This is a genomic window from Pseudomonas sp. MD330_10 (assembly GCF_042610415.1).
Taxonomy (GTDB): Bacteria; Pseudomonadota; Gammaproteobacteria; order Pseudomonadales; family Pseudomonadaceae; genus Aquipseudomonas; species Aquipseudomonas rhodesiae.
This window is the reverse complement of sequence record NZ_JBHGZU010000020.1, coordinates 1-56,182: the sequence shown is the minus strand read 5'-3', so window position 1 is coordinate 56,182 and position 56,182 is coordinate 1. Positions and strand designations below refer to the sequence as shown.

The following is a 56,182-nucleotide window of genomic DNA, read 5'->3' as shown; positions in this document are numbered from 1 at the left end:
ATCGGCGTGGGCAACGTGGCCAACCTGATTCCGGCGGTGCGTTTTTCCATCGCGCGGTTGCTGGAGTGTTGCCCCGCCGATGTGCGGGTTCGCTTGTATGCCCAGCACTATTTCAGCCATTACGTCCCGCGCGCAGGGTTGCCGCCACGGGCTAATTACCGTCTGTTGTATGAGGTCCGCGACCAGCCGAATGTGGCGCGGTTGCCTGCCGAAGCGATTTTCTCGGCGGTCCGCTCCGAGTTCCGGCGTCGCGGTGGCGTGGACGGGCAGTTCCTCACCGCGTGTTCAGCGGCCACGGTAATCGAGGGGCTGTTTTCCAGTACGCCGGTGCTGGTGCATGCCCCTGGCCCGCTGGGGTTGCCGGGCGGTTACCCGGTGTGGTTGCACGAGGGTCGTATCGAGGTGCAGTTCTCCAACGCCTGCCCTCAGGACGACGCGGTGCGCATCAACACGATCTGTCAGAGCCAGGACGGCATCGACGAGATCCATTGCGACGGTTCGGTCACCTTCAACCCGCAGTGCATGGCCGTGATGCAGGCGATGCTGGGTTACTCGAAGAAAAACATGTCCATCGAACAATCCGCCGAGTTCGCCCGCGAGTTGGCGAGCAAGTACGCGGCGTTCAAAGTACTCAACCTGGCAGGTGCGTGATGAACCAGATGCCCAAGCAGCCGAATGGCCCCATCGCCCGTTATTCCACGCAGTACTCGGTGGACTTTGTCGAGCGCTGGGACGAGTTGATCGATTGGGAAAAACGCAAGGCGGGGGAGAGCGGGTTCTTTGAAAACCTGTTGCGCAACCACGGCGTGCAGACGGTCATCGACGTCTCGACCGGCAGCGGCTTCCACGCGGTACAGCTTAAGCAGGCCGGGTTCGACGTAGTCGCCACCGACGGCAGCCCCACCATGCTGACCAAGGCGCGCGCGAACTTCCGCCGGTACGGCTTGGCGATACCCTCCCATCATCGCGACTGGCGTGCCCTCGACCCGCAGGAACTGGGGCAGTTCGACGCCGTGGTGTGCCTGGGCAGTTCGTTGTGCCATGTGTTCGAAGCCAGCGAACGCCTGGACGTCCTGCAAACCTTCCGGGCGTTGCTCAAGCCGGGCGGCCTGCTGGTGGTGGATCAACGCAATTTCTTCGCCATTCGCGCCGGTCATTTCAAATCCAGCGGCCACTACTATTACTGCGGCACCCACGTGTCAGTGAGCCTGGGCGAGGTCAACGCGCACCTGTGCGAGTTCATCTACCGCTTTGACAACGCCGAGCAATACCGGCTGCAGGTCTACCCGCTGCTGCCCGGCGAGTTGACCCAGGAGGTGCTGGCCTGTGGGTTTTCGGAGCATGCCAGCTACGGCGATTTCCAGGCCGATTACGACATGATGCAGTGTGACTTTGTCATCCACACCGCGCTCGCCGCGTGAGGGGCGCTATGAATACGCTTGTGCAAGGCAACGCCCGGGCCCTCGATAGCGGGGTGCTGGCGATAGTGCTCACGGGATTCGTGGCCAGCACTTATGGGTTCGGCGTTTACCTGTTCGCCAACCTGGTGGTGGACATGCGTCGCGACCTCGGCTTCGACTACACCACAGTGGGCTTGATCACCGGTGGCGCGCAGATCGGCTTTCTGCTGTTTTCATCGGTCACCAGCGTAATCAGCCGCTATGTCGCAGGCTGGAAGATCAGCCTGGCGTCCACCGTGATGACGTCCTTGGCGCTGCTGGGGCTGAGTGTCAGCGACACGATCTGGCTCTCCGGCGCGCTATTGATTCTGCTCGGCGGCTGTTCGGCGTCGATGTACATCCCGCTGGCGGAGATCGTCACCAAAGGCTTCAGCGCCGGCCTGCGTTCACGAGTCATGGGCTTGATTTCCAGCGGCACCAGCTACGGCGTATTTATCAACGGGTTATTGGTGTCGTTTCTGACGATGCACGGCGGCTGGCGCGGGATTTGGCTGACTGCCGGGCTGATCTCGCTGACGCTTTGCGTGGTGGCCTGGTACCTGTTGCGCAACCTGGCGACGAGCGAGGAGGGCGACGCATCCGGGGAGCCCGGGCAGACGTCTGACCGCCACGCGCCCTGGCTGAGCCGTTCGTTGTACCTGACGTGGGGCATCGCTTTTCTTAATGGCATGGCGTTGCTGCCGTTCCAGACCTACCTGGCGCCCTACCTGCGCGACGAATTGGGGGTGTCGGTGCAAGACACAGGGTTTATCTGGACCACCCTCGGCGCCGTGGGCATGGCTTCGGGCTTTCTGCTGGGGTGGCTGGCCGACAAAGCGGGTGTGCGCACCTCCCTGGCGCTGTGTTTCGTCAGTGCCGGGGTGGCTGCAACGCTGGTGTTTACGTTCAACAACCTGCCGTCGTTCTACCTGGCGGCGTTTTTATTTGCGCTGGCGTTTTATCCGATCTTCGGGCTGGTGCCCAGTTACATCGGGCAAATCGTGCCGGTCAGCCGGCTGACCCAGGCGTTCGGCATCGCCAATGTGCTGATCGGCTTGGGTGGGGTGTGCGGCAATTTCCTGGGAGGCTGGTCGAGGGACCTCAGCGGCTCGTTTTCCCACGTCTACTGGGTGGTGGCGCTGCTGCTGTTCGGGCAATACGCAATGGTGTTGCTGTTGGGTAAGCGGGAGTAGCGGTGCCTGCGAACTGGAAAAACGCGGTACTCTGCGTGCTTGCAGCGAGGCCGTATTTTCCCAGGAGCAGGCATGTCGCATTTTACTGGCTCTGCGAACTCGATCCGCCTGATTGGTGGCGCCCTGGTATTGGACTTTATCAATACCACCAACGGACGACGCCCTGGCACGACGCTCAAGGTGATGGAGGAACGGCTCACCAGCTTTCCATTCTTCTTTGAATGGGCGCTGCACGCGTCGTTGGTCTCGACCCATGAGTTTGAACATTACAAGCCCATGGTGTTTGAGTGGCCTATTGCCTATCAGCCGAACCTGGAGGCGGTGATTGCCTTCAGAGAATGCCTATACGCGGTGTTTTACCCGCTGGCGCTGCACCAGCCCATTCCCGATGCGGCGTTGGCGCAGATCAATCTGACTTTCCAGCAAGGTGTGGCCTGGCGCGAGCTACGCACGGTCGACGGTCAACCTGCCTGGGTCTGGAAGCCCTGTACGTCGGCCCAGGAACTGACCACGATGCTGCTCGGGCGCCTGGCGATCGACGCCACGCAATGGTTGGTACCCGGGGCGCTGCAGGGTTTGAAGTGCTGCGGCGCCCATGACTGCGATTGGATATTTCTGGATATTTCCAAGAACAAGCAGCGCAGATGGTGCCAGATGAGCGTGTGCGGCAGCCGGGAAAAATCCAGTCGACTCAAGCACGGCAGGCCGCCTTAGTCGTCGCGCGGTCAATCACGACGGGTAGCAATTGCTCCACTTAATAGGAAGCATTACTATTCACGCCCCGCCTACCCAGTGCCTTCGCGATGATCCCTCAGCCGCCCCGCAGAACAGGCTTTTTCGAGCACTATGAAGAGCTGATCGGGACCTGGACGCGTCGCTTGAGAAACCGTCAGCAGGCCGAAGATCTGGCCCACGACACCTTCGTACGGGTGCTGGAGTCCAGTTCCGCCGATGTGCAGCAACCGCGCGCCTATCTGCATCAAACTGCGCGCAACATTGCGGTGGACGCCTATCGTCGCGACGACCGCCGCGACGCCGCATCAGTCGATGCCTTCGTTCAATGCTCACCCCACGCCGGCGATCCGGAGCATGTCATGCACGCGATCCAGTTGGCGGACTCCATCGAGCGGGCACTGGCCGAATTGCCGCTCAACTGTCGGCGGATCTTCATTTGGCAGAAAATCGAGGGGCTCACCCAGCAGGAAATCGCCGAACGCCTGGGGTTGTCTAAAAACATGGTGGAAAAGTATATGATCCGCACGCTGCGGCATCTGCGCGACCGCCTGGACGCGCCGACACCATGACTCGTATCGAAACAGGATCTTCCGCGATGGACAACCGTGCCCGTGATGAGGCCGCGCAGTGGTTCGCGCGCGTGCAGGACGGCGAACTGAGCCCCGAGCAAGCCCGGCGGTTCGAGGCGTGGTGCGCAGAACATCCAACCCATCAATACGAATTCGACGTGCTGCAAGGCCTGTGGCGGGCCGCCGACCTGCTGCCCGAGGCGCGCTGGCAGGCGTTGTGCGAAGCGCCGGCCGAACGGCCTCGCAAGCCTGCGCTGTGGCGTTATGCAGTGGCGGCCAGTGTCGTCGCGGTCGCCGTGGGCCTGGGCTTGTTCAGCGGGCTCGATCATTCCAAGGTCTACCGCGCCGAATTCAGCACCCGTCTTGGGGAGCATCGCCAAGTGGCCTTGCCGGACGGTTCGCTGATCGACCTCAACAGCCGTAGCGTGGTTGCGGTGACATACGAAAACGCCCGGCGCGGCGTTGAACTCAAACAGGGCGAGGCGATGTTCAGCGTCGAACACGACAGCAGCCGCCCCTTTGTGGTGGCCGCCGGGGCGGGGCGGGTCACGGTCACCGGCACCCGCTTCGATGTGCGCCGCGATGACGACCAGACTCGCGTTGCGGTCGAGGCGGGTACGGTGCAGGTCCAGGGGCGTCTGGCGCAGCAGCGGGTCACCCTGACCGCCGGCCGTGGCACCCATGTGGACCGTCAGGGCGAGGTGGCGACGGCCTACGCGGTGAACGCCGAGGAACTGACGGCCTGGCGTACCGGCAAATTGGTGTTCAACAACGCCACACTGAGCGACGTGGCCCGGGAAGTGTCGCGCTACCGCGAGCAACCGTTGCGGGTCAGCGCGCCCGCCGTGGCCAACCTGCGCCTGACCAGCGTATTCAAGGCCAACGACACCGACGCCTTGCTCAAGGCCTTGCCGCGCATCCTGCCGGTGGCCCTGCGTACGTTGCCGGACGGTAGCCAGGAAATTATTTCGCGCTGACATTCAGGTTTTTTCCCCGTTCGTCGTCTTCTCCTGCAACTGCAACTGGTTTGCATTAACGGCCGCATACTTTTGCGATCACAGGACAAGGTTCGACGTGAAAAAAATCGCCCTCCACAACAATAAAATCCGCCGCTGGGTGCCCTTGGCCCTGGCGCTCGCTGTCAGCGCCTCGGCCAATGCCGACGACGCAATTCACATCCAGGCCCAACCCTTGGGCGCGGCGCTGAGCCAACTCGGCCAGCAGACGTCCCTGCAAGTATTCTTCAGCCCCGAGCTGGTTGCCGGTAAACGCGCGCCTGCGGTGGACGGCAACCTCAGCGCCGAGCAAGCCTTGCGCCAATTGCTGCAAGGCAGCGGTCTGGACTACCAGATCGACGCCGGTTCGGTGACCCTGCGCCCGCAAACCAGCGGCAGCGGTGAAGCCGGCTCGCCGATTGAGTTGGGCGCCACCGATATCCGGGTCGTCGGCGACTGGCTCGGCGACGCCAATGCCGAAGTGGTGCAGAACCATCCTGGCGCTCGCACGGTTGTCCGCCGCGAAGCCATGGTGGAGCAGGGCGCGATGAATGTCGGCGATGTGCTGCGACGGGTGCCCGGCGTGCAGGTGCAGGAGGCCAACGGCACCGGTGGCAGCGATATTTCCCTCAACGTCGGCGTGCGTGGGCTGACGTCCCGTTTGTCGCCACGCTCCACCGTCCTGATCGACGGTGTGCCAGCCGCGTTCGCGCCTTATGGCCAGCCGCAGTTGTCGATGGCGCCGATTTCCGCCGGCAACCTGGACAGCATCGATGTGGTGCGTGGCGCCGGTTCCGTGCGCTACGGTCCGCAGAACGTCGGTGGCGTGATCAACTTTGTAACCCGGGCGATCCCCGACACGTTCTCCGGCGAAGTCGGCACCACCCTGCAAACCTCCGCCCATGGCGGCTGGAAGCATATCGAGAACGCCTTTATCGGCGGCACGGCCGACAACGGTATCGGCGCTGCCCTGTTGTATTCCGGGGTCAACGGCAACGGTTATCGCAACAGCAACAATGGCAATGATATCGATGACGTGATCCTCAAAACCCATTGGGCGCCGACCGATCAAGACGACTTCTCGTTGAACTTCCACTATTACGATGCCAGCGCCGACATGCCCGGCGGCCTGACCCAACAGCAGTTCGACGCCAACCCGTACCAGTCGGTGCGCGATTGGGACAACTTCAGTGGCCGCCGCAAGGATATGTCCTTCAAGTACATCCGTCAGATCGACGACCGCACTCAGGCCGAAGTGCTGACCTATTACGCCGACAGTTTCCGAGGCAGCAACATCGCCAACCGCGACCTGAAAACCATCAGTTCCTACCCGCGTACCTACTACACCTTCGGTATCGAGCCGCGTGTGTCCCATGTGTTCGACCTAGGGCCCAGCACCCAGGAAGTCAGCGTGGGTTATCGCTACCTCAAAGAAGGCATGCACGAGCAAGCCACCAGCCTCAACCTGGTCAACAACGTGCCGACACCTGGCGGGCAGAGCGACGGTCATGTTTACCAGGACCGCACTGGTGGCACCGAGGCCAATGCGTTCTATATCGATAACAAAGTCGATATCGGCAAGTGGACGATTACCCCGGGCATTCGCTTCGAAAATATTCGCACCGAATGGCATGACCGCCCGGTGATCGCCCTGAACGGCACGCGCACCCCGGAAAAACGCCGCGAAGTGCATAACAATGAACCCCTACCGGCCCTAAGCGTGATGTACCACGTCTCTGATGCCTGGAAACTGTTCGCCAACTACGAAACGTCGTTCGGCAGCCTGCAGTACTTCCAACTGGGGCAGGGTGGCACCGGCAATCAGACGGCCAACGGCCTGAACCCGGAAAAAGCCAAGACCTATGAAATCGGCACGCGCTACAACGACAGCGTGTGGGGTGGCGAAGTGACGCTGTTCTACATCGACTTCGCCGATGAGCTGCAATACGTCAGCAACGATGTGGGCTGGACCAATCTCGGCGCCACCAAGCACGCCGGTGTCGAAGCGTCAGCGCATTACGACCTGGCCAATCTGGACCCGCGCCTGGAAGGCCTGACCGCCAATGCCGGGTTCACCTACACGAAGGCCACCTCCGAGGGCGATGTGCCCTTCAAGGGGCGCGATCTGCCGTTGTACTCCCGCGAAGTGGCGACCCTGGGGCTGCGCTACGACATCAATCGCTGGACCCATAACCTGGACGTCTATGCCCAGTCTGGCCAACGTGCCCCCGGCACCACCAGCACTTACGTGACTCAAGGCACGGCTGATGGCCAGTTCGGCGATATTCCGGGCTACGTTTCGGTCAACCTGCGCAGCGGCTATGACTTCGGCCCATCCTTGTCGAACCTGAAGTTGGGCGCGGGGGTGAAAAACGTGTTTGACCAGCAGCACTACACGCGCTCCAGCGACAACAACGCCGGACTGTACCTGGGCGAACCGCGTACGTTCTTTGTACAGGCCAGCGTCGGGTTCTGATCCTCGAACGCTTGGGAAATATCGCAGCTCAACAAGGGGCTGCGATTTTTTTTGCCCGTTTCCTACAGGTGCAGCGTGCATCTGGTTGTCCGATCAGGAACCGAATCCGACATCCCCGCCACAGATGGGCTAGCTGCCGCGCTTCGACGCGCCGTCGCAGTGGCAGGCTGAATATCACGCCCCCTTGTGTTGGAGAACATTATGTCGGTATCGACGCTTGATAAATCCTTGTCTGCTTCGCCTTCCCATGACCGTTTACAGGACAGTCCCAAAACCGACGTCAAGGCTCGTCGCCCGGCGCCTGAGGCCCTGTCCTTTTCGGACCGCAACATGGCCAACGTCAGTTTCTCTTCGCGAGAAAACAAGGCCGGTCCCGTTTTTGGTGATCCGCAGACGCCGACGGAGCGCCATTATCCTGCGTCTCCCGCTATGCACCACAGCGTGACGGCCATGCGTCCAGGCTTTATGGACCCGTTCCGACACTGGATGCACACTTGCTTCGGTTGGCCTCGGCCGCCACACCGTCCGTGCTCGGGTAATCCTCCGCCACGGCCGCAGCCTGGTTGCGGTAACCCGCCGCCACGCCCAGACCCCACCATCGGTAAACCCTACCCCACGTGGCCGGGCCGGCCTGATTCGGAGTACTCGCTCAAGAGCAATGAACAATTGGCAACGCAGCTGCGCCGTAATTTCAAAGCTTTCATGGACCCTAAAAATCCCGGTTTCGTCAGCATCGACAGCATTCAGACGATGGCCAAAAAAGGTTGGTCCCCGTTTTCCAGCGTCAACGATAACATTCGCCTGGCCAAGGAAATGCTGCGCCGTCCAGAACTGCTGAGCGCCCTCGACCGGCACAGCTCCACCGGCGCACTGGACGGTCTAATCGATCGGCAAAACGTGGACCTGGTCATCGGTGGCAAAAATTACTTCAAATATAAATCCGATAAAGAGTTGGTCGGGGAGCTCCTCAAGCACTTCAACGAATTGAAAGACGGGCCATGGTCTAGGGACATCAATATCCAGGATTTGAGAAACCTGGCGCGAGAGCCTTTGACTGGCGATTCTTCTAGAGACCATCTGGTGCAGTTGGCGCAGGAACTGCTCAAGCGTAACGATCTGGTCACAAGGCTGGATGACCTAGCGAGCCGAGAGTCTGACGAGCGAATCAATCTGCTCGCGCTTTTTATGCTGCGCTCTTGACTGAGCGGCACCGCAACCCGGTTGCGGTGCCTGCCACCGTTTTGTAAGGAACTGATTACGTTGATATGCCACATAGGAAGTACCTGCCGGCGTTGATCAAACCGGCTGATTTTCGGGCTCCGAGCCAGGGCAAACACAATGACTTCGACCTCGTTTCAATCACCTCATCACGGTTTTCACGAACCGTTTCGCAGCCTCCACGATGGCGATCCTGTTCGGTCAGCAGGTGCCTTGGCATCGCCGGACTTGCAGATGTCACCTGCCCTGTATGCCGCCCAAGCACGTCGCATGAAAGCCTTTGCCGGCCAGCGAAAGTTTCAGGCGCCGGTTGCCGATGATTTCTCCCGGGGCATGCTCGCGGCCGGGCAGGCTTCGAATGATGGCATCAAGTCACTCAAGCTCCCAGGGCTGTTCGAGGGCCTGGCCGCTTGGTGGCGCCGCAGGCTCGATTGAATCCGCCGGATGGCGATGTACTTCTGGCCCAGTGGTTACAAACGCTCAAATTTTACCGAGCGCGACTCGCCTGTCCTGCTGGAACCAGGGTTTTCCGAGCACCACTCACTCTTGGCCTGTTGAGTCAGGTGCGCAGCGATCGACCCGATAAGGTTTGGTCCGCGGAATCTAACTATGCTGGAGAAAAAAAATGGCTGACTGGCTGAATAATTTGAGGCAAGTAGCGCCTGGGCCGAATCTGAGCACAGGCAGTGGTCATGCGCATTGCGCAGTCGCTGAGCGCGCGCAGGGCACGTCACTTCCCCCTCAAGAGAGTCAGTTGCTTGATAGTCGATTTCGGAGCAATGGACAGGAGCATTTTGACGCTCGAGACTCATATTCAGGCGGTTCGCAGGTAGGCAACCCGTATGCCCGCTCGGACGACCAAGTGTTGGCGACCCAACTGAACAACGTTTTTCCCATGCTCGGCGATTTCAAGAAGAATGGTCGCCTGACTCTGGGCTCCTTGGAGGCGATTGCGAAAGAGGATCCCAAGGAAAGCAAGGCGCTTGAGCGCACGATCATGCTTGCGCGGGAGATACTCAGCCGCCCGCGGCTGGCCGACGCGATTGTTGCCAAGGGGGGCGAGATAACCTCGGCCAGTCTCGAAAAGGTCGCCAGTTATGCCACCGGCAACACCCATCCCAACACCCAGAGTGCCGACCCGTTTCATTCGAAGACCGACGCTCAGGTGGTTCAGGCGTTCAGAGGGATGTTCGATGACTTGCGGGACCCATCGCAAGACTCCAATTTCTTTTTTGAAAAGCACCGCTACGTCAAGAAAGACAAGCTTATCGAGATGAGCAAGGACCCCGACGAAATCGACAAACAGGGGCAGGTAGTACGCGACGCGGCCACCGGCTTTCCCAAGAAAAAATACAGCGAGCTGCAGGTCTACATGGCCAAAAACCTGGTGGAGCGGCCAGGTTTGCTGGCATCGCTGGACAGCACCAAGGCCAATGGCACCAACCTGTTCGGTAGCCACAACAATGGCTCGTTGAAGAACTACAGCATTGACCGTTGGTTGAAAAACGACAAGGAAGAAAAGGGACGATAAGGCCCCTGGCTACCTATGAGCTTCTCGATCCAACGCGCAAGCTCATGTCGTTCACACCCGTAGTATTTTTCCGCTGATTGCCACTGCCACCAGCAATATTCCAATCACCAGAAAGGCCGTGGCCAGGCTGCTGCCATGGGCGATGAAGCCGATGGCAGCAGGCCCGGTCAGAATGCCGGCATACCCCAACGTGGTTATGGCCGGCACGGCAATGTGTTCGGGCATGACCTTCTGTTGCCCAACGGCGGTGTAGAGCACCGGCACAATATTCGAGCATCCCGCCCCCACCAATGCGTAGCCGAGCAATGCGACCTCCCAGGCGGAAGACAAGGTGGCGAGGAAGATACCGCTGGCGGCCAGCACGCCACCCACAATAATCACCTTCTTCGCGCCCAAGCGCCGCACGATGGCATCGCCGGTCAGGCGCCCAGCCGTCATGGTCAGGGCGAAGGCTGCATAGCCCAGGCCGGCGTAGGCCTCGTCCAGGCCGCGTTCGGCGCTCAGGAACACCGCGCTCCAATCCAACACCGCACCTTCGGCCAGAAACACGATAAAGCACAGACAGCCGATAAACAGCACTACGCCATGGGGCACCGCAAACGCCGGTCCTGAACTTTCGCTGCCATAAGGCAATAAATGCGGCCCAGCCTTGAGCAGCGCCGCGAGCGTGATCACGATCACCACCAGCGTCGCCTGCAGCGGTGTCAGCCCCATTCCCAGCAAACCGGCAACGCCTGCCGCGCCGACAATCCCGCCCAGGCTGAACAAACCGTGAAACCCGGACATCATGGTTTTGCCGCTGGCCCGTTCGACGATCACCGCCTGCAGGTTCACTGTAGAATCCACGGTGCCCAGCCCGGCGCCAAACAGAAACAACCCGACGATCAATAACGGGATCGAGCTGACCGTGGCTAGCAGCGGCAAGGCCAGGCAGATCATGATCGTGCCGGCCGTGAGTACACGTCGACAGCCAAACCGCGATGCCAGCGCACCCGCCGCCGGCATCGCGATGATCGAACCCACCCCCAGGCACAACAGCAGCAGGCCCAGGGTGCCCTCACTCAGTTCCGCGCGGGCCTTGGCGTACGGCACCAGCGGCGCCCAGGCGGCAATGCCGAAACCGGCGATAAAAAAGGCGATGCGGGTCGACATTTGCTCCAGTCGCCCGGGAACCACGGGCGCTGAGGTGGGGATGGCTGTCATGAAAAGTCCTTGGTTTTGCGTTCAACGAACGATGTCCGGCGCGACATCCTTGCATATCAGGCCCTCGCGAGCGAGCTGGGTTCCCCGATCAGCATTGAGCGTGAATTTTCTTTTTACAAACCTGGAACGCAATCGGTGATGAACGCCACACAGGTGTTGTCGCTTCTGTAGGAGGCGTTCTGGAAGGTGTGTAATCCCCGCACAAGGTGATGAACCCCGGGCTTTGCGCGGTGGATTACCACCCTCCAGGCCGCTTCGCACAAATGCGCCGTTCTGTAATACGCTGCTGTTCCCCTAAGTCGGAAACCGGACAACAGCATGACTCAGTTCTACGATGCCCGAGGCAATGTGTATGGCGTGGTCGGCCCGGCAGCGCTCCGGCATCAGGGCGTTCAGCTACCCGACGACCCCGTCCAGGCCGCGCGTACGCGCAAAACCTGGGCCGCCTTGGCCATCGCGTCCGAATGCGGTTGGGGTTCACTGCCGCGTCCAACGGATGCCAAAGTCCATCGGTGCGATGGCTTGCTGGTCGGCCCGTTTCAGAACGAGCCGCCATTTGACCTGTTGATCGTTAACACCGACGGTTCCCTGGCTGAGCGCAGTGGCAATGGTTTGACGATTTTTGCCCAGGCACTCACGGATCAGGGCTTGATGACCGACACATGTGAGTTGCGCGTGCACCATGACCAGCCCGACGGGTACTCGCCTGTGGCCACGCACATCGCCCCCGCCGTGCATGACCACACCGCAGGGTTCTGGTTGACCCTGGGCGTGCCCGAGTTCGGGCCATCGGCGGTTGGCGCGCAAGGGGTAGAGCCGGTGCTGCTCGGTGACGCTGAACTGAGCCAGGTGGACGCGCTCGCGGCCATCAATCCGAATTGGACCCACAGTCAGTTCGTGCGCGTGGGCAACCCCCATTGCGTGACCTTGGTCGATCGCATTGCCGACCTGCCGGACAACGGGCCAATGCAGCAACCTTCCTTGTTCGCTCCCCTACAGGCCATTGCCTTCGCCCCGCCGATGGGCGGCGGTCAGCCGTGCATGGCTGGAGTTAACTTGCAGTGGGCCGCCAGGCTCCCCGGCAATCGTATGGCGGCGCGAGTGTTTGAACGGGGTGAAGGCCCCACGGCGTCCTCTGGAACTAGCGCCAGTGCGGTGGCCTGTGCGGCATGGCGAGCGGGCTGGGTAGAGGCCGGCGACGTCGCAGTGGTCATGCCGGGTGGTACTGCGCCAGTACGCTTGCAAACCCACGACCATCGGCTGCTGAGCGTCAGTCTGTTCGGGGCTGCACAGCGCCAGGTCTGAGGGTTTCATTGAGCTGACGTCTATAAGTGGACGTCAGTTTCTTCTTAATTAATTAACTTGTTTTCGCAAGTTGGTGTAGGCCCTTTCGTGCACTTCGGAAGTAGTACTTTGTCGCGATTTATTATTTTGTAAAAGACACTTCCATTACCTCCGTACGAAACTTCTTTTTTGTTTTCCAACAGTCGATTTTTGCCTGAAATCGCTAAGCTTCAGGGCTCTGGCTCAAACTCTTTCGCCAGGTTCTCGACGTTCAGTGGCGGGGTTTCAGTCCACTGATCAATTCAGTTGGGTCATAACCAAAGCGGGTAACAACGGATGGTTAACGCGTTTGTTTCTTCAAGTTTTAAATTGATTCTCCCAGGCGTAAATACCGACTTTCAGGTGCTGGCGTTCAACGGTCAGGAGGTACTGGATCAACCGTTTTTCATTCAAGTGCAAGTGACCAGCGAAAACCCGTCGCTGGAGCTTGAGGCATTGCTGCACCAGCCCGCCTACCTGGATTTCGGCGACGCTGATCAAGGCCTGCACGGTCAGGTATACGCCGTCGGTCGCGATGACCCTGGCCGCCGATTGACCCGCTATCACCTCACCTTGGCGCCGCGTCTGGCCTGTCTGGCCCATCGCTGCGATCAACGGATTTTCCAGCAACGCAGCGTGCCCCAGATCATCGCCGCGGTGCTTGAGCATCACGGCATCCTGGCCGATGCCTACCGGTTCGAATTGGGCCCGGTGATCTATCCGCCGCGTACGTTCTGTGTGCAGTACGCGGAGACCGACCTGCATTTCATCCAGCGGCTGTGCGAGGAGGAGGGGATTCATTACCACTTCCGCCACAGCGAGCATGCCCATGTGCTGGTATTCGGTGATGACCAGACGGTATTTCGACGTCTACCCACGCAACATTATTCGGCCAGCGGCGGGCCCGAGGCGCCGACGCGGGTTATCCAGCGGTTCGATGTGCGCCTGTCCACCCGCAGTCGGCAAACAGTGCGGCGCGACTATGACTTTGAACATCCTTCTCTGCGCTTGCAGGACAGCGCAAGTATCGAGCCCGCGCACCGGCTTGAGGACTACCGTTATCCAGGAGGATTTACCGGCCATGTCCGCGGTGCGCAACTGGCGCGTCGCGGTCTGGAGCGCCATCACAGCGACCGGCATCGTGTCTTGGGCAGGAGTGATCAGCCGGTCCTGCGCAGTGGGCACTTTCTAGAGTTGCAGGATCATCCGGACCCGTCCTGCAACGATCTGTGGCTGATCACCTCGGTCCGTCATGAAGGCTATCAACCTCAAGTGCTGGAAGAAGCCGTCGTTGAGTCCGAGGGGTTTCAGGGTTACCGCAATCGTTTCACCGCGATCCCCTGGCGTTCGACGTATCGACCTCCGCTCAAGCATCCCAAGCCCACCATCAACGGCAGCCAGACCGCTACCGTGACCGGGCCGGCGGGGGAGGACGTGCATTGCGACGACTATGGCCGGGTCAAAGTGCGTTTTCACTGGGACCGTCTGGATAAGCGCGATGACAAAAGCAGTGGTTGGGTGCGGGTGGCATCGGGTTGGGCTGGGGATGGATTCGGCGCCACGATGATCCCGCGGGTGGGCATGGAGGTGGTGGTGACCTTTCTGGAGGGCGACCCGGACCAGCCCTTGATCACCGGCTGTGTGCCCAATGCGCTGCACATGCCGACCTACCCCTTGCCGCAGCACAAAACCCGCAGCGTCCTGCGTAGCCGTAGTTCCCCGGGCGGCGGCGGCTTCAATGAAGTATTCGTGGAGGACCGGCGTGGCGATGAGCTCATTTATCTGCGTGCTCAACGGGATCTGGAGCAACGGGTTGGTCATGACAGCCGCCTGGAGGTGGCGGGCGAGCGGCACGAAACCATTCGCGGCTTGAGTTCGACTCGCCTGGAACACGAAGCGCATCAGCACATCGCCGGCGACCGAAAGGTTGTGTTGCAGGCCAATGACCACCTGCGTGTGCACGGCAGCCGCCAAGTCCATATTGACCAAAACCTGGTCATTGAAGCCGGTCAAGAAATTCATCTCAAGGCAGGGGCCAGCCTGATCATCGATGCGGGGGCTCAGTTGAGCTTCAAGGCGGGGGGTGAACATCTGGTGATTCAGGCCGGCGGCATTTTCAGCAGTCGACCCGTTGTGGTGGGTGGCATCCCTGCCATCACGCGATCGGCCGCGCCGTTGGCGCCGGGTGAGGATGTCGCAGCACCGCTCGCTCGGGTTGACGGTCCGAAGATGTCCCCTACCCAGGGGATGATCATGAGCCTGGCCAAGCAGTTGGGCGCGGATTTTTGCCCGGTGTGCAAAGGCTGTGGCGAGGGCGTGTGCGATATCAACGGGAGGGCGGCGTGATGGATAACCTGGCTCACCATTGGATGGTTCGCCAACAGCAGGCGGGGCTGCGATTGTGCCTGGTGCTGGATGGCACAAATGAGGCGTGCCAGTCGTTGTTGGCGGTGCGCAGCGTGTCGCAGTATTGCCGCTTCTACGCCCAGACCTCATTGGCGGATTTGGCCGCAGAAGGGCCTGTAGTCCTGCTGCTCGATCATGTCGGCGAGCCCGCGCTGCTCAGCCTTCTACGAACCCCGCAGATGAACTGGGGTTGGCTCGGCAGTGTGGCAAGCGCGGAGCTGTCGAACCTCGCACAGCACTGGCGAGACAGGCTACTGGTAGGGCCGCAGGGGGATCAGGCGCTGTACCGCTTTTATGACAACCGCACCCTTGCGCGGGCCCTCGACCATTTGGCGCCGGAGCAGTGGCCGCCATACCTCGGTCCACTGATCAGCGTGTGCTATTGGCATGAGCAGCGCTGGCATAGCGCCGACAACGCGGCGCCCGGCGAGTACCCAGTACCCGAGCCTGCGCCGTGGCTCAGTACGCCCAACCCGCAAGCCGACGCCATTCTGCACGCTAACATCCTGCGTTACCTGCTCGCCGAACACAGCGAGGACCTGGCGGCACTGTTCGAATTTCAAGACCCGAAAGTCTGGCTTGCCCAGGTGTTGGAACAGGCGCGTGCCTGGCAATGGAACCGGCCGGAACAGCTGGAATTCCTCGTGGTACGGCGCTTGGAAGAAGCCACTCGCGCCAGCAAGGTGCACTGGCCGCCCATGGCCGGAGAATTACCTGAAGACCACTTTCAACGGGTGGTGAAGCAATGGCGCTCAATGGAAAAAGCCGATGAGTAAACGAAGATGGTGCGCACTGTTGGCGCTGAGTATGAGCGGGCTAGTGGGCTGCACGATGAAACCGCTGGACAGCTTTACGCTGGAAGTGGATTTGCCGGCGGACTTTGAACTTAAAACCGCAGCCAACTACGGGCCCGCGACGGGCGAAATCTGCACTCTACCCAGGCGTCGGGGAAAACGGCCCGAGCGGAAGGTTTTTTTTACGGACTTCAAATCTGTAGCCAGTCGAGTGAGCTATGAGCTGCCGTTGGGTGAAAGGGTAGAGGGGTGTCCGTTGGTGTTGCGCAGTGTGGAGTTGGGTTTTACTGCGAAGTGGGGAGCGAGGAGTACGGATATCGGGATGGACAGTGGCGTCATTGGTGTACGAGATTGGTTAGAGGGAAACGCCCCTGGTATGCCTGACTCGGGTATTCAGGAACTGCGAGGGGAATGCCACTGGCTATTTCGGACGGCAGGTTCGCAGCACGCAATTATAAAAATTCTTAAATGCAACGAGTTGGATGCCAATCATCAACTGCTGCAGACGCGACCTGGAGGCATGGTTCAACGAGATCATCTAGCGGGAAGAACGCTGAGACTGGGAATGACGCTTACTGATAAAGAGCGACCAGCGATTGGCGACAACTGGGTCGCTGTACCTGGCGGTTGGAAGCGGTGCAGGGGGGTTAACTTCGAAGATCGTTATGCTTTCTGCAATGGTGATTCCACTCACTTCAAACCTATCAAGATGCCGGATGGCCGCACATGTGATGTGTATCCATCTTGCAATTAACCAAGGAGCTGGTCATGAGTCTGGATGCACGGAAGCAACCATTTTTTAATAACAGCAGACCTGCCTGCCCGTTGCGAGGTGACTGGGTGAGCTTTCGTTTGGTCGATGAGCTCGGAGTAGGAAGCGGCTATGGCGGATTGCCCTACACATTGCACGACAGCGCAGGGCAAAGATACGAAGGCAGGCTCGATGTCGACGGATTCGCCAAACTGGAAGATATTTATTGCGGCCCCGTGGTACTTATTTTCGACACTCTCTATACCGGCGTTGATCAGCTGTATCGGCGGTTAACAGCGCGAAGCAGTTATCCGTTGCCTATTACCGAACTTCAGTTTCGGGCGGAACATACTCGATTCGCCACGCCTGATGGTAGCTGTACTGAAAATAACCCTGCTCGACAGCCGGCGACTAAGTTTTATCAAGTTGAGGTACGCGATTTAGTCCGCCACGTTGCTCATTTACCCCCGATAGCCCCTCGTACTAATCAACCGCAACGCCATGCTCTGAAAATGCTGGCTGAGCTGGGATTCGGCGTACCTGAGCCGACATTGGCGGGAGTCGTGCTGTTTCCCAACAATCACACGGTGCTGGAAGTGCGACCGCTGCGCGCTTTACGCCCAGCTCTCTCAAGTGAAGACAGCTTTAGTGCATTGAATCTGTATCAGCTGTCGTTGATCGCAGCTTTGAGTTATTGCGATTTTGGTCAGGAGCCTCCTGTAAAACCCACGGATCAAGTCCATTTTCCACAGAGTCCAAGTGTGGGCAATCTATTTGCCGAACAGCTTTCCTGCTGCGTGGAAGCCTGGAAAATTGATCCAGAACAGGTACAGCGTTTTTACCCGCTTTATGAAGAGGTGCCTTATTCGCGACGGTTTGAAATCCTTCCTTTCGATCCGCAGTTGTATCCACAAAATCGTCCCGAACTCGGTAAAGAACAGGAGCACCCCGCGAGTTTGCACTTTTTTGATGACGAAAAATTCGGTACCGATACTCAAGCGTTCATTACTCATCACGACGAGGTGATCTTGATTTCCGTGCGAGGGACGTTCAGTAGCGCCGATGCAGTGCGGGACGCAAACGCCCACCAAGTGCCTTTCGCGGATGGTATCGGCAAGGCACATGAAGGTTTTTATCAGGCTTACCGGGCGATGCGCGATTTTGTGCTGAGCTATCTCAGTCAGTTTCATATAGGGCAGCGAGTGGTCATTTGCGGTCACAGTCTGGGCGGCGCCATTGCATTGCTGCTGGCAGAGGGTTTACGCCGTATTCCTGATCGCGACTACAACATCCTCCTCTACACCTACGGCGCTCCCCGCGCCGCCGATTCCGAATTCGTCGCCGGTGCATCCGCTCTAGTCCATCACCGTATCGTCAACCATAACGATCCGGTCCCCAGCGTTCCGGCGCCGTGGATGAACACTACCGCCAAACTGTGGGTTCCCGGTGCAGTCACCTTGTTCAGCGCGCCCACGCCGGGCGGGCTGTTGTTCGCGGCCGGTCTGGTGCGCGTCGGTGGCAATCCTTATCAACACCATGGCGAACAACAGCATTTCATGCCGATCACACTGCCCGACGGCACCCCGTCCTCGGTGCTGTGGAAGCCCGGTTGTGAGTCCATTCAGGAGGCCGGGGTCAACCGTGCATTGAAACTGCATGGCGACACGCCCCTGCGTGAGATTTTCTTGAGGCAACTGTTCCAGGCGAGTCAGCACTTCATGACCGCCAGCTATATCCCGGCCGCCTGGGCCACATTACGGCGTTGGCAGCAGGCCTTGGACAGTCAGGGTTCGCTGGTGACACAGCGCGAGTACGAACTGGTGGATCGGGCGCTGGAAACCATGCGTCAGCAGTTGCGCGACAAGCGGCGTGAGCTGGACCGCAGGCCTGTGCCGAATGGGCGCAGCCATGTCCCCGAACACTATCATCAGGCCCTGAACGCCGAGATCGACCGCTTGCACACTAGCCGTCGACGCCTGGAGAGCCTGCGCTGGCGTCGCCTGGAGGCGCGCGATGTGTACGGCAGCCATGCGCAGTCCGTGCACCTGCAAGGCTGCCTAAACCGTTGGTTCAGCCATCGTGAAAACCGCGAGTTGCCGCCAGTGGCCAGCATCCCTGCGGCGGCGCCCAGCGAGCGGGGCAGGGCACATCCACTGGATATCGACTCGATTGTCTGAAGCGCCGGCTTACATGAACGCGACCTGGGCCGGCTGGCGTTTCATCAGTACTTTGCCGTTGCGGATCGAGTAGAGCGGCAGGCCCTGGCTGCGGATTACCTCGTAGTCGCTGTCTGCCGAGAGGATCAACAAGTTGGCGGGGCGCCCAGGTTCCAGGCCGTAGCGCTCGCCCAGGGCCATCGCCTTGGCGCTGTTGTCGGTGACCAGGTCCAGAGCACTTTGCAGGTTGCGATAGCCGAGCATGTGGCAGATATGCAGACCGGCTTCCAGCACGCGTAGGATGTTGCCGTTGCCCAGGGGGTACCAGGGATCGACGATGGAGTCCTGGCCAAAGCACACGTTCATGCCGGCCTCCAGTAACTCGTTCACTCGGGTCACACCCCGGCGCTTCGGAAAGCTATCGAAGCGCCCTTGTAGATGGATGCTCTCGGTGGGGCAGGAAACGAAGCTGATGCCGGAATGCCCCAGCAGGCGAAAGAGTTTGGCGCAGTAGGCGTTGTCGTAGGAGCCCATGGCGGTGGTGTGGCTGGCGGTGACGCGTGCGCCCATGTCGCGGCTGCGGGCTTCTTCGGCAAGCACTTCAAGAAAACGTGAGTGCGGGTCATCGGTTTCGTCGCAGTGCACGTCCACCAGGCAGCCGGTGCGTTCGGCCAGGTCCATCAGGAACTTCACCGAACTCACGCCCTGGTCGCGGGTGTATTCGAAGTGCGGAATGCCGCCGACCACATCGGCACCCAGACGGATGGCTTCCTCCATCAATTCGCGGCCGTTGGCGTAGGACTCGATGCCCTCCTGGGGAAACGCCACGATCTGCAGATCGATCAGGTGTGCGCTTTCCTCGCGCACCTGCAACATGGCCTTGAGCGCCGTGAGCTGCGGGTCGGTGACGTCGACGTGGGTGCGTACATGCTGGATGCCGTGGGCGGCCAGGGCTTGGATGGTTTGTTTGGCGCGGGTGCGGGTGTCTTCCTGGGTGATCGTGGCTTTGCGTTCGCCCCAGCATTCGATGCCTTCGAACAAGGTGCCGCTCATGTTCCAGCGTGGCTCGCCGGCGGTGAGAGTGGCATCGAGGTGGATGTGCGGTTCGACAAAGGGCGGGATCACCAGGTTGCCGGCAGCGTCCAGATCATCGGTCCCCAGGGATGGCACGTTGGTTTGTGCGGTGATGCTGGCGATCCGGCCGTTTTCCAGGTGCAGATCATGCAGGCCTTCACGGTGGCGCAGGCGGGCGTTGATGATGTGCATGGGCAAGTTCCTCTTGGCTAAAAACAATCAGGCAGACAGCCGCCAGATCATCAGGGCGATACCGATGTCCAGGCGGTCATAGGCGTTGTCCAGCGTCAACCCGCACAGGGCTTCGATGCGCTGGATTCGGTGTGTCAGGGTGTTGCGATGTACGGCCAGGCGCTGGGCGGCGGCCATCAGATTACCATTCTCGTGAAACCAAGCTTCCAAGGTCGGCATCAAGCTGGGGCCGTGCTGCAAGTCGTGACGCAGCAAAGGGCCCAGGCGCTCCTTGAGGAATTGGTCGAGCAGCGCGCGATCACGCACCCCGCTGAGCAACTTGAGCACTCCCAGTTCGTCGTACACGCACAGCCCGGCGCGCTCGCGGAAGCGTCGCGCGGCGGCCAGGGCCTGACGCGCTTCATCCTGGGCCTGGGCCAGGCGGGCCGCCGGGTGCGCGGCGGCGCTCAGGCCGATAAACAATTTGAGCGGGGCCAGGCGCAGGTTCAATGGGCTCAACCACTGCGCCAGTTGGTGGCGGTTGGCCAAGGCGGCCACAGCGTCCGGCGCCGGCAGCAGCAGGGTCCATTGCCCGGCGCGACCCAGGATCGGTACGGTCGGCGACCACTGGCGCAAACGCCGACCAATCGCGTCGTGTTGCCCCGTTAGGTGCGCCTCCACCTGCGCCGCATCGCCCTGGGCAAACAGCGCTTCACTGCCCTCCAACTGCAACTGCACGACCTGCCAGTGCCCCGTCAGCGGCATGCCCAATTGCGCGGCGCGGTGCAGCAGGATGTCCAGGGACTGATAATCACCGGCCAGCAAGCGCTCCAGCACATCGTGCCGCGAGCGTCCCAATTGCTCGGACTGGATCAGCGCCGAGCCGATGGCTTGGGTCACCAGCACCATCTTCAGCGAATAGGGCTGCTCGATCAGCGGCATACCGGCAGCAGCGGCGGCGTCCAGCACGCGCAGGGGGATGGCCTGGATATACGTCGGCCCGGTGAGCACCACCAGCCCGGCGACCTGGCGTTGACAGGCCTCCTCCGGCAGTTGCAGCAGGTTGGCCTCATCGCGGGGATGGTTGATACCGGTGACAAACACCAGCTCACCGCCCAGCACCCATTCGGCGATCCCGCTGTTTTCCGCCACATAGGGCCAGCGCACGGGGTTATCCAGGCCCGTCTGGCCGGCACGCAGGGTCAGGGATTCCAAACCCGGCAGCGCCAGCACATCGGCGACGGTCAAGCTCATGCCTGGACGTCAGCCAATGGCGCACGTACCCGCAGGAGGGCGCTCAATATGATGTAGGTCAGCGATGCCGCGACAATCCCTACCAGCGGCGCTACCCACGGCGAGTTGAAGGCCAGCACAGTGCCCACCGCGTAGGCGAGGAGCCCCGGCCAGTTGAACGCGGGCAAGCGTGTTTGCGCCAGGCGTGGGTATTGACCACGGTAGCGGTAGAAGAAGTCCGCCATGATCACCCCTCCGATCGGCGGGATCACCGTGCCTAGCAAGATCAGGTACGGCACCAGCATGTCGTACATGCCCAGCAGCGCCAGCAGGGTGCCGATCACCGCGCCGGCGAGGGTCACGGTCTTGCGGCGTTTGGTGCGCAGCAAATTGCAGCCGGCCACCGCGAAGTTATAGATGGTGTTGTCCTGGGTGCTCCAGATATTGAGCAGCAGCATCGCCATCGCAGCCATGGCAAAACCTTGCAACAGCAACACTTCCACCACATCCGGCTGTTGATAGACGATGGCGCCATAAGCACCGATCAGCACCATCAACCCATTGCCGACAAAGAAACCAATCAGGCTGGCCAGCACCGCCACCTTGGCCGAGCGGGAAAACCGCGTCCAATTGGTAGCCTGGGTCGCGCCGCTGACAAAGGTGCCGAACACCAGAGTAATGGCCGTGGACAGATCGAGTTGACCGGTTGGCACCACCGCCAGCAACCCTTGCAGTCCGCCGACTTTCACCGTAGCCACCCACATCGACAACACCAGCAGGATGCCCATGGCCGGCACTGCGATGTACGACAGGATCTCCAGCCCGCGATAGCCCACGTAGGCGGTGGCGCAGAACACCAGGCCGAACAGCACCATCAACACCAGCACGCTGCCCTGGCTCAGTTCGAAATACTTGCCGAGCACCACGGCGGCGGTGGCGGTGCCCCAGGCGTACCAGCCGATCTGGGTAAAACCGAGGATCAGGTCGCTGAGCTTGCTACCCACCTCGCCAAAGCAGAAACGCCCCATCAACACCGAGTTCAAACCGCTCTTGAAGGCGATATAGCCCAGGCCTGCGGCGTAAATACCCAATAGCAGGTTACCGAGGGCCACTACACCGAGCATCTCGGTGAAACTGAACGCCACCCCCAATTTGCCGCCGGCAAACATGGTTGCGGTAAAAAAAGTGAAGCCCAGCAGCACCATGGCGGTGGACGCCAGGCCTTTACGTGCATGCATCGGGACTTCGCTCAAGGGGTAGTCATTGCCGGATTCTTGCTGCGTCATGTGCCTTGCTCCCTGAATGAGTGACGCAGGCCCATTGCACCACGCGTGCCAAGCCGACAGCAGTGGTGGACGCACGGCGCCGGTTGTGCAGCATGCACAATTTTGCGCGCCAAACAGGAGGGCTAAGCTCAAAGCACTGTTCGCCATGCCCAGTAGGGCACGAAAGCGGTGCAGGGGTGATACAAAATGGATCAGTCGAACAAGGTCTGTGTGGTCTCGCCGCGATGAAACGCAAACGCCGCCTGCAGATCGCTTTCGATGGTGCGCCCACGGGACAATGGCGGCAGGTCGTCCAGGCTGAAAAAGCCCACCTCAGTGGTTTCGACACCAGCTACCGGCGCTGACTGATCGATGGGCTCACACAGGAAATACAACTTGTAGAAGTCCCGCACATCCGGCCGATACAAGCCTTTGGCTTTGTGCGTCACGCTGTACAGCGCCCGCGCCGTTACTGTCAGCCCGGCCTCTTCATAAATCTCTTTGATGATGTTTTCCGACGCCGACAGGCCAATATCGGCATAACCCCCCGGTAGCGCCCAGCAACCGTCGGTGGCTTCGCGCACCAGTAAAATCCGCTCCCCCTCGATGACGGCACCGCGCACGTCAATCATCGGCGTCGAATAGCGCTGGGCGAAATCCGGCACCAGACCGGTGATGCGCTCAAGGGGCACATCGCCCAGCTGCGCAAGCATGCTGTGGGCGATCCGGGCGATTTCTTCCAGGCGTTCGCGCTCGAAATCATCGGTGCAAAAATGCAACCCCGTGGACGCCAACGCTTGCAGGCGCTTGGCCTGGGCCAGCCAAGTGTTCTCCATCGCATTCTCCTTGATTGCATGCAGAGGGCTGGCTGAAAGGGTGCAACGCCAGGCACAAAAAAACCACCGCAAGGGTGGTTTTTTTACCGCGCCGGTTTATTCGCCGCGGTAGATGCAGCCGCTGGTGCAGGTTTCGTGGATACGAATCGCGCTCAGCTCAGGCAGCAACGGTTTGAGTTCATTCCAGATCCACTTGGCCAGCACTTCGCTGGTGGGGTTTTCCAGGCCGGGAATGTCGTTGAGGTAGTTGTGGTCCAGACGTTCGTAGAGCGGCTTGAAAATCGCCTTGATCTCCGAAAAGTCGCGAATCCAACCGGTATGGGGATCCAGGTCGCCACTCAGGTGGATCGCCACCTTGAACGAATGTCCATGCAGGCGCCCGCATTTATGGCCGTCCGGCACGTGCGGCAGGCGGTGGGCGGACTCGAAGGTAAATTCTTTGAAGATTTCCACAGTGTTTTAAGCTCGGTCAGTATCTGGCAGGCGGCGAGTTTAACAGCTTGCTCCCTCGCCGCGCATACCGCTGGGTCACAGCGCCTGCAAGCGTTCGCCCAGGCCGCCGTTGTCGGCCAACTGCAGAAACTCGTCCCCCAGCCGCCGGCTCTCGCTCATCGCGGTTTGCCAGTACTTGTGGCGGCTCGGGTCGTCGCCCATAAAGCGTTTGAAGTCGCTGCGGTCCGGCAGTTTGCCGTGGGGCAGGCGCGCCAGGTAGTCCCTTGAGGGCGCGAGCAGTAACACATCCTGTAAGCCCTGAGGGTTGCTGCGCCGCCACGGCAGGCCCTTGTCGAACCAGCCGGGGATGACCCGGTCGGTGAAGTGCGGGTACAGCACGATGTCGTCGCCGTGGTAGGGCAGGTCGAGGTGGTAGTCCAGCAGGCCGCCGTCGCGGTAGGTGCCTTGGCCCGCGCCGGGCAGGTCGCGTACGCCTTGCATCACCATGGGGATCGAGCCCGACGCCAGCAGCGCCTGGCGCAGGTTGCCCACTTCCAGTTCGAGGAAGCGCGATGGGAAGTCCTTGAGCGGATGCACCGGCGGCGGCTGGCGCGGGTCGTGGACGATCAGGCGTTCGAAGTGCCGCGACAGACGTGCGCGACCGCGCAGGTTGTCGGCAATCACCGACGACAGGCCCAGGCCCAGGCGTCCGCGATGGTCATCGGCGAGCAGGCCGTGGCTTTTGACCACCATGATGTTGAGTCGGTAGTCGGGGTTGTCCAGCACCCGCGCATCCCGGCCGGCCAGCAGGTCGTCGAGCATGCGCACGCAGCTCTGGCTGACTTGGGCCATGGTCACGCCTTTGGCGAAATGTTGCGCGTTGTACAGGCGACCGAGGTCCAGCAGGCCCTGCACCGGGTCGGGCAGGCACGCGCTGGCAAAGCGCCATGAGCCGATGGACGCGCCGATCAGCGCGCGCTGCCGTGGCGCACGCGGCAGCCAGTCGCCGAACAGCGCCAGGTCCAGGCCCTGGATGCCCAGGGCCTTGGGCCCGCCGGCCGCGCCGGGAAGAATGCCGACATCCGCCGGCTTTAGGCCCTGCTCACGAATGCGTGCCAAAGCGCGCGTGCCGGCCTTGAGGGTCAGCGCGGGGAATTTGATGTGGATGGCTGTCATACCGATCTCTGTTGAAGCGGGGTGTAGGAGCACGCGTGCTCGCGAAAAACGTTAACCATACCGCGTGAATCCGGAATAAACACCGTCGTTTGTCGCGTCGGCTTGGAATTGCCATGGTGGCAATTCAGTTTCAGTTAAGTTGCAGTCGTTACCGTGTCCGGCGTAGGAAAACATTGTGTAACGGAGACTTATCATGAAGCGCCTCACAGCTCTGGTCGCCGCCGGTATCATCGCTTCCACGGCGACCCAGGCCGGAGCCGTGGACCCCGACAAACCACTGACCGTGCCTGCCACTGTTACAATTGTCGCCTTCGATCAATTGGAAGCCACCGCCCTGGCCCTGCACCCTGGTTCGACCTTACTCGACACCGACCTGGACGAGGCCTATGGCAAGTACATCTATGAAGTCGAACTGCAAGACCTCGACGGCATTGAATGGGATGTTGAATTGGACGCGCTCACCGGGCAGGTTCTCAAGAATCATCAGGATACGTAATGAAGGTAAATTTACGCGCCAGCAGCCGATGGCCGCTGGTGCTCATGGTGTTCTGCTCAAGCCTGGCGGCGCGCGACCTCAATCAAGATGAAGCCCTGGCGCTGCGGCAGCAGGGCGTGATCCTGCCGCTGGAACAGCTGTTGCAACAGGCCATGGCGCGCCATCCCGGCTCGCGCCTGCTGGAAGCCGAGCTTGAAAAAAAACACGGGCAATATGCCTATGAAGTGGAACTGGTGACCACCGACGGCGTGGTGCGCGAAATCAAGCTGGACGCCACCAGCGGCGTGCTGATCAAAGACGAGGAAGACTGATGCGCCTGCTTCTGGTGGAAGACAACGTACCCCTGGCCGATGAACTGCTGGCCGGCTTGCAGCGCCAAGGCTATGCCGTCGACTGGCTGGCCGATGGGCGCGACGCCGCATACCAGGGCCGCACCGAGCCCTACGACCTGATCATCCTCGACCTCGGCCTGCCCGGTCTGCCGGGGCTTGAGGTGCTGGCGCAATGGCGCGCGGCGGCGCTGGCCACCCCGGTGCTGGTCCTTACTGCCCGCGATTCCTGGGCCGAGCGTATCGAAGGGCTCAAGGCCGGTGCCGATGACTACCTGAGTAAACCCTTTCATCCCGAAGAACTGCACCTGCGCATCCAGGCGTTGCTGCGTCGTTCCCACGGTCAAGCCAACCAACCCACCCTGCAAGCCGCCGGCCTGCACCTCGACGAGGGGCGCCAGTGCGTGCTGCGCGATGGCGAAGAGGTCCAACTGACCGCCGCCGAGTTTCGTCTGCTGCGCTATTTCATGCTGCACCCTGAGCAAATCCTGTCCAAAAGCCATCTGGCCGAGCATCTGTATGACGGCGAAACCGAGCGCGATTCCAATGTGCTGGAGGTGCACGTCAATCACCTGCGCCGCAAGTTGGGCCGCAGCGTGATCGAAACCCGGCGCGGCCAGGGTTACCGGTTTGGCGCCAACCCCGCATGAGGTCGATTCAACGGCGCCTGAGCCTGGGGCTGATCAGTGTGATGGTGATCGTCGGCGTGGTGCTGGCGCAGACCAGTCTGTGGTTGTTCGAAGCCGGTCTGCAGCGATATCTGGAGGCAGGGCTGCGCAACGACACGGAAAACCTGCTGGTAGCGCTGGTGCGCGGGCCCAACGGCGTACAGCTGGACGAGCATCGTCTGTCACCGGCTTACCAGCGGCCGTTTTCGGGCCACTACTTTCGTATCGATTTTGCCGACACCCACTGGCGCTCTCGCTCACTATGGGATCAGGAACTGCCGCGCCTGCCCGAGGCGGGTCTGAAGGGCAACCTGCAGCTGGGGCCTGAAGGCCAGCAACTGCTGGTGCTACGTTCGGACTACAAGCGCTTTGGTCAGTCGATTTCCATCAGCGTGGCCCAGGATTACACGCCAGTGCGCGAAAGCTTTCGCCTGATGCGTCAGATCGGTCTGGTGCTGGGCTTGGCGGCGTTGCTGCTGGTGCTGGTGCTACAACGGGTGACTGTGCGCCGCGCCTTGCGCCCGCTGGAAACCGCGCGCAACCAGATCGCCCAATTGCAGCAAGGCCAACGCTCGCAGCTCGACACTCAGGTGCCGTTGGAGCTGGAACCGCTGGTGGCGCAGATCAACCACCTGCTGGCCCACACCGAAGACAGCCTCAAGCGTTCCCGCAATGCCCTGGGCAACCTTGGCCATGCGCTGAAAACCCCATTGGCGGTATTGCTGAGCGCGGCATCCAGCGAGGCGCTCAAAGACCATCCCAAGCTGAGCGCCTTGTTGCGCGAGCAATTGGAGCAAGTGCAGCAACGCCTCAATCGTGAACTGAACCGCGCCCGTCTGGCTGGCGAAACCCTGCCCGGCGCCTTGTTCGACTGTGAACAGGAACTGCCTGGCCTGCTCGCCACCTTGAACATGATCCATGGCGAACACCTGGACCTCAGCTACCATGCCGCCCCCGGCCTGCACTTGCCTTGGGATCGCGAAGACCTGCTGGAGTTGCTGGGCAATCTGCTGGACAACGCCTGCAAATGGGCGGATGCCGAGGTGCGCCTGAGCATTGATGAAACCCCCCACAGCTATTGGCTTGCGGTGGAAGACGACGGCCCCGGCATCCCCGAAGCCCAGCGAGATCAGGTGCTCAGCCGTGGCGCGCGCCTGGATGAGCAGATCGACGGTCACGGCTTGGGCCTGGGGATCGTGCGCGATATCGCCGAGGTGTGGGGCGGGGTGTTGCGGTTGCAGGATAGCCCCTTGGGCGGTTTGAAAGTGCTGGTCGAATTACCCAAGCGCCATGCCTGACAGGCGGCAAACGGGAGCAAGCTCCCGCCCACCCTGGGTGGTCTTCAAGCGTCAGACTCGGAACTGATCCATCAGACCCTGCTGTTGATTGGCCAGGCTGTTCAGCGCCTGGCTCACCCGCGCCGACTCATTGGCCTGTTCCGACAGCGATTCGGTCACATCGCGGATGGTCGCCACGTTGTGGTTGATCTCTTCGGCGACGGCGCTTTGCTCCTCCGCGGCACTGGCGATTTGCAGGTTCATATCGCTGATCACGGTGACCGCGTCGCCGATCTGGCGCAATGCGGTGACGGCCTGGCCGACCTGTTCGACACTGCCCTGGGCCTGGCGATAACTGCTGCCCATGGCACCGACCACGTCGGTGGTGCCGCTCTGCAAGTGCTCGATCACCAGGCGGGTTTCCTCCACCGATGCCTGGGTGCGTTGCGCCAGGTTGCGCACTTCGTCGGCCACTACTGCGAAGCCACGTCCGGCCTCACCGGCACGGGCGGCTTCAATCGCGGCATTGAGCGCCAGCAGATTGGTCTGCTCGGCGATGCCTCGGATCACTTCCAGCACCGAACCGATCTTCTCGCTGTTGGCCGAAAGGCCTTCGACCTGGGTCATGGCGGTGCTCATGTCCGCCGCCAGTTGACCGATATTGGCGGTGGTGCGGTCGATCACGTTGAGGCCATCGCGCGTCGCCTGGTCGGCCTCGCGCGCTGCCTGAGCCGCCTGTGCCGCGCTGCGGGCCACGTCCTGGGCGGTGGCGCTCATTTCATGGGAAGCGGTGGCCACCTGGTCGACCTGGCGGTACTGCTGCTCCATGCCGGCGCTGGTCTGGGTGGCGATCGCGGCCGACTGGTCGGCGGTGCCACGGGCGTCTTGTACCGAGCGTTTGACCTCGGCAATGATCGGCTGCAGTTTGTCGAGGAAACGGTTGAACCAGCCGGCCAGTTGCCCCAGTTCATCGCGTTTGTCATAGGCCAGGCGCCGCGTCAGGTCGCCTTCGCCGCTGGCGATGTCTTCGAGCATGTGCGCCACCCCCAAGATCGGCCGGGTCACGCTGCGCGCCATCAGCCATACCAGAATCAGGCCGATCACCGCTGCCAGCAGGCCCAGGCTCAGTTCCAGCAGGGTGCCGCGCGTGTTGTCCGCATCCATTTGTGCCTTGAGGGCTTCGGCGGGACCTACCAGGACTTTTTCCGGCACGTCCAGCAATACGCCCCATGGCTTGCCGTCGGGAATCGGTGCGAACGGCGCCAGCACTTTCAGTTGATGTTCGGTGTGCAGGCTGCTGATGCCCGTGCTGCCGGCCAGGGCTCCGATCAGTTGAGCGCCGCTGCGGCGGTCGACCTGGTCCAAACGCTGGCTGAGTTTGCTCGCGTCCGCGCTGTAGCCGGCGAGCAGGCCGGTGGGGCTGAGGATGCTGACCTGTGTCTGGCCGTCGTACAGCTTGGCGCTGGCTTGTTGGCTCACGGCCTGCAAACTGTTGAGGTTGATGTCCACCGACAGCGACGCGATGACTTTGCCGTTGGCCATCAACGGAAACACGATGCTGGTCATCAGTACGTTCTGGCCGTTGATCACATAAAAGTAGGGTTCGATCACGCAAGGCTTGAGGGTGCTGCGCGGGCAGGTGAACCAGGCGTTGGCCTTTTCGCCACTAGGGCCGACGGTGGTGTCGGTCATGTCGCTTTCCGGCAATGCCATGGAGGTCAACTGGCCGGGTGTCGGCTGCGACCAATACAGTGCGAAGCGGCCCTTGTCGTTGCTGCCCAGCTCGGTTTGGCCGGCGAACAGCTCATCCTTGCCGTCCAGCGCATTGGCTTCGAACACCAAGGACAGACCCAGCAGGTCCGGGTTGGCCTGCAACGCGGCTCTGACTTGGCGGGTCAGGTCTTCGCGGGTGTCGAAGGCGTCCAGAAAGCGTTTCTCCGCCTGCTCGCGCAAGAACAGCACCTGGCGGGCAAAGCCATGGCCATATTGATAAGCGTCCATGAATTGCCGACGGATACCCAGCGCCTGCACCTCGCCCTGGGCCTCGATACGCGCCTGGGCGGCTTCATTGAGCATCTGCATGCTGGAGGCTTTGACCTGCTCGGAACTCTGCTCCATGCGGTACAGCGACAAACCCACCAGCAGGCTCACGATTCCCAGCAGGCAGAGGCCGGCGAGCAGGGTGATTTTCCATTGAATGGAGAGTTGTCTGAGCGACATCGGACATCCTTACCTGAAAACACAAAGAGCCCGTTTATCGGCCGCAGGAAGATTTTCTTTATTCAAACGATCAATTTAAACCTGCCGGAGCGGCGCGTCCCTCGGCAGCGGCTTTTGACATGGGGCCGCGCCTGCTGCAAAGTGCCCGCCCTCTAATAAGACCTCCTTGAAGCCTGCACACTGGCCGCCCTCCGATGGGGCGCTGGGACGCGGGCATGCCTGTTTTTCTGTTTCTGCTTGAGGTAACCATGATTAACGCAGTCATCGCCGCGGTCGGCACCATGCTGGTGCTTAGCCTGTCCCGCGTGCATGTGGTCATCGCCATTATTGTCGGCGCCCTGGTGGGCGGTCTCACCGGCGGCCTGGGGATCGAAGCCACCCTCAGCGCCTTCAACGGCGGCCTCGGTGGGGGCGCGACGGTGGCGTTGTCCTACGCCTTGCTCGGTGCATTCGCGGTGGCCATCGCCAAGTCCGGCCTGGCCCATGCCCTGGCCGACAAGGCCCTGCTGTTGGTGGACCGCCAGGACGCCAGCGGCGGCAGTCACGTCAAATGGCTGCTGATCGGTCTGCTGTGGGTGGTGGCGATTGCATCGCAAAACATCCTGCCGATTCACATTGCGTTTATCCCGCTGCTGGTGCCGCCGCTGCTGTATGTGCTGACCAAGCTGCAATTGGATCGGCGCTTGATCGCCTGTGTGATGACCTTCGGCCTGATCACGCCGTACATGTTCCTGCCGGTGGGCTTCGGCAATATCTTCCTTAACCAGATCCTGTTGGCCAACGTGGCCAAGAGCGGCGTGGACGTCAGCCAGGTCAACGTGACCCACGCCATGGGCCTGCCGGCGCTGGGCATGGTGGTTGGCCTGCTGGTGGCGGTGTTTATCAGCTACCGCAAAAAGCGCGTGTACGACCTGGCGAAAATCGAGCGGGTCGAGCAGGTGGCGGTGCAGTACAACCCGCTGACCCTGCTGGTGGCCGGCGTGGCGATTGCCTCGGCGTTCATCATTCAGCTGTGGCTGGATTCGATGATCATCGGTGCGCTGGCCGGGTTCCTGATCTTCTCGGCCTCGGGGATTGTGCGCTGGCGCGAGACCGACGACCTGTTCACCGAAGGCATGAAGATGATGGCAATGATCGGCTTCATCATGATCGCCGCCTCGGGGTTCGCCGAAGTGCTCAAGGCCACTGGGGACGTGCGTTCGCTGGTGGAAACTTCGGCCGCGTTCATCGGCCATAGCCGTGGGGTCGGCGCGCTGCTGATGTTGCTGGTGGGCCTACTGGTGACCATGGGGATTGGTTCGTCGTTTTCCACGGTGCCGATCCTGGCCGCGATCTTCGTGCCGTTGTGCGTGCAGTTGGGCTTCAGTCCGCTGGCCATTGTGTGCATCGTTGGCACGGCGGGGGCCCTGGGCGATGCCGGCTCGCCTGCGTCGGACTCCACCCTCGGTCCGACTTCCGGCCTGAATATCGACGGTCAGCACCACCACATCTGGGACACCGTGGTGCCGACATTCCTGCACTACAACATCCCGTTGCTGGCTTTTGGCTGGCTGGCGGCGATGTCCCTTTGACCCCATGCCTCTGTAGGAACGAGCGCGCTCGCGCCTACAGATAGTTTTCCATCGGCCGATAACCTCTCAAGTCGCTTAATAAGAGAGAAAAGCCATGCGTCTGAGTCTGAAGGCCAAAGTCCTGTCCCTCGCCGTTGTGCCGGTGTTGCTGTTCGCGCTGGTCATCAGCCTCACTACGGTGTGGATCCTCCAGGGCCAGGCGCGCAGTGAGGTGGATGAAACCCGCCAGCGCTTGCTCAATAACGCTAAGGCCACTTTGCAAAGTTACGTGGAAGTGGCTATGAGCACCGTCAAGCCGCTCTACGATGCCGCCGCGCCCGGCGATACGGCGGCGCGGGCCGAGGTGGTCAAGCTGCTGTCCAACATCAGCTACGGCAAGGACGGTTACTTCTTCGGCTACGACTCCGAGACCATCCGCCTGTTCAAGGGCAATAGCCCCGACGGCGTGGGCAAGAGTTTCAAAGACAACCGCGACCCCAATGGCGTCTACGTCAACCGCGACCTGGTCAAGGTCGGCAAGGACGGCAGCCATTACCTGCAATACAGCTCGACCCAGCCGGGGCAGACCGAACTGGTGCCCAAGCTTGGCTACACCGATTACCTGCCCAAGTGGGATATGGTCATCGGTACCTCGGTCAACCTCGACGGCATCGAAGCCCAGGTGGCGGTGGTCGAGGCCAAGGTCAAAGCGCGCATGGAAGGTGTTTTGCTGAGTATCCTCGGCGTGGCCGTGGTGGTGTTGCTGGTGATCGCCGCTGCGGGCATGGTGCTGGCCAATACCATTTTGCGTCCGTTGCATTTGATGAAAGCCAACCTCGACGATATTGCCGCCGGCGAGGGTGACCTGACTCGGCGCCTGGCCATCACCAGCCAGGACGAGTTGGGCGAGCTGGCCGGCGCGTTCAACCGGTTTGTCGACAAGATCCACGGCCTGGTGCGCCAGATCACCGAAATGACCGCTCAGCTCACCGGCCTGGTGGGCCAGGTGTCCGACCAGGCCCACCGCTCGGAGCAGGCCATGGAGCGCCAGCGCCACGAGACGGACCAGGTCGCCACCGCCATCAATCAAATGTCGTCCGCCGCCCAGGAAGTGGCGCGCAGTGCCCAGGGCGCCTCGGTGGCCGCGCAGCAGACCGACGCCGAAGGCCAGGCCGCCAAGCGCGTGGTGGACGGCAGCATCGCGCAGATCCACGCGTTGGTGAACGACATCCGCAGCAGCGGCGTGTCCCTCGACAGCCTGCAACAGGATGTGACGTCGATTGTCAGCGTGTTGAGTGTGATCCGCTCGATTGCCGAGCAGACCAACCTGTTGGCCCTTAACGCCGCCATCGAGGCCGCGCGGGCCGGGGAGGCCGGTCGTGGCTTTGCGGTGGTGGCCGACGAAGTGCGCGCCCTGGCCAGCCGCACCCAGACCAGCACCCAAGAAATCCAGGGCATGATCGACCGCCTGCAAACCGGCACCGAAGCCGCCGTGGAAGCCATGCGCCGTTCCAGCGAGGCCGGCGATGGCACCTCGGCCCAGGCCAACCAGGCCGGAGCGTCGCTGGACACCATGGCCCAGCTGATTGCCACCATCAATTCAATGAACGCCCAGATCGCCAGCGCCGCCGAAGAACAAACCGCCGTGGCCGAAGAGATCAACCGCAGCGTGCATCAGATTGCCTCGGCGGTGGACAGCGTGGCCGATGAAACCCAACTGGGGGCCCAGACGTCGCGCAGCCTGGCGGACCTGGGCCAGCGCCTGGGGCAACTGGTCGGTCAGTTCAGGATCTGATCAAACGTCGCGCATCAACAAGCCAAAGCGCAAATCCATCTCAACGGGCAGCGGTATATACACCGTGTGCCCGTCCCCGGGCGCTACGTCGATGGCTTCGTCCTTGGCGTTGCGCAGGCCGCCCAAGTCGAAGTGAAAATTGCCGGTGGGCGTCATCAATTCCAGGTGATTGCCCACGGCGAAGCGGTTCTTGACCTTGACCTCGGCCAGCTCGCCCCGGCGTTCGCCGGTCAGTTCGCCGACAAACTGCTGGCGCTCGGAGACGGAACTGCCGTTCTGGTAGTTCTGGTACTCATCGTGGACGTGCCGGCGCAGGAAACCTTCGGTGTAGCCGCGCTGGGCCAAAGAGTCGAGGTCGGTCATCAGGTTGCGGTCGAACGCGCGACCGGCCACTGCATCGTCGATGGCGCGGCGATACACCTGGGTGGTGCGCGCGCAATAGAAGTGCGACTTGGTGCGGCCTTCGATCTTAAGCGAGTGCACGCCCATATGGGTCAGGCGCTCCACATGCTGCACGGCGCGTAAATCCTTGGCGTTCATGATGTAGGTGCCGTGCTCGTCCTCAAACGCAGGCATCTGCTCGTCGGGGCGGTTGGCTTCCTGTAACAGAAACACCTGATCGGTGGGCGCACCGATACCCAGGGTCGGTTCCGGCGCGTATTGCTGCACGATCTCGCCGGTGGCGTTTTCCACCGCCGGAGTGGCCTGGTACTTCCAGCGGCAGGCATTGGTGCAGGTGCCCTGGTTGGCATCGCGCTTGTTCATATAGCCCGAGAGCAGGCAGCGCCCGGAATACGCCATGCACAGGGCGCCGTGGACAAACACTTCCAGCTCCATGGCCGGCACCTGCTCACGGATTTCGCCGATCTCCTCCAGCGACAATTCCCGCGACAGAATCACCCGGCAGATCCCTTGCTGCTGCCAGAACTCCACGCTCGCCCAGTTCACCGTATTGGCCTGCACCGACAAGTGAATCGGCATCTGCGGAAAGTGTCGGCGCACCAGCATGATCAGCCCTGGATCGGACATGATCAGCGCATCCGGGCCCATGGCAATCACCGGTGCCAGGTCCTTGAGGAAGGTCTTGAGCTTGGCGTTGTGCGGCGCGATGTTCACCACCACATAGAAGCGCTTGCCCTGGGCATGCGCTTCCTGGATACCCAGGGCCAGGTTGGCGTGATCGAACTCGTTATTGCGCACCCGCAGGCTGTAACGCGGTTGGCCGGCGTACACCGCATCGGCGCCGTAGGCGAAGGCGTAGCGCATGTTTTTCAGGGTGCCGGCGGGGGCGAGCAGTTCGGGGGCGATAACAGTGGGCATGGCGTAGGGTCGCAAAAAGGCGCGAGAGTAGTGCAGGGCGGGCGCAGGTTTATTGATCCAAGTCATTGAGACCACTGCTGTGCAAAGCAACACGCCCGCATTCGCGAACACGGTTATAAAAGCTTAGGAGAAGACGATCCGGGTGCTCTTGAGTGGGGTCCAAGGCGGGGAGTTCGCGGGCGTGCGATAAATAAGGGCACTCCCAGGTTTCGCAGCGGACTAAGCATCAGGGCCTACACAGGCCCAATGCTTTTCTGACATGGACCGGACATGAACCAAACCACCCTGCAATTCAAAACCCTGTTGTTACTGCTGGTCCTGGTGACCGTTGCCTTTATCTGGATATTACTGCCGTTTTACGGCGCGGTGTTCTGGGCGGTGATCCTCGGCATTATCTTTGCGCCCATGCAGCGCCGCGTGCAGCTGAAATTCGGCTGGAACCGTAACCTTACCTCCCTGGCCACCCTGACTGCGTGTTTGATCGTCGCGATTTTGCCGGTGATCATCACCAGTGCCTTGTTGGTACAAGAGGGGGCCACGCTGTACAAGAACATCGAAAGCGGCAAGCTGGATGTGGCGGGCTATATCGAGCAGTTCAAGAATTTCCTGCCGCCGTACTTCCAGCATCTGCTGGATCGCTTCGGCATGGGCAACCTGGAAGGGCTGCGTGAGAAAATCGTAAAAAGCGCGATGCAGGGCAGCCAATTTTTCGCCACTCAGGCGTTCAGCTTCGGTCAGGGCACCTTCGATTTTCTGGTGAGCTTTTTCATCATGCTGTATCTGCTGTTTTTCTTTTTGCGCGACGGCCCGGAGCTGGTACGCAAGGTGCGCACCGCCGTGCCGTTGGCCGAACCGCAAAAGCGTCGCCTGCAGCTCAAGTTCAACCGCGTGGTGCGGGCCACGGTCAAGGGCAACGTGCTGGTGGCCGTGACTCAGGGCGCGTTGGGAGGGTTGATTTTCTGGTTCCTGGACATTCCCAGCGCGCTGCTATGGGCGGTGCTGATGGCATTTCTTTCACTGCTGCCGGCGGTGGGCGCGGGCATTGTATGGGGGCCGGTGGCGGCATATTTCCTGATGAGCGGGGCGATCTGGCAGGGCGTGGTGCTGGCGTTGTTCGGCGTGTTTGTGATCGGCCTGGTGGACAACGTGCTGCGCCCGATCCTGGTGGGCAAGGACACCAAGATGCCGGATTACCTGATCCTGATCTCGACATTGGGCGGCTTGTCGGTGTTTGGCCTTAACGGGTTTGTGATCGGACCGCTGGTGGCGGCGCTGTTCATGTCCAGTTGGGCGCTGTTTGTCGAAAGCAAGCCGCGGGTCAAGTTGCCATTGCCGTAAACCGGTAGCGTCAGGCTTCCAACTGGTAGGTGGTGGCTTTCAATTGGTGTTCCGCGGCCTTCAACGATGTCAGCGGGCCGGTGATCGGCTCGCCTTCGCGTACCAAGTACCAGCAAGCCAACACCCCCGAGGCGCGCAGAGCGGCGGGGACGGCACTGCCGATGACGGACATGATATGAACAGTGGGCATAAGGACCTCCAATCGTGGTAGGGGTCACCTTACGGGCCATGGCGGCTGAGGAAAAATCAACTGTCTCGATAGTCGACATTGATGCCACGCGTCAGTCCACCACTTGATCCAGCATGCTCACCACTTCCTGCTCGTTGAGCAGGCCCTTGCGCACCAGGTTTTCCGCAAGCAAGGCGAGGAACTTCGCGCTGCGGTGACCTTCCAGGTGCTTGAGTTCGGTCAGGGCGCTGTACACCTTGCTGGAGGTGCAAAGGCCGGCGGTGCGGTGTGGGTTTTGTGTGGGCATGGTTAATCGTCCTTAATTGTTATTGGGTGGACAGGCTCGATAGTGAAAGGGTTATGTGACGCAAACATGACAGCGCGAGCCCTGTTCGAGCAAGTAGACATTGGTGTCTATCATGTGCGATTGCGCACCAGACATTGTCTCCATAGCGACCTTGACGCGATAAAACCGGACCCGGCGCAAAAAAAAGGCCTCGCACGATTGCGAGGCCAGTTTCAGATCGAACAGTTACCAGCCACGACGGTAGTAACCATGGGGCGGGCCATAGTAACCGCGCGGTGGGCCGTAATAGACCGGCGCCGGGCGGTAATACACTTGCTGTTGCACATACACAGGCGGCGGTGGAGCGTAGTAGACCGGCGGCGGAGCGGCGTAGACAGGCTGCGGCTGCACATACACCGGTTGCTGCACGTAGACTTCGCGGGGTTGGCTGGCCACCACCGAGCCCACCACGGCGGCGCCGACCAACGCACCCAAGGCAGCCGGCCCCGCCCATCCACCACCGTGGGCGGAGGCTTGGCCAGCCATAGCGAGTGCACCTACCAGCAAGGCGATCTTGGGGATTGTACGAATCATGGTCATTCCTCGGTTAGCCCCTGCGCTCGTGTCCTGCCATCAATGGACTCAAGTCATGTCGCGGGGATACTTTTAAGACAACGTATTTCTGAAAAACAGCACGGCCGCTAGGTAAAGGTTGTGTAAGGTCTGTACCGATTTGCTTACTCACAGGAGTTTTCCATGCAGATGCACCCCAACAAGGACACCCAGCTGTGCATGTCACTGTCGGCGCGCCCCGGTAATTTCGGCTTGCGGTTTCATAACCATCTGTACGAGCAGTTGGGTCTGAATTTTTACTATAAGGCCTTCAGCAGCCAGGATTTGCCCGGCGCGATCGGCGGTATCCGGGCCTTGGGGATCCGGGGTTGCGGGGTGTCCATGCCATTCAAGGAGGCGGCCATTGCCTTGGTGGACGAACTCGACGATTCGGTTCAAGCCATCGATTCGTTAAACACCATCGTCAACACCCACGGCCATCTCAAGGCCTACAACACAGACTACATCGCCGTCGAGCAACTGCTGAAAAAGCATTCGGTCCCCCAGGATTCCACCTTCGCCCTGCGTGGCAGCGGCGGCATGGCCAAGGCCGTGGCCAGTGCCCTGCGCGACGGTGGCTACGCCAACGGCGTGATCGTGGCGCGTAACGAGAGAGCGGGGCGCGCGCTGGCCCAGCACCTGGGGTACGCCTGGCAGGCGGATATGACCGGTCTGCGTCCGCAAATGCTGATAAACGTCACGCCCATCGGCATGACCGGCGGCGCGGAGGCGGAGGCATTGGCGTTTGACGCAGACATTATCGAGACTGCGCGGACTGTCTTCGATGTGGTGGCGATTCCCGCCGAAACACCGTTGATTGTGCATGCCCGAGCCAACGGCAAACAGGTAATTACCGGGTTGGAAGTAATCGCCATCCAGGCGTTGGAACAGTTCGTGCTCTATACCGGCGTGCGGCCGACCCAGGAACAATTCGAAAAAGCCGTTGCCTTCGCCCGTCTCTGAAAAAGCACTGGGAAGCTGGATATAGCTCCATCAGACATGGAGGTATTGTTCGGCTCACCGCCATCGGGGGCAAGCCCCCTCCCACAGGTTTGACCGCGTTCACTCGAGCTCGGTGGCCCAACGTTCGGCGCGCCAAGCTCAAGGCAAGTGCAGATCCAAGGTGGGAGGGGGCTTGCCCCCGATATAGGTCCATCGGGAGATGAGGGTGTTGGCTTCACACCGCCATCGGGGGCAAGCCCCCTCCCACAGGTTTGACCGCGTTCACTCGAACTCGATGACCCAACGGACGGCGCGCCAAACTCAAGGCAAGCGCAGATCCAAGGTGGGAGGGGGCTTGCCCCCGATATAGGTCTATCAGGCAATGAAGGTATTGATCGGCTCAGTGCCCTCGGGGGCAAGCCCCTTCCCACAGGTTTGACCGCGTTCACTCGAGCTCGGTGGCCCAACGGTCGGCGCGCCAAGCTCAAGGCAAGCGTAGATCCAAGGTGGGAGGGGGCTTGCCCCCGATATAGGTCTATCAGGCGATGAGGGTGTTGGCTGGCTCACCGCCATCGGCCCCCCGGCCCCACCTATTACTGTGTCAGGCCTGTTCCAACTGTGCCAAGCGTTCCTCCAGCGCGGCGATTCGCGCTTCCAGCTCTTCGATACGTTCGGCGGACACCCCGCTGGTGCCACGCTCCACCGGGCTTGCCCGCGCCGCGATAATCGCCTCGATATCCGCCGGATCGCCCAGCGCGTGGGTGTACCGGTCTTCCCGCTGCCCAGCCTGACGCGGTACCAGCACCGCCAGCCCGCGGGCGATCAGGCGTTCGAGCTGGTGCACGACCTGTTCGACGTCCTCGAAATCATGCATGCGAGCGCTGCGAGTGAGCAGTTCGTTGACCGTCTGCGGGCCGCGCAGGAACAACAACCCGATCAGGATCACCTGGGCCGGTACCAGTTCCAGCGCCTTGTCCACCCGATGTTCCCAGCGGTCGGCACGGCTGCCCATCACCAGACGAGTGAAGCCTTGGCCCTCCAGCGCACGCAGGCTCTGGCCCACCTGGCCCTGGCTGAGGTTCATCACCGGCTCGCGGCTGGTTTTCTGGTTGCAGGCCAGTACCAGAGCGTTGAGGGTCAGGGGGTAGGTTTCCGGGTTGGTCGCCTGTTTTTCGATCAGGCAGCCCAGCAGGCGGATTTCCGTGCTGTTCAGGCGCGGCTCAGGGGTATCGGTGTCGTGCTCGGCGGTCATCGCGCGTTCCCTATGCAGTGAAGGTCCTTAGCCTATCCCTGAAAAAATAAAAGACAAGCAGCGGGGATGGCTATAATCGCCGCTGGTTGCAACCCCGCCATTACCGATGAGAGTGCCATGACTATTTCCCTGTACGCCGCCTCCGTTCCTGTGTTCAAACAAATGCTCAACGCCCTGAGCGATGTGCTGAACAAGGCCGAAGCCCACGCTACGGCCAAGAACATCGAGCCCAATGCCTTGCTGCAAGCGCGTCTGTTTCCTGACATGTTCCCGCTGGTGCGCCAGGTGCAGATCGCCGTCGACTTCGCCAAGGGCGTTTCTGCGCGCCTGGCCGAGATCGAAGTGCCTAAATATGACGACAACGAAGTGACCTTCGCCGACCTGCAAGCCCTGATCGCCAAGGTGCTGGCCTTTATCGACACCCTCAAGGCCGAGCAAATCGACGGCAAGGAAGGCATCGAAATCGTCACCCGTCCAGGCACCCCGAAAGAAAAGCGCTTCAGCGGCCAAACCTACCTGCTGACCTACGGCCTGCCGCAGTTCTTCTTCCACGTCACCACCGCGTATGCTCTGCTGCGTCACAACGGCGTGGAAGTGGGCAAGCGCGACTACATGGGCGCTTTCTAAGCTCAAGCGTCAAAAAAGCCCGGTGTCGTTCCACGTTGAACGGCACCGGGTTTTTTTATGGGTGGCGGTTATGAATTCCCTGACCTTGTCGGAAAAGGTTACAGAAGGGCGGTGAACCAAGTCTTTCTGCCGCGGCACTCACCAGGCGATGAGGCATGTGCCTCCCCCCAATCCCCGTGAGTGTATGAGAGGCTTTAGATGATCACGACGCCCCACCTGTCAGCTGCTGTATCGCGTTTTTCTTCGTCGCACACGTCCTCGCCTGTGCTGGATAGTCAGGGCGCCTCTTCGGTTTTGCCCGGCCCGAACACCCGTGTCCGGCGAGAGGCATCGGGCGAGGCAACGGCGGTGGGCCAAACCCCGCCCTCGGAAGCAAATGAAGGAAGCACTGAACAGGCGCAGAGCGCCGATAAACGCGATGCGGGCAATCGACGCGACCTTGAGAAGTTCGTGCATGGGTTGCTGAACGTGTACGTGAAGGGCGACAAGTATCTGGATGAACAGGCGGCTTTGCATGCTTACCGATATCCGGGGGGCCGGCCTTACGACCGCGCCCAAGGGTTCACCAATTATTTGCGCAGTCAATGGATCCAACTGGACCCTGATTCCGGCTTTCAACTCAATAATGAGTCAAAGGCCGGGCAGCGCGTGAATCTTTTAGATTTCATTGATGGCCTTGGCTGGGAGCGACCGACCACGATGGCCGAGGTGCGGAATATGAGCGGGGCCGTGTTCCGCCTTTATCGGTCCTCGCCGTTGCCATCCGGCGATCTGGGCGGTGGGTTGTCCTGGCCGATTCCCCTTGATCAATCCACCCAAAAAGCGATTCACGAGGCTTCCAGCTCCGACGTGTATCGTTCGCTCCAGCACGGTGACCTGCCGGCGACGAATAACGGAGCGGTGCTGATGCTTCAACGCCATCAATGGTCAGATGCCGAGCTGAAGGATCCGCGCACCGCCCTGCTGAACATGATCAATGCACCGGCCGCACGAACGGTAGGTGAGCAGCTGCGGGCGCGGTTCAACGGGGCCGGCAGTCCTCAGGATTGGCTGCTTTCAATGCTTCAGGTGGGGGCCAATGGCCATTCGGTGATGCATCCAAACGAAAAAAACAAGCTGGCCGGCTATGATCTGTCCCAGCGCGATAATTGGGGTAAACCCTTGTCGTCGGTGGTGAAAGGGCTGACTGACCATCTGGCGCAGACCTACGGCCGAAACGCGCCAGTCGTAGCGTATTTGTTACTGTCACACCACGCGCCAGAGCTGCTGGTCAAAGACGTTCCAGCTTCTATCACCTATGGTTCGCCGGGATGGGTTGGCCTCAAAGCCATCGTCGCCAAGGCCAACTTCCACACGCCTGGCTCGGCAGCAGGGCAGACCTATGAGGCGTTGGTCAAGAACGACCTTGAGCCTGTTAGCAGCGCCGAAAGAGACGTGGAAGCCTTGGCGGGGCGGGAGGCGTTGATCCACTGGGCCGTAGCGGACGGTGCAATTGCAAAGCGCGATGACAACAATTACACGGACGACGAAATTGAGAGGGCGCGCACGCTCTCCAGCGAACGCTTGGAGACCCTGAAAAAAGCTTCCGACGCGCAACGTGAGCCATTAGTGCCCCGTAAGGAAAAAGCGCTGCAGATCCTCAAGGAGCATTTGTCGGGGAAATTCCCTAATGTCGATTTTGAAGCCAAGGTGCTGATGCCCACCGAGGCTCATCAGTATTTGCGGGGGCCTTATTCGATTCTGGATATTTATCTCGAACCGCAATTGCATACCCGCTGGTACTCCACTGACCCTGCAGTGCCCTTTGCTGACATGTTCGAAACGTTCCGGCGCATTCCGCCCATCGACAACTATGAAAAGGAAGTCTCCGACTACTACGACGCGCTCCAGGAGGCCATGGGTGTCACGGTCAAACACTTGATGTCCCAACTGCCTGTGCAGGACAGAGAAGCCCTGGAGTATGGCGAGCTGAGCGTTTATGCCGAAGAAAAAACCACCTCGAGTCGTGAGAGTTGGGGAAAGTATCGGGGGCCTGAAAAAAGGGTGAGTGAGCAGCCCGCTGATAGCCGTTCGTTATTGTTCGTCACGAAGTATGGGGCAACCAAAACGGTCTATGAGGTCAACCCCCAGCAGGGTTATATCCGCAAGCGCACTGATTTGACGGGCGACCTGAAACCAGGTCTGAAGGGTGAATGGTCCGGTCCCTTGACTGAGCGAGCCAATCCTGGCGTCAGGCGAATCTACAGCCGCCCGTCGATTCGCGAAGTGGTGGCAGATGGAGAAGAGGCACAGCAGAAACGACGTGCACGGGAAAAGGCCCCGGGGCCTGTGCAAACCTTCACGTCTGACCGGACTCAGTACATCACCGATACCGTGCTGAGCAATATCTTCAAGCCCGGAGAGCGAGAAGTGCTAGTCCAGAAAGCCAGAGGCATCACCACATTCGATACCGAAGTGACGGTGTTTGAAGAGATACAGGCGGTGACCCGGACCCTGGTGCCTTTTGCGTCCGCTATCGATAGGTTTCAAAAGGGAAAGGTAGGCGAGGGGCTTGGTTTTCTGGCATTTGACGTGTTGGGGTTTGCGGTGGGAGGCATTTTCGCAGGGGCTAAAATCGCGAGGTTGGGCCCCGGGCTCTCAGGCCGGGCTGGCGGCATCCTGACACGGGGCGCGATCAGCGCGGCCAACCCGTTTGCCGGAGGAAAAGCCATCGTCTCCAGAGGGCTGCCTTGGTGGCAGTCGGCATGGGGCAAAGGGACCTCCACCTGGCGCATCATTGCGGCGAATCGCGGTGTGGACCGGGCTCATCAGGATAAAAAAGATGGCGTCACCGTCGGCACTTATACAAATACTCTCGGCGACTCAATACGTATCACGGCTCAGTTGGATGAAATAACCGGGAAATGGTACGGCTATGATCGGACAACCCGTTCGCGTTTTGGCGTACCGCTTGAAGGCTTCAGTCCTGATAGCACCAGTGCTTGATGCTTTCGCCCCGGGACAGCCCTTGAACAGGCCGTCCCGGGGGATCGGTTATCTTTGTTTGCCCAGGCACGCCGCCGCAGTGAACAGCACATCGGTGGACGAATTGAGCGCGGTTTCCGCCGAATCCTGCAGTACACCGATGATGAAACCTACGGCGACCACCTGCATGGCGATCTCACTCGGGATGCCGAACAGGCTGCACGCCAGGGGAATCAGCAACAACGAACCGCCGGCCACGCCCGAGGCGCCGCAGGCACAAATGGCCGCGACCACGCTGAGTAACACGGCGGTCGGCAGGTCGACACTGATGCCCAGTGTGTGCACGGCGGCCAGGGTCAGCACGGTGATGGTGATCGCGGCGCCGGCCATGTTGATGGTGGCGCCCAGCGGGATCGACACCGAATAGGTGTCCTCATGCAGGCCGAGGCGCTCGCTCAATGCAAGGTTGACTGGAATGTTCGCCGCCGAGCTGCGGGTGAAGAACGCAGTGATGCCGCTTTCGCGCAGGCACAGCAGTACCAGCGGGTACGGGTTGCGGCGCAGTTTCCAGAACACAATGGCCGGGTTGATCACCAGCGCGACGAACAGCATGCAGCCGATCAGCACCACCAGCAGATGGGCGTAGCCGAGCAGGGCGCTGAACCCGGAGGTAGCCAAGGTGGAGGCCACCAGGCCGAAAATGCCCAGCGGCGCAAAGCGAATCACCACGCGCACAATCAAGGTCACGCCGTTGGACAGGTCATCGAGCACAGTGCGGGTAGTTTCGCCGGCATGCCGGATCGCGATGCCCATGCCAATGGCCCAAGCCAGGATGCCGATGAAATTGGCATTCATCAGCGCGCTTACCGGATTGTCCACCACGCTCAGCAACAGGCTTTGCAAAACTTCGCCGATGCCGCCGGGCGCGCTCACTGTGGCGTCATGGGTGGCCAACACCAGTGTTGACGGGAACCACATGCTGGCGACCACCGCGACCACGGCGGCGGCGAACGTGCCGAGCAAATACAGGAACAGGATTGGGCGAATATGGGTTTCCTGGCCGTGCTTATGGTTGGCGATCGACGCCATTACCAGCACAAACACCAGAATCGGCGCCACGGCCTTGAGCGCGGTGACGAACACCTTGCCGATAAACCCGGTGGCTTTGGCTGCTTCGGGCAGTAGCAATGCCAGGAGAATCCCGGCGATCAAGCCGATGACGATTTGCGTGACCAGGCTGACGCGGGTCAGGCGTTTAAGGAGCGAAGGGGCAGCAGTCATAAAGAGGTTGTCTCTAGTTTTTTTAATGTGCGCAGCCCCATGAGCAGAAGGGGCTGTAGGAAGCAGGGCGCGAAGTCTAGCATGCTGTGGTGCGTGCTCCGGCGGCTGCGGCATCGCGTCACCCGCTTTGGCCAAAGCCGGACATACTCTGTTAAGCTTCTGGCCTCTCACCTTTCCTATCCGTCAGCGGGCCCTTCGGGCTGTCGTTGATGTCGTTGTTTCTGGAGTTTTCATGCTGTTTCCCATCCTGCTGCTGTCGGCCGCCGGTTTTACCGTGCTGACCACGGAATTCATCATTGTCGGGCTGCTGCCATCGATTGCCCGCGACCTGAATGTCAGCGTGTCCCAAGCCGGGCTGTTGGTGACCTTGTTTGCGTTTACCGTGGCGGCGTTCGGGCCGTTTCTGACGGCCTATTGCGCGCGTTTCCCACGCAAGCGTCTGTTTATCAGCATTCTGATTCTGTTCGGCGCGGCCAACGCCGTGGCCGCGCTGGCGCCGAATATCTGGGTGATGGCGTTGGCACGACTGATCCCGGCCCTGGGCTTGCCGGTGTTCTGGGCCTTGGCAAGCGAGACGGCGGTGGACATCGTCGGCCCGGACTATGCCGGGCGCGCCATTGAGAAGATCGGTTTCGGCATCGTCTGCGCCACGGTGTTCGGCATCCCAGTGGGCACGTTGATTTCCGATGCGTTCGGCTGGCGCACGGCGTTCGCCATTCTGGCGGTGGTGGCCCTGGCCAAGGCCTTGCTGTTGTTCATCTACCTGCCGGTAACCCGGCCGAAGAACGATCAAGTGAGTCTGCGCTCGCAGTTCAAGATCCTGCGCAACCCCTTGATGCAGGGCCATATCCTGCTGTCGATCCTGGTATTCAGCGGTATGTTCACTGCCTATACCTACCTGGCGGACATCCTTGAACGCCTGGCCGGCTTCGATGGCACGTTAGTGGGCTGGTGTCTGATGGGCTTTGGCGCGGTGGGCTTGCTTGGCAATGCCTTGGGCGGCCGTGCGGTGGATCGCCATCCGTTGATCGCATCCATGGTGTTCTGCGGGTTTATGATCGCGGGCATGGTCGCGCTGGTGCCGGCCATTCATTCCACCATCGGCCTGGCGGCGGCGATGGCGGTGTGGGGTGTGACCCAGGCGGCGCTGTTCCTGGTCAGCCATGTGCGGCTGATGAAGGCCGCGCCCCATGCGCCGGCGTTCGCCGCGTCGCTGAACATTGCCGGGGCCAACCTGGGCATCGGCTTGGGGGCGATGGTCGGTGGTCATGTGATCGATACCTTCGGCCTCGGCAGCCTGGGGTTCGCGGCGTCTGGGTTTATCCTGGTGTCGATCCTGCTGGCGCTGTGGCTGATGACCGCCAGGCAGCCGGTGGCGTCCAACGCCTGAGCGGTCAGGGCAGGGCAGTGAACAATTCGCGCCGCGCGCCTTCGGTAATCGCCACGATGCCCGGGTGCTTGACCTTGCGCTCCACCGAGATCGCATAGAACGACTCGGTGACCGCGTCGGTCTGGCCGATCAGCGCCACACCGTACTGGCGCACCACCTCGTCGGCAATCACGCTGGGGGCGATGAAAATCCCGCTGCCGGATTGGCCAAACGCCTGCATCAAGGCGCTGTCGTCGAACTCGCCGATGATCTTCGGCTGGATCTGCTGCTCGGCGAACCAGCGCTGCAAGCGGCTACGCACTACGGTTTCCGCGCCTGGAATCAGCAGCGGCGCGCCGTGCAGGCACTGTGGGAATGGGCCGGTATGGCGGTCGGCCAATGCCTGGGTGGCGAAAAAACTGATGCCGCACTCTCCCAGTTTCTGGCTGTAGCCTTTGATATCCAGGTGCGTGGGCATGGGGCTGTCGGAAATCACCAGGTCCAAGCGCTGGATCGCCAGATCCGCCAGCAGGCGTTCGAGTTTGTCCTCGCGGCAGGTAATACGCAGCGGCTCGCTCAATTCCATGGTCGGCGCGATCAGCCGGTAAACGATGGATTTGGGCACCACATCCGCCACCCCGACCCGAAACACAATCTGCTGTTCCTTGGGCTGCGCGCGCAGCATGGCTTCCAACTCATTGCCGGTCTGGAACATCTGTTCGGCGTAGGGTAGCGCCTGCCGCCCGGCTTCGGTCAGCTCCAGTTGGCGCCCGACCCGCTGAAACAACGCGATGCCGAACGTCTGTTCAAGCAGGCTGAGTTGCCCGCTGATGGTCTGGGGCGTGAGGTTCAATTGCTCGCACGCACGCACGATGCTGCCGGTTTTGGCCACGACCCAGAAGTAATGCAGTTGTCGATAATTGAGCATGAGAGTGGTTACTTCGTAAAAATCGAAGTATACGCGGGAAAAATACGAATTTTGCTGAAGTGTTGCTCTGCATAGAATGCGTCGCTATCGCGGGGCCACTATTGGGGCCCAAGTGTTCTAACGAGGGATACAGCATGAAACTCAATTCTTTCGGCGCGGCCTCGTTGCTTGCGCTTTCATTGGTGATGATCAGCGGTTGCGATCAGGTCGAAAAAAGTGCGCAGCAGGTGATTGGCAAGGCCTCGGAATCGGCCAAGCAGGCAATCGACGATACCCAGGAAGCCGCCGAGCAAGCCCTGAGTGAAGCCACGCAAGGCCTGATCAACCCGCAGAAGAAAGACGATCAGGCGGATAAAACCGACGAATCGAATAGCCAAGAAACCTAATTCTCCAGCACACCACCAGGACTGACCTATGGATTACCTTGTACAACTGGCCGCCAGCCCCACCGCGTGGATCGCCCTGGCGACCTTGATCGTGATGGAAATCGTGCTGGGCATCGATAACCTGATCTTTATCTCGATCCTCACCAACAAATTGCCGGAGAAGCACCGGGCCAAGGCGCGGCGCATCGGTATCAGCATGGCCCTGGTCCTGCGCCTGGGCTTGTTGAGCACCATCGCCTTTATCGTGCAGCTCACTGCGCCGGTGTTCGAGGTGTTCGGGCAGGCGTTTTCGTGGAAGGACATGATCCTGATCGCTGGTGGCCTGTTCCTGGTGTGGAAGGCTACCACCGAGATCCATCACAGCATGGACCCGGAGCCCGAAGAGAAAGAAAGCACCAGCAACGCCGTGACCATCGGTTTTGCGGCGGCCATCGGGCAGATCCTGTTGCTGGACCTGGTGTTTTCCATCGACAGCATCATCACGGCGGTGGGCATGACCGAACACTTGCCGATCATGATCATTGCCGTGGTGACCTCGGTGATCGTGATGCTGGTCGCGGCCGAACCGCTGGCCAAGTTCATCAACGACAACCCGACGGTGGTGATGCTGGCCCTGGGCTTCCTGATCATGATCGGCATGACTTTGATCGCCGAAGGCTTTGGCGCCCATGTGCCTAAAGGCTATGTGTACGCAGCCATGGCGTTCTCGGCGGCCATTGAGTGCCTGAATATCGCCCGGCGCAACCGCCATAAGCGTTTGCTCGCTGCGCGTCAGTAAACCCTGAAACAAACAGGCCGGCTGTGCTCATAAGAGCCCAGCCGGCCTTTTGCTGTCTGGTAGAATCCGCGCACTTGATAGTTTGAGGTCCAGCATGAACGAGCCGATTCGCCTTACCCAATACAGCCACGGCGCGGGTTGTGGCTGCAAGATTTCACCCCAGGTCCTGGAAGTGATCCTCGCCGGCAGCGGTGCGCAGAACCTCGACCCCAACCTGTGGGTGGGCAATGCTTCGCGGGACGACGCGGCGGTGTACGCCATCGACGACGAGCGCGGTGTGGTCTCCACCACCGACTTTTTCATGCCGATCGTCGACGATCCCTTCGATTTCGGTCGAATTGCCGCCACAAACGCCATCAGTGATATCTACGCCATGGGTGGCGATCCATTGATGGCCATTGCGATCCTGGGCTGGCCGGTGAATGTGCTGGCCCCGGAAGTGGCCCGCGAGGTCATCCGTGGTGGTCGCTCGGTCTGCGATGCGGCCGGTATCCCCCTGGCGGGCGGGCACTCCATCGACGCGCCGGAGCCGATTTTTGGCCTGGCGGTCACCGGCATCGTGCAAAAGCGCCATATGAAGCGCAACGACACCGCTACCGCCGGCTGCAGGCTCTACCTGACCAAGCCCCTGGGCATCGGCATCCTCACCACGGCCGAGAAGAAGGGCAAGTTGCGCGAGGCCGATATCGGCCTGGCTCGCGACTGGATGTGCACCCTCAACAAGCCCGGGAGCCGCTTCGGTAAACTGGCCGGCGTCACCGCCATGACCGATGTCACCGGTTTCGGCCTGTTGGGGCATCTGGTGGAAATGGCGGATGGCAGCGGCCTGACCGCACGCATCGAGTACGCTAATGTCCCACGCCTGCCGGGGATCGAGGACTACCTAGACCAGGGCTGTATGCCCGGCGGCACCCTGCGCAACTTCGACAGCTACGCCAGCAAGCTCGGGCGTTTGCAGGAACTGCACAAGCGCGTGCTGTGCGACCCGCAGACCAGTGGCGGCCTGCTGATCGCGGTCACCCCCGAAGGCGACGCCGATTTCCACGCTGTGGCCGCCGAACTGGGCCTGAACCTGGCGCCTATCGGTGAACTGGTCGAGCGACAGACCCACGCGGTAGAGGTGGTTTGATGGCAACTGACATCACCGACTATCGCAGCATTTTCCTTAACGACCGGCCGATGATGGATACCCGCGCGCCGGTGGAGTTCGTCAAAGGCGCCTTTCCGGGCGTGGTCAACCTGCCGCTGATGACCGATGACGAACGCCAGCGCGTCGGCACCTGCTACAAGGAGCAAGGCCAGCAAGCCGCCATTGTCCTGGGGCATGAACTGGTATCCGGCGCGATCAAGGCCGAGCGCATCGAACGCTGGGCGCAGTTCGCTCAGGCTCATCCTGATGGCTATCTGTACTGCTTTCGTGGCGGGCTGCGCTCGCAGATTGTGCAGCAGTGGCTCAAGACAGAGGCCGGTATCGACTACCCGCGCGTCGGCGGGGGTTACAAAGCCATGCGTACGTTTTTGCTTGAAACCATGGAGCAAGCCACCCAGCAGTGTGATTTTGTGTTGCTCGGCGGCATGACCGGCACCGGCAAGACCGAAGTCCTCGGCCACTTGCGCAACGCCCTGGACCTGGAAGGCCACGCCAACCACCGCGGTTCCAGCTTCGGCAAACGGGCCACGGCGCAACCGTCCAACATCGACTTCGAGAATCGCCTGGCCGTGGACCTGCTGAAAAAACGCGCGGCCGGCATCGAGGAGTTCGTGGTGGAGGACGAAAGCCGCATGATAGGCAGTTGCGCGCTGCCGTTGCCGTTGCACAAAGGCATGCAAACGTATCCGATGGTGTGGCTGGAAGACAGCCTGCAAGGGCGCGTCGAACGTATCCTGCGCGATTACGTGGTTGACCTGTGTGCCGAGTTCATTGCCACGTTTGGCGAACAGGGCCAGACGCTGTTCGGCGAGCGGCTGACCCAGAGCCTGGCCAATATCCACAAGCGCCTCGGGGGCGAACGGTTCCAACGCTTGCAGGCGATTCTGCAGGACGCCCTGGCCGAACAGGCGCGCAGCGGCGCCGTGGACCTGCACCGTGGCTGGATCGAAGGCCTGCTGCGCGAGTACTACGACCCGATGTACGCCTTCCAGCGCGAAAGCAAAGGCGCCCGCATCGAATTCGCGGGCGAGCAGGGGGCAGTGGTGGAATATTTGCGCGAGCGCAGTACGCGGCGCGAGTGAGGGGGATACCGGGGCCTATCGCGCCGCGTTACCTGTGGCAGGGGGCTTGCCCTAATGCCAGTCTGTTAAGGCTCAGTTGACCCAGCCCAGGCGATAGCTATCAAAGGTGGGAGGGGGCTTGCCCCCGATAGCGCCCTCAGCCCCCCCCACCGCATGTTTAAAGCACCACCACCGCAATCAACCCGCACACCACGCCCATCAGCATGGTCAGTCCGGCCACCGTTACCAGCACCCGCGCGTCGAAATCCTTGCGCAGCATCAGCAGGGACGGCAGGCTCACGCTCGGCAACGTCATCAGCAAGGCCACGGCCGGGCCGGTGCCCATGCCCAGGGTCATCATGGTTTGTACGATAGGGATCTCGGCCGCCGTAGGAATTACGAACAATGTGCCGACGATCGCCAGCGGTACGAGCCACACCAGGCTGTTGGCCATGGCTCCGTCTACGTGAGGGAACAGCCACACCCGCGCGGCACCGAGGATCAGCACGGCCAGGATGTACACCGGAATGGTGCTCCAGAACAGCTGCCACAACGTCCGCATCCAGCGGCTGAAAAAGGGTTGGGCTTCGACCTGGCTCACATCGGCCACCGCTTCCAGCGCGGCTTCCGGCACCTGATCGGGGCGTGCGATGCGCTGCGCCACCAACGACACCCCCACCACCAGCACAATGCCCGCCACCAGACGCAGCGCGGTAAACCCCCAGCCCAGCACAAAGCCCATGAACACCAGCGTCGCCGGATTCAGTACCGGGTTGGCGATCCAGAATGCCAGCGCCGCGCCCACCGACACCTGTTGCCGACGCATGCTCGCCGCCACCGGCGCCGCGCAGCAGCTGCACATCATCCCCGGCAAGGCAAACAGCCCGCCGCGTACTGTCGAGCCCAGCCCGGCCCGGCCGAACAGGCGCAGCAGCCAGTCGCGCGGGATCAGCACTTGCAGCAGCGAACCGAGGATTACCGCCAGGACTGCGGCTTTCCAGATCGCCAGGAAATACACCTGGGCATAGGCCAACGCCGCCGCCAAGGGCGAGCTTTGCTGATCATTGAGAATCGAGGCGCCGATGCTGTGGTTGTCAGCAGCCACAAACGCCTTGAAGTAGTAGGGCGACCACTTGACGTAGTAGAGGCCGACACAGGCCACCAGCAGGAACAGCGCCGGTTTCCACCAGAACGACCAGCCCCGGACGGGCTGGGTGGAGAGAAGGTTGGACATGGGGATGATCCGCAGATGAGTCGATAGCCGCGCATCATACGCTGTCAACTGTCGGCGCTCACCTGTGTCGGCTCTGGGCAGTTCTGTTCGCCGTCGTTCAGGCCCTGTTTGTAGTTGCGGCTCAGCAACGAGGCCTTGCCGTTGTGCCAGGTCAGCGTCAATACGTAAAGGGTGTCGTAGTCGCTGCCGGACCAGTCGTCGGTGATGGTGTGCTTCTCGCCCGACGCCTCACTCGCCACCTTGTTGATCAACTCCGGCAGATAGCCATGGGACCAGGCGGTGTAGATGGTGGCGTTGTGGTATTTGTCTTCGACCAACTCATCGGCCAGGTCGCTGGTGTCATTGGCCGAGAAATTGATGTTGACCGGCAGGCCCAGCTTGATGGCGCTGGGGCTGATGGTCATCAGTGGGCGAATGTAGCTGTAGGAATTATCCAGCTCGCCTTCCTCGACATTGCGCGTCGGGTTAGCGGCGAACACAAAATCCGCCGGGCCGAATTTTTCCGGCAACACCGTGGCCAGGTTCATCGCGCGGTTCAGGCCCTGGCAATTGAGTTGGCCCAGGCCGCCGGCGGGTTTTTCGCCGTGGCGCAGGAATACCAAGGTCTGCACGCCGTCCACCGGCTGAGCGCGGCTTTCCGGCGCGTCAAGGAGGGCCGCTGTGGCACCGCCGACCAGCAGCAGCGGTAACATGATGTAGGAATAGCGTTTGAGTCGTTGCACAAGGCGCAGAGGCTTGATCGTCATTTTAGGTTCGAGTCTTCATGCGTCGCGTTAAGGCGGACACGCCTGGCCCCAGTGACGCACGTGCGTCCCGAGGTGTTCCTTGTCTATCTAGCCAGGTGCCTCCCTTCACCCTATGAGCGCCTTTAAGAGTGCGGCGGGGCGTATTGGTTCGCCCGGACGGGATAATAGCCAGGCGATGTTGCGCATTGATGACCCATGCACGACAGCGCGGGGATGACTATCATGAGGGCTTTCTGCCTCAGGGACTGTCCCGATGAACGCACTTGCCGCATTCCCGATCAACAGCAAATGGCCCGCACAGCACCCCGAACGCTTGCAACTGTATTCGCTGCCTACGCCCAACGGCGTCAAAGTCTCGATCATGCTCGAAGAACTGGGCCTGCCGTATGAGGCGCACAAGGTCAATTTCGAAACTCAGGACCAATTGTCCCCCGAGTTCCTGTCTCTGAACCCCAACAACAAGATCCCCGCGATCATCGATCCCAACGGCCCGGGCGGTCAGCCGCTGGCGTTGTTCGAGTCGGGGGCGATCCTGATTTACCTGGCGGAAAAAACCAGCCAGTTGCTCTCCGAAGACCCGGCCACCCGTTACGAGACAATCCAATGGCTGATGTTCCAGATGGGCGGCATCGGCCCGATGTTCGGCCAGCTGGGGTTCTTCAACAAATTTGCCGGTAAGAACTACGAAGACAAACGTCCCCGCGATCGCTATGCCGCCGAGTCGCGGCGGTTGCTGCAGGTGCTGGAAAAACGCCTGCTGGGCCGCACTTGGCTTATGGGCGATGACTACAGCATCGCCGACATCGCCACCTTCCCTTGGATCCGTAACTTGATCGGCTTTTATGAGTCCGGCGATCTGGTAGGCATTGCCGATTTCCCTAACGTCCTGCGCGCGCTCGACGGTTTTGTCGCACGCCCGGCCGTGATCCGTGGCCTGAATATTCCGAGTTGATCCATGCCGACTTTCGATTTCAAACAACTGGATGTATTCAGCAGCGTATCGCTCAAGGGCAACCCGCTGGCCGTCGTCCTCGGTGCAGACAGCCTCAGCGACCAACAGATGGCCGACTTCGCCAAGTGGACGAACCTCAGTGAAACCACGTTTTTGCTGACTCCGCGCGACCCTCGTGCCGACTACCGAGTAAGGATCTTTACCACGTTGCAGGAGTTGCCGTTCGCCGGCCACCCGACGCTGGGTACTTGCCACGCATGGCTCCAGGCCAGCGGCGTACCCAAAGGCGAGGAGATTATCCAGGAGTGCGAAATCGGCCTGGTGCGTATCCGTCGCCAAGGCGCCGAGTTGGCGTTTATTGCGCCGCCGTTGTTACGCTCCGGTGCCGTCGACGCGCCGCTGCTTGAGCGTGTACGCCTGGGGTTGGGGCTGCCGCCGGACAGCATCCTGCGCAGTCAGTGGGTCGACAATGGTGCAGGGTGGCTTGCGCTCATGTTGGCTGATCGTGACCAGGTCCTGGCGTTGCAGCCGGACTATTCACAGCTATTAGGGTTGGCCGTCGGCGTGATCGCCCCGTGCAACCCGGTACGCGACGACGTGGACACGCAGTTTGAGGTGCGTGCTTTTGTCGCAGGCGATGGCGCCCAGGAAGACCCGGCCACCGGCAGCCTGAATGCGGGCGTCGCGCAATGGCTGCTCAGCGAAGGGCTTGCGCCGCCATGCTACGTGGTCAGTCAGGGCACGGCCATAGGGCGTGCGGGGCGTATTCGCGTTGAACGTCAAGGCGATGAAATCTGGGTCGGTGGCGCTGTCGCCGTGTGCATCGAAGGGCGTCTACAGCTCTAGATCAATACATTATTGCGCCCCTGGCAATACACTGTTGGCCCCTCGGCGTTTGTGCTGCCGGGGCCAAGGGGCATAAGCTTTCGCCCCAAAGATTTCTGCCATTTTTTCAGGAAAGCCATGACCAGCCAGTTCCCCCAAGCCCGTCCACGCCGCCTGCGCCGCTCCCCGGAGCTGCGTGGTCTGTTCCAGGAAACCGAGTTCACCCTCAACGACCTGGTGCTGCCGATTTTTGTCGAGGAAGAAATCGACGACTTCGTGCCGATTACCAGCATGCCGGGCGTGCGACGCATCCCTGAGAAAAAACTGGCCGGCGAGATCGATCGGTTTGCCCGTGCCGGCATCAAGTCGGTGATGACCTTCGGTGTGTCCCACCATCTGGACGCCAATGGCAGCGACACCTGGAAAGAACGCGGCCTGGTCTCGCGCATGTCCTCGATCATCAAGGACGCCGTGCCGGAGATGGTGGTGATGTCCGACACCTGCTTCTGCGAATACACCGACCACGGCCACTGCGGCGTGATGCACGGCGCCCACGTCGACAACGACGCGACCCTGGTCAACCTCGGCAAACAAGCCGTGGCCGCCGCCCGCGCCGGTGCTGATGTTATTGCACCGTCGGCGGCCATGGACGGCCAGGTCCAGGCCATCCGCCGCGCCCTCGACGACGCAGGCTTCACTCATATCCCGATCATGGCGTACTCCACCAAATTCGACTCGGCCCTCTACGGCCCATTCCGCGAAGCCGGCGGCAGCGCGCTCAAGGGCGACCGCAAAAGCTACCAAATGAACCCCATGAACCGCCGCGAAGCCGTGCGCGAATCCCTGCTCGACGAACAGGAAGGCGCCGACGCGCTGATGGTCAAACCGGCCGGCGCCTACCTCGACATCATCCGCGACATCCGCGAAGCCTCGCGCCTGCCGGTGGCGGCGTATCAGGTGAGCGGTGAATACGCGATGATCAAGTTTGGGGCGCAGGCGGGGGCGATTGATGAGGATCGAGTAGTGCGCGAGACGCTGGGGTCAATCAAGCGTGCGGGGGCGGATTTGATCTTCACGTACTTTGCGATGGATTTGGCGTTGGCGGGGATCTGAAGACAACGCGAGACCGTTGTGGTGAGCAGGCTTGCCCTGCGTTGGGCTGCGTAGCAGCCCATGACTTGCAAATAGAAGACTAATTTATTTGACGGTAAATAATATTCCCATAATTAATAAATCTTTCCATTGAATGCGCTATTTTTTAGGGTTGCCGTTACTTAATGCTGATGCAACATGTTTTAACCATGTTCTGCCATCGTTCCATTCGTTGAGGTAATAGTAGTAGCAACCCATCTCGGAGAATAGAAAGTCTTCAAGTTCTTTCTCGGTTTTCTCAGTGGAAATTAATCTGTCCAGTTCTCGTTGCACTATCGTCTTTGTCTCTTCAGAGGAGTCAGAGATAAAGTAATTAATCACGCCATCTGCGCTTTTGTGATCATCCACCCAATCTTGATTGAAATATCCAGCGAGAAATTGCTGTAACTCAGGGTAGTCTTGGTTCATGGGTTTGGAAAGCCTGTGTGTATGCGGTAGCCATTGGGCATGTTTTTGTCTCTTCGAATGATTAAGTAAATTTCTTTTCCTGGAACTGGTGTTGTAGTTTTCTTTTTAATACTGGTGCCTATTGGTTCTTTGGGCTTTTGGATGATCACCAACTGGTTGTTGCTTCCTTTGAGAAAGTTATTAGTTTTAGTTTTGTTTTCGTTGATTGCACTTGATATAGCGAGCTCTGCTGAGGTCCGGTCGTGAAAGGTAGAGGCCGCAGGGATGTTTGGTTACTGCTTCAAACGGTCAAGCAACTATTTGTTAGTTCTCCCAACGTGCTTTTCCATCAGATGTCCTCCTGCCGCTTCGTGTGCGGCTAAACCTCCTCCTGGCACTATTACGCTATACGGCCCCTCAGGGCAGTTCGTTTTTTTACAGCTCAGCCCCAGCGGATCTACCCACCCCGTAGGGTTAGGCACATACCGATACCCATTGATCCCACCCGCCAACTTCACCGGGTCCGGCGTCAGGTAGCGACCAATATCCGGATTGTAGTAGCGATGGCGGTTGTAGTGCAGGCCACTTTCTTCGTCGAAGTATTGGCCCTGGAAGCGCAGTGGGTTGTCGAGTTTGCCTACGTCGAGCCGGGCGATTTCGCCGTAGGCGCGGTAGTGCGCGGACCAGACGATTTCGCCATCCGGGGCTGTGAGTTCTTGCGGCGTGCTGAGGTGGTCGAGTTGGTAGTGGTAGGGCTGTGTTTCTTTTGGACCGAAGCCTTCTAAAAGCGCCAGCGGCCGGAAGCTGTCGGGTTCGTAGAGGTAACTGCGGTGGCGTCCCGCTTGGTGTTCGGCGATAAGTGTGTCGCCTTGCCAGAAAAATTCGGTGGTGAGGCCATCGACGGTTTTGCTGATACGTCGGCCAAACGGGTCATAGCGGTAGCTGGCGGTTTGGCCGTTAGGCCGGGTGATTTCGATCAGCCGGTGCTGGCTGTCATAACGGTATTCGGTGACGAGTTGCTGGCCTTTGCCACGGCGTTCCTGGGTCAGGTTGCCGAAGGCGTCGTAGGTGTAGTGGCGGTCGCCCTGGATCAGCAGGCGGTTGCCGGCGAC

General features: G+C 60.7%; 51 protein-coding genes and 3 pseudogenes (1 of these 54 cut by a window edge). 34 read left to right on the top strand and 20 right to left on the bottom strand.

Features of this window, described 5'->3' with window-relative positions; translation table 11 throughout:
- The 10 genes from ACFZPT_RS23190 to ACFZPT_RS23145 form a co-directional block, all read left to right on the top strand.
- Nucleotides 1-651: the 3' portion of a hypothetical protein gene (locus ACFZPT_RS23190; protein WP_099313185.1), read on the top strand. Its footprint begins 495 nt before the window's first position; only the last 651 of its 1,146 coding nucleotides appear in the window; the start codon falls outside the window, past its left edge; the stop codon is at nt 649-651.
- Nucleotides 651-1,421: a bifunctional 2-polyprenyl-6-hydroxyphenol methylase/3-demethylubiquinol 3-O-methyltransferase UbiG gene (locus tag ACFZPT_RS23185; protein ID WP_099313186.1), complete on the top strand. Its 771-nt coding sequence runs from the start codon at nt 651-653 to the stop codon at nt 1,419-1,421. Before ACFZPT_RS23190 ends, ACFZPT_RS23185 begins: the two co-directional genes overlap by 1 nt.
- Before the next feature lie 8 nt (nt 1,422-1,429).
- Nucleotides 1,430-2,632, top strand: coding sequence for a nitrate/nitrite transporter (locus ACFZPT_RS23180; RefSeq protein WP_099313187.1), 1,203 nt, complete (start codon nt 1,430-1,432; stop codon nt 2,630-2,632).
- Between the two features lie 72 nt (nt 2,633-2,704).
- Complete coding sequence (locus tag ACFZPT_RS23175) at nt 2,705-3,346, top strand: CGNR zinc finger domain-containing protein (RefSeq protein ID WP_099313188.1); 642 nt, start codon at nt 2,705-2,707, stop codon at nt 3,344-3,346.
- An 89-nt stretch (nt 3,347-3,435) separates the two neighbouring features.
- Nucleotides 3,436-3,936: a sigma-70 family RNA polymerase sigma factor gene (locus ACFZPT_RS23170; RefSeq protein ID WP_034096830.1), complete on the top strand. Its 501-nt coding sequence runs from the start codon at nt 3,436-3,438 to the stop codon at nt 3,934-3,936.
- A 26-nt stretch (nt 3,937-3,962) separates the two neighbouring features.
- Nucleotides 3,963-4,913 (top strand): FecR family protein, encoded by a 951-nt coding sequence (locus ACFZPT_RS23165; RefSeq protein WP_099313189.1) that lies wholly within the window; start codon nt 3,963-3,965, stop codon nt 4,911-4,913.
- A gap of 97 nt (nt 4,914-5,010) precedes the next feature.
- Nucleotides 5,011-7,407 carry a TonB-dependent receptor gene (locus tag ACFZPT_RS23160; RefSeq protein WP_047882782.1) on the top strand — a complete coding sequence of 799 codons (2,397 nt, stop codon included), beginning with the start codon at nt 5,011-5,013 and terminating at the stop codon, nt 7,405-7,407.
- Nucleotides 7,408-7,608: 201 nt separating this feature from the next.
- Nucleotides 7,609-8,607 (top strand): type III secretion effector protein, encoded by a 999-nt coding sequence (locus tag ACFZPT_RS23155; RefSeq protein ID WP_034096833.1) that lies wholly within the window; start codon nt 7,609-7,611, stop codon nt 8,605-8,607.
- A 252-nt stretch (nt 8,608-8,859) separates the two neighbouring features.
- Nucleotides 8,860-9,060: a type III secretion effector protein gene (locus ACFZPT_RS23150; protein ID WP_232925227.1), complete on the top strand. Its 201-nt coding sequence runs from the start codon at nt 8,860-8,862 to the stop codon at nt 9,058-9,060.
- 190 nt (nt 9,061-9,250) lie between these two features.
- Nucleotides 9,251-10,156, top strand: a complete 906-nt coding sequence (locus ACFZPT_RS23145; protein WP_256593275.1) for a hypothetical protein — start codon at nt 9,251-9,253, stop codon at nt 10,154-10,156.
- Between the two features lie 51 nt (nt 10,157-10,207).
- On the opposite strand, the gene ACFZPT_RS23140 is transcribed toward ACFZPT_RS23145, so the two are convergent.
- Nucleotides 10,208-11,359 (bottom strand): MFS transporter, encoded by a 1,152-nt coding sequence (locus ACFZPT_RS23140; RefSeq protein WP_034112856.1) that lies wholly within the window; start codon nt 11,357-11,359, stop codon nt 10,208-10,210.
- 318 nt (nt 11,360-11,677) lie between these two features.
- Between ACFZPT_RS23140 and ACFZPT_RS23135 the strand changes: the two genes are divergently transcribed.
- From ACFZPT_RS23135 to ACFZPT_RS23115, 5 genes are all read left to right on the top strand, one after another.
- Complete coding sequence (locus ACFZPT_RS23135) at nt 11,678-12,664, top strand: diaminopimelate epimerase (protein ID WP_099313191.1); 987 nt, start codon at nt 11,678-11,680, stop codon at nt 12,662-12,664.
- Nucleotides 12,665-12,979: 315 nt separating this feature from the next.
- A complete protein-coding gene (locus ACFZPT_RS23130) occupies nt 12,980-15,028 on the top strand; it encodes a type VI secretion system tip protein VgrG (RefSeq protein ID WP_099313192.1) in 2,049 nt (682 codons plus the stop codon).
- Nucleotides 15,028-15,864 (top strand): DUF4123 domain-containing protein, encoded by an 837-nt coding sequence (locus ACFZPT_RS23125; RefSeq protein WP_034096837.1) that lies wholly within the window; start codon nt 15,028-15,030, stop codon nt 15,862-15,864. The genes ACFZPT_RS23130 and ACFZPT_RS23125 overlap by 1 nt, the downstream gene beginning before the upstream one ends.
- Entirely contained in the window at nt 15,857-16,636 is a 780-nt protein-coding gene (locus tag ACFZPT_RS23120) for a hypothetical protein (RefSeq protein WP_099313193.1), read from the top strand. Before ACFZPT_RS23125 ends, ACFZPT_RS23120 begins: the two co-directional genes overlap by 8 nt.
- A gap of 14 nt (nt 16,637-16,650) precedes the next feature.
- Nucleotides 16,651-18,810 carry a lipase family protein gene (locus ACFZPT_RS23115; protein WP_099313194.1) on the top strand — a complete coding sequence of 720 codons (2,160 nt, stop codon included), beginning with the start codon at nt 16,651-16,653 and terminating at the stop codon, nt 18,808-18,810.
- 9 nt (nt 18,811-18,819) lie between these two features.
- Here ACFZPT_RS23115 and codA read toward each other — a convergent pair whose 3' ends face one another.
- The 6 genes from codA to ACFZPT_RS23085 form a co-directional block, all read right to left on the bottom strand.
- A complete protein-coding gene (codA, locus tag ACFZPT_RS23110) occupies nt 18,820-20,055 on the bottom strand; it encodes a cytosine deaminase (RefSeq protein ID WP_034096840.1) in 1,236 nt (411 codons plus the stop codon).
- Between the two features lie 27 nt (nt 20,056-20,082).
- Complete coding sequence (locus ACFZPT_RS23105; RefSeq protein ID WP_379555773.1) at nt 20,083-21,288, bottom strand: PucR family transcriptional regulator; 1,206 nt, start codon at nt 21,286-21,288, stop codon at nt 20,083-20,085.
- A complete protein-coding gene (gene codB / locus ACFZPT_RS23100; RefSeq protein WP_034096842.1) occupies nt 21,285-22,553 on the bottom strand; it encodes a cytosine permease in 1,269 nt (422 codons plus the stop codon). Before codB ends, ACFZPT_RS23105 begins: the two co-directional genes overlap by 4 nt.
- A gap of 191 nt (nt 22,554-22,744) precedes the next feature.
- Nucleotides 22,745-23,368, bottom strand: coding sequence for an NUDIX hydrolase (locus ACFZPT_RS23095; protein WP_099313195.1), 624 nt, complete (start codon nt 23,366-23,368; stop codon nt 22,745-22,747).
- A gap of 96 nt (nt 23,369-23,464) precedes the next feature.
- Nucleotides 23,465-23,821 carry a 6-carboxytetrahydropterin synthase QueD gene (queD, locus tag ACFZPT_RS23090; protein ID WP_003173033.1) on the bottom strand — a complete coding sequence of 119 codons (357 nt, stop codon included), beginning with the start codon at nt 23,819-23,821 and terminating at the stop codon, nt 23,465-23,467.
- 75 nt (nt 23,822-23,896) lie between these two features.
- Nucleotides 23,897-24,976: a hypothetical protein gene (locus tag ACFZPT_RS23085; protein WP_034112872.1), complete on the bottom strand. Its 1,080-nt coding sequence runs from the start codon at nt 24,974-24,976 to the stop codon at nt 23,897-23,899.
- A gap of 193 nt (nt 24,977-25,169) precedes the next feature.
- Between ACFZPT_RS23085 and ACFZPT_RS23080 the strand changes: the two genes are divergently transcribed.
- The 4 genes from ACFZPT_RS23080 to ACFZPT_RS23065 are packed head-to-tail and all read left to right on the top strand — an operon-like array spanning nt 25,170 to nt 27,767.
- Nucleotides 25,170-25,472, top strand: a complete 303-nt coding sequence (locus ACFZPT_RS23080; protein WP_034096845.1) for a PepSY domain-containing protein — start codon at nt 25,170-25,172, stop codon at nt 25,470-25,472.
- A complete protein-coding gene (locus ACFZPT_RS23075; protein WP_034096846.1) occupies nt 25,472-25,783 on the top strand; it encodes a PepSY domain-containing protein in 312 nt (103 codons plus the stop codon). The genes ACFZPT_RS23080 and ACFZPT_RS23075 overlap by 1 nt, the downstream gene beginning before the upstream one ends.
- Nucleotides 25,783-26,451 carry a response regulator transcription factor gene (locus ACFZPT_RS23070; protein WP_034096847.1) on the top strand — a complete coding sequence of 223 codons (669 nt, stop codon included), beginning with the start codon at nt 25,783-25,785 and terminating at the stop codon, nt 26,449-26,451. The genes ACFZPT_RS23075 and ACFZPT_RS23070 overlap by 1 nt, the downstream gene beginning before the upstream one ends.
- Nucleotides 26,448-27,767, top strand: coding sequence for a sensor histidine kinase (locus ACFZPT_RS23065; protein WP_034096848.1), 1,320 nt, complete (start codon nt 26,448-26,450; stop codon nt 27,765-27,767). Before ACFZPT_RS23070 ends, ACFZPT_RS23065 begins: the two co-directional genes overlap by 4 nt.
- 51 nt (nt 27,768-27,818) lie before the next feature.
- On the opposite strand, the gene ACFZPT_RS23060 is transcribed toward ACFZPT_RS23065, so the two are convergent.
- Nucleotides 27,819-28,574, bottom strand: a complete 756-nt coding sequence (locus tag ACFZPT_RS23060) for a methyl-accepting chemotaxis protein (RefSeq protein WP_371264007.1) — start codon at nt 28,572-28,574, stop codon at nt 27,819-27,821.
- Between the two features lie 102 nt (nt 28,575-28,676).
- Nucleotides 28,677-29,747: pseudogene (locus ACFZPT_RS23055) on the bottom strand (HAMP domain-containing protein); the annotation flags it as partial.
- Nucleotides 29,748-30,217: 470 nt separating this feature from the next.
- Between ACFZPT_RS23055 and ACFZPT_RS23050 the strand changes: the two are divergent.
- The 3 genes and pseudogenes from ACFZPT_RS23050 to ACFZPT_RS23040 all read left to right on the top strand — a co-directional run bounded on the left by ACFZPT_RS23050 (nt 30,218) and on the right by ACFZPT_RS23040 (nt 33,311).
- Nucleotides 30,218-31,537 (top strand): Na+/H+ antiporter family protein, encoded by a 1,320-nt coding sequence (locus ACFZPT_RS23050; protein ID WP_167389905.1) that lies wholly within the window; start codon nt 30,218-30,220, stop codon nt 31,535-31,537.
- Nucleotides 31,538-31,631: 94 nt separating this feature from the next.
- Nucleotides 31,632-32,453, top strand: a pseudogene (locus ACFZPT_RS23045) (cache domain-containing protein); the annotation flags it as partial.
- A 36-nt stretch (nt 32,454-32,489) separates the two neighbouring features.
- Complete coding sequence (locus ACFZPT_RS23040; RefSeq protein ID WP_373873678.1) at nt 32,490-33,311, top strand: methyl-accepting chemotaxis protein; 822 nt, start codon at nt 32,490-32,492, stop codon at nt 33,309-33,311.
- Here ACFZPT_RS23040 and yegQ read toward each other — a convergent pair whose 3' ends face one another.
- A complete protein-coding gene (gene yegQ, locus ACFZPT_RS23035) occupies nt 33,312-34,631 on the bottom strand; it encodes a tRNA 5-hydroxyuridine modification protein YegQ (RefSeq protein ID WP_034096878.1) in 1,320 nt (439 codons plus the stop codon).
- A gap of 270 nt (nt 34,632-34,901) precedes the next feature.
- Between yegQ and ACFZPT_RS23030 the strand changes: the two genes are divergently transcribed.
- Nucleotides 34,902-35,969 (top strand): AI-2E family transporter, encoded by a 1,068-nt coding sequence (locus ACFZPT_RS23030; protein WP_034096852.1) that lies wholly within the window; start codon nt 34,902-34,904, stop codon nt 35,967-35,969.
- 10 nt (nt 35,970-35,979) lie between these two features.
- Here ACFZPT_RS23030 and ACFZPT_RS23025 read toward each other — a convergent pair whose 3' ends face one another.
- From ACFZPT_RS23025 to ACFZPT_RS23015, 3 genes are all read right to left on the bottom strand, one after another.
- Nucleotides 35,980-36,159, bottom strand: a complete 180-nt coding sequence (locus ACFZPT_RS23025) for a hypothetical protein (protein WP_034096853.1) — start codon at nt 36,157-36,159, stop codon at nt 35,980-35,982.
- A 91-nt stretch (nt 36,160-36,250) separates the two neighbouring features.
- Nucleotides 36,251-36,445 (bottom strand): hypothetical protein, encoded by a 195-nt coding sequence (locus tag ACFZPT_RS23020; protein ID WP_003173044.1) that lies wholly within the window; start codon nt 36,443-36,445, stop codon nt 36,251-36,253.
- Nucleotides 36,446-36,670: 225 nt separating this feature from the next.
- Nucleotides 36,671-37,024 (bottom strand): hypothetical protein, encoded by a 354-nt coding sequence (locus ACFZPT_RS23015; RefSeq protein WP_034096854.1) that lies wholly within the window; start codon nt 37,022-37,024, stop codon nt 36,671-36,673.
- 156 nt (nt 37,025-37,180) lie between these two features.
- Between ACFZPT_RS23015 and ACFZPT_RS23010 the strand changes: the two genes are divergently transcribed.
- Nucleotides 37,181-37,999, top strand: coding sequence for a shikimate 5-dehydrogenase (locus ACFZPT_RS23010; RefSeq protein ID WP_099313197.1), 819 nt, complete (start codon nt 37,181-37,183; stop codon nt 37,997-37,999).
- Nucleotides 38,000-38,579: 580 nt separating this feature from the next.
- Here the strand turns inward: ACFZPT_RS23010 and ACFZPT_RS23005 are convergent.
- Nucleotides 38,580-39,230, bottom strand: a complete 651-nt coding sequence (locus ACFZPT_RS23005) for a YceH family protein (RefSeq protein WP_034096856.1) — start codon at nt 39,228-39,230, stop codon at nt 38,580-38,582.
- A 117-nt stretch (nt 39,231-39,347) separates the two neighbouring features.
- Between ACFZPT_RS23005 and ACFZPT_RS23000 the strand changes: the two genes are divergently transcribed.
- A complete protein-coding gene (locus tag ACFZPT_RS23000; RefSeq protein ID WP_099313198.1) occupies nt 39,348-39,857 on the top strand; it encodes a DUF1993 family protein in 510 nt (169 codons plus the stop codon).
- A 198-nt stretch (nt 39,858-40,055) separates the two neighbouring features.
- The gene (locus ACFZPT_RS22995; protein ID WP_053060109.1) at nt 40,056-42,842 is read left to right on the top strand and encodes a hypothetical protein; all 2,787 of its coding nucleotides are present in this window, start codon (nt 40,056-40,058) and stop codon (nt 42,840-42,842) included.
- A 48-nt stretch (nt 42,843-42,890) separates the two neighbouring features.
- On the opposite strand, the gene sstT is transcribed toward ACFZPT_RS22995, so the two are convergent.
- Nucleotides 42,891-44,102: a serine/threonine transporter SstT gene (gene sstT / locus ACFZPT_RS22990; RefSeq protein WP_099313199.1), complete on the bottom strand. Its 1,212-nt coding sequence runs from the start codon at nt 44,100-44,102 to the stop codon at nt 42,891-42,893.
- Between the two features lie 232 nt (nt 44,103-44,334).
- Here sstT and ACFZPT_RS22985 point away from each other — a divergent pair, with 232 nt between their 5' ends.
- A complete protein-coding gene (locus tag ACFZPT_RS22985; RefSeq protein WP_034096859.1) occupies nt 44,335-45,492 on the top strand; it encodes an MFS transporter in 1,158 nt (385 codons plus the stop codon).
- A 4-nt stretch (nt 45,493-45,496) separates the two neighbouring features.
- Here ACFZPT_RS22985 and nhaR read toward each other — a convergent pair whose 3' ends face one another.
- The gene (nhaR, locus tag ACFZPT_RS22980) at nt 45,497-46,399 is read right to left on the bottom strand and encodes a transcriptional activator NhaR (protein ID WP_034096860.1); all 903 of its coding nucleotides are present in this window, start codon (nt 46,397-46,399) and stop codon (nt 45,497-45,499) included.
- Nucleotides 46,400-46,533: 134 nt separating this feature from the next.
- Between nhaR and ACFZPT_RS22975 the strand changes: the two genes are divergently transcribed.
- From ACFZPT_RS22975 to mnmH, 4 genes are all read left to right on the top strand, one after another.
- Nucleotides 46,534-46,785 (top strand): hypothetical protein, encoded by a 252-nt coding sequence (locus tag ACFZPT_RS22975; protein ID WP_099313200.1) that lies wholly within the window; start codon nt 46,534-46,536, stop codon nt 46,783-46,785.
- Between the two features lie 28 nt (nt 46,786-46,813).
- Nucleotides 46,814-47,563, top strand: a complete 750-nt coding sequence (locus ACFZPT_RS22970; RefSeq protein WP_034112889.1) for a TerC family protein — start codon at nt 46,814-46,816, stop codon at nt 47,561-47,563.
- A 94-nt stretch (nt 47,564-47,657) separates the two neighbouring features.
- On the top strand, nt 47,658-48,692 hold the full coding sequence (gene selD / locus ACFZPT_RS22965; RefSeq protein ID WP_034112891.1) for a selenide, water dikinase SelD: 1,035 nt from the start codon (nt 47,658-47,660) through the stop codon (nt 48,690-48,692).
- Nucleotides 48,692-49,795 carry a tRNA 2-selenouridine(34) synthase MnmH gene (mnmH, locus tag ACFZPT_RS22960; RefSeq protein WP_099313201.1) on the top strand — a complete coding sequence of 368 codons (1,104 nt, stop codon included), beginning with the start codon at nt 48,692-48,694 and terminating at the stop codon, nt 49,793-49,795. Before selD ends, mnmH begins: the two co-directional genes overlap by 1 nt.
- Nucleotides 49,796-49,952: 157 nt before the next feature.
- On the opposite strand, the gene ACFZPT_RS22955 is transcribed toward mnmH, so the two are convergent.
- Both ACFZPT_RS22955 and ACFZPT_RS22950 read right to left on the bottom strand, forming a co-directional pair.
- Nucleotides 49,953-51,008 carry a permease gene (locus tag ACFZPT_RS22955; RefSeq protein ID WP_034096865.1) on the bottom strand — a complete coding sequence of 352 codons (1,056 nt, stop codon included), beginning with the start codon at nt 51,006-51,008 and terminating at the stop codon, nt 49,953-49,955.
- Nucleotides 51,009-51,052: 44 nt separating this feature from the next.
- Complete coding sequence (locus tag ACFZPT_RS22950; protein WP_034096866.1) at nt 51,053-51,754, bottom strand: hypothetical protein; 702 nt, start codon at nt 51,752-51,754, stop codon at nt 51,053-51,055.
- Between the two features lie 253 nt (nt 51,755-52,007).
- Between ACFZPT_RS22950 and ACFZPT_RS22945 the strand changes: the two genes are divergently transcribed.
- The 3 genes from ACFZPT_RS22945 to hemB all read left to right on the top strand — a co-directional run bounded on the left by ACFZPT_RS22945 (nt 52,008) and on the right by hemB (nt 54,644).
- The gene (locus ACFZPT_RS22945; RefSeq protein ID WP_099313203.1) at nt 52,008-52,706 is read left to right on the top strand and encodes a glutathione S-transferase N-terminal domain-containing protein; all 699 of its coding nucleotides are present in this window, start codon (nt 52,008-52,010) and stop codon (nt 52,704-52,706) included.
- Between the two features lie 3 nt (nt 52,707-52,709).
- Nucleotides 52,710-53,552, top strand: coding sequence for a PhzF family phenazine biosynthesis protein (locus tag ACFZPT_RS22940; RefSeq protein ID WP_099313204.1), 843 nt, complete (start codon nt 52,710-52,712; stop codon nt 53,550-53,552).
- Nucleotides 53,553-53,669: 117 nt separating this feature from the next.
- Entirely contained in the window at nt 53,670-54,644 is a 975-nt protein-coding gene (gene hemB / locus ACFZPT_RS22935) for a porphobilinogen synthase (RefSeq protein ID WP_099313205.1), read from the top strand.
- Between the two features lie 138 nt (nt 54,645-54,782).
- On the opposite strand, the gene ACFZPT_RS22930 is transcribed toward hemB, so the two are convergent.
- Nucleotides 54,783-55,091: a contact-dependent growth inhibition system immunity protein gene (locus tag ACFZPT_RS22930; RefSeq protein ID WP_047882792.1), complete on the bottom strand. Its 309-nt coding sequence runs from the start codon at nt 55,089-55,091 to the stop codon at nt 54,783-54,785.
- Nucleotides 55,088-56,182, bottom strand: a pseudogene (locus ACFZPT_RS22925) (RHS repeat-associated core domain-containing protein); the annotation flags it as partial. The gene ACFZPT_RS22930 and the pseudogene ACFZPT_RS22925, both read right to left, overlap by 4 nt.

What these genes read in the sequence shown, in the direction of transcription:
- ACFZPT_RS23140 (WP_034112856.1), bottom strand. Translation starts at nt 11,359, where the DNA reads ATGACAGCCATCCCCACCTCAGCGCCCGTGGTTCCCGGGCGACTGGAG.
- ACFZPT_RS23145 (WP_256593275.1), top strand. Translation starts at nt 9,251, where the DNA reads ATGGCTGACTGGCTGAATAATTTGAGGCAAGTAGCGCCTGGGCCGAAT.
- ACFZPT_RS23000 (WP_099313198.1), top strand. Translation starts at nt 39,348, where the DNA reads ATGACTATTTCCCTGTACGCCGCCTCCGTTCCTGTGTTCAAACAAATG.
- codA (WP_034096840.1), bottom strand. Translation starts at nt 20,055, where the DNA reads ATGCACATCATCAACGCCCGCCTGCGCCACCGTGAAGGCCTGCATGAT.
- ACFZPT_RS22985 (WP_034096859.1), top strand. Translation starts at nt 44,335, where the DNA reads ATGCTGTTTCCCATCCTGCTGCTGTCGGCCGCCGGTTTTACCGTGCTG.
- ACFZPT_RS23155 (WP_034096833.1), top strand. Translation starts at nt 7,609, where the DNA reads ATGTCGGTATCGACGCTTGATAAATCCTTGTCTGCTTCGCCTTCCCAT.
- yegQ (WP_034096878.1), bottom strand. Translation starts at nt 34,631, where the DNA reads ATGCCCACTGTTATCGCCCCCGAACTGCTCGCCCCCGCCGGCACCCTG.
- ACFZPT_RS23120 (WP_099313193.1), top strand. Translation starts at nt 15,857, where the DNA reads ATGAGTAAACGAAGATGGTGCGCACTGTTGGCGCTGAGTATGAGCGGG.
- ACFZPT_RS23070 (WP_034096847.1), top strand. Translation starts at nt 25,783, where the DNA reads ATGCGCCTGCTTCTGGTGGAAGACAACGTACCCCTGGCCGATGAACTG.
- ACFZPT_RS23150 (WP_232925227.1), top strand. Translation starts at nt 8,860, where the DNA reads ATGTCACCTGCCCTGTATGCCGCCCAAGCACGTCGCATGAAAGCCTTT.
- ACFZPT_RS22975 (WP_099313200.1), top strand. Translation starts at nt 46,534, where the DNA reads ATGAAACTCAATTCTTTCGGCGCGGCCTCGTTGCTTGCGCTTTCATTG.
- ACFZPT_RS23125 (WP_034096837.1), top strand. Translation starts at nt 15,028, where the DNA reads ATGGATAACCTGGCTCACCATTGGATGGTTCGCCAACAGCAGGCGGGG.
- ACFZPT_RS23080 (WP_034096845.1), top strand. Translation starts at nt 25,170, where the DNA reads ATGAAGCGCCTCACAGCTCTGGTCGCCGCCGGTATCATCGCTTCCACG.
- ACFZPT_RS23170 (WP_034096830.1), top strand. Translation starts at nt 3,436, where the DNA reads ATGATCCCTCAGCCGCCCCGCAGAACAGGCTTTTTCGAGCACTATGAA.
- ACFZPT_RS22945 (WP_099313203.1), top strand. Translation starts at nt 52,008, where the DNA reads ATGAACGCACTTGCCGCATTCCCGATCAACAGCAAATGGCCCGCACAG.
- nhaR (WP_034096860.1), bottom strand. Translation starts at nt 46,399, where the DNA reads ATGCTCAATTATCGACAACTGCATTACTTCTGGGTCGTGGCCAAAACC.
- hemB (WP_099313205.1), top strand. Translation starts at nt 53,670, where the DNA reads ATGACCAGCCAGTTCCCCCAAGCCCGTCCACGCCGCCTGCGCCGCTCC.
- ACFZPT_RS22970 (WP_034112889.1), top strand. Translation starts at nt 46,814, where the DNA reads ATGGATTACCTTGTACAACTGGCCGCCAGCCCCACCGCGTGGATCGCC.
- codB (WP_034096842.1), bottom strand. Translation starts at nt 22,553, where the DNA reads ATGACGCAGCAAGAATCCGGCAATGACTACCCCTTGAGCGAAGTCCCG.
- selD (WP_034112891.1), top strand. Translation starts at nt 47,658, where the DNA reads ATGAACGAGCCGATTCGCCTTACCCAATACAGCCACGGCGCGGGTTGT.
- ACFZPT_RS22995 (WP_053060109.1), top strand. Translation starts at nt 40,056, where the DNA reads ATGATCACGACGCCCCACCTGTCAGCTGCTGTATCGCGTTTTTCTTCG.
- ACFZPT_RS23005 (WP_034096856.1), bottom strand. Translation starts at nt 39,230, where the DNA reads ATGACCGCCGAGCACGACACCGATACCCCTGAGCCGCGCCTGAACAGC.
- ACFZPT_RS23015 (WP_034096854.1), bottom strand. Translation starts at nt 37,024, where the DNA reads ATGACCATGATTCGTACAATCCCCAAGATCGCCTTGCTGGTAGGTGCA.
- ACFZPT_RS23065 (WP_034096848.1), top strand. Translation starts at nt 26,448, where the DNA reads ATGAGGTCGATTCAACGGCGCCTGAGCCTGGGGCTGATCAGTGTGATG.
- mnmH (WP_099313201.1), top strand. Translation starts at nt 48,692, where the DNA reads ATGGCAACTGACATCACCGACTATCGCAGCATTTTCCTTAACGACCGG.
- ACFZPT_RS22950 (WP_034096866.1), bottom strand. Translation starts at nt 51,754, where the DNA reads ATGACGATCAAGCCTCTGCGCCTTGTGCAACGACTCAAACGCTATTCC.
- ACFZPT_RS23095 (WP_099313195.1), bottom strand. Translation starts at nt 23,368, where the DNA reads ATGGAGAACACTTGGCTGGCCCAGGCCAAGCGCCTGCAAGCGTTGGCG.
- ACFZPT_RS23175 (WP_099313188.1), top strand. Translation starts at nt 2,705, where the DNA reads ATGTCGCATTTTACTGGCTCTGCGAACTCGATCCGCCTGATTGGTGGC.
- ACFZPT_RS22955 (WP_034096865.1), bottom strand. Translation starts at nt 51,008, where the DNA reads ATGTCCAACCTTCTCTCCACCCAGCCCGTCCGGGGCTGGTCGTTCTGG.
- ACFZPT_RS23060 (WP_371264007.1), bottom strand. Translation starts at nt 28,574, where the DNA reads ATGGAGCAGCAGTACCGCCAGGTCGACCAGGTGGCCACCGCTTCCCAT.
- ACFZPT_RS23135 (WP_099313191.1), top strand. Translation starts at nt 11,678, where the DNA reads ATGACTCAGTTCTACGATGCCCGAGGCAATGTGTATGGCGTGGTCGGC.
- ACFZPT_RS23025 (WP_034096853.1), bottom strand. Translation starts at nt 36,159, where the DNA reads ATGCCCACTGTTCATATCATGTCCGTCATCGGCAGTGCCGTCCCCGCC.
- ACFZPT_RS23020 (WP_003173044.1), bottom strand. Translation starts at nt 36,445, where the DNA reads ATGCCCACACAAAACCCACACCGCACCGCCGGCCTTTGCACCTCCAGC.
- ACFZPT_RS23030 (WP_034096852.1), top strand. Translation starts at nt 34,902, where the DNA reads ATGAACCAAACCACCCTGCAATTCAAAACCCTGTTGTTACTGCTGGTC.
- ACFZPT_RS23040 (WP_373873678.1), top strand. Translation starts at nt 32,490, where the DNA reads ATGACCGCTCAGCTCACCGGCCTGGTGGGCCAGGTGTCCGACCAGGCC.
- ACFZPT_RS23180 (WP_099313187.1), top strand. Translation starts at nt 1,430, where the DNA reads ATGAATACGCTTGTGCAAGGCAACGCCCGGGCCCTCGATAGCGGGGTG.
- sstT (WP_099313199.1), bottom strand. Translation starts at nt 44,102, where the DNA reads ATGACTGCTGCCCCTTCGCTCCTTAAACGCCTGACCCGCGTCAGCCTG.
- ACFZPT_RS23115 (WP_099313194.1), top strand. Translation starts at nt 16,651, where the DNA reads ATGAGTCTGGATGCACGGAAGCAACCATTTTTTAATAACAGCAGACCT.
- ACFZPT_RS23010 (WP_099313197.1), top strand. Translation starts at nt 37,181, where the DNA reads ATGCAGATGCACCCCAACAAGGACACCCAGCTGTGCATGTCACTGTCG.
- ACFZPT_RS23130 (WP_099313192.1), top strand. Translation starts at nt 12,980, where the DNA reads ATGGTTAACGCGTTTGTTTCTTCAAGTTTTAAATTGATTCTCCCAGGC.
- ACFZPT_RS23075 (WP_034096846.1), top strand. Translation starts at nt 25,472, where the DNA reads ATGAAGGTAAATTTACGCGCCAGCAGCCGATGGCCGCTGGTGCTCATG.
- ACFZPT_RS22930 (WP_047882792.1), bottom strand. Translation starts at nt 55,091, where the DNA reads ATGAACCAAGACTACCCTGAGTTACAGCAATTTCTCGCTGGATATTTC.
- ACFZPT_RS23185 (WP_099313186.1), top strand. Translation starts at nt 651, where the DNA reads ATGAACCAGATGCCCAAGCAGCCGAATGGCCCCATCGCCCGTTATTCC.
- ACFZPT_RS23105 (WP_379555773.1), bottom strand. Translation starts at nt 21,288, where the DNA reads ATGAGCTTGACCGTCGCCGATGTGCTGGCGCTGCCGGGTTTGGAATCC.
- ACFZPT_RS23085 (WP_034112872.1), bottom strand. Translation starts at nt 24,976, where the DNA reads ATGACAGCCATCCACATCAAATTCCCCGCGCTGACCCTCAAGGCCGGC.
- ACFZPT_RS22940 (WP_099313204.1), top strand. Translation starts at nt 52,710, where the DNA reads ATGCCGACTTTCGATTTCAAACAACTGGATGTATTCAGCAGCGTATCG.
- ACFZPT_RS23165 (WP_099313189.1), top strand. Translation starts at nt 3,963, where the DNA reads ATGGACAACCGTGCCCGTGATGAGGCCGCGCAGTGGTTCGCGCGCGTG.